General features: G+C 70.6%; 57 protein-coding genes and 1 tRNA gene (1 of these 58 cut by a window edge). 21 read left to right on the forward strand and 37 right to left on the reverse strand.

The annotated features are described in order from the left end of the window. The first annotated feature begins 365 nt into the window (after positions 1-365). On the forward strand, positions 366-2549 hold the full coding sequence (locus ACYU7L_RS00130) for an acyltransferase family protein (protein WP_460793101.1): 2184 nt from the start codon (positions 366-368) through the stop codon (positions 2547-2549). Positions 2550-2675: 126 nt separating this feature from the next. On the opposite strand, the gene ACYU7L_RS00135 is transcribed toward ACYU7L_RS00130, so the two are convergent. The 6 genes from ACYU7L_RS00135 to ACYU7L_RS00160 all read right to left on the reverse strand — a co-directional run bounded on the left by ACYU7L_RS00135 (position 2676) and on the right by ACYU7L_RS00160 (position 10077). Beyond that, complete coding sequence (locus tag ACYU7L_RS00135) at positions 2676-3869, reverse strand: hypothetical protein (protein ID WP_460793102.1); 1194 nt, start codon at positions 3867-3869, stop codon at positions 2676-2678. 637 nt (positions 3870-4506) lie between these two features. Then, on the reverse strand, positions 4507-6621 hold the full coding sequence (locus tag ACYU7L_RS00140) for an acyltransferase family protein (RefSeq protein WP_460793104.1): 2115 nt from the start codon (positions 6619-6621) through the stop codon (positions 4507-4509). Between the two features lie 170 nt (positions 6622-6791). Continuing rightward, positions 6792-7475 carry an SGNH/GDSL hydrolase family protein gene (locus ACYU7L_RS00145; protein ID WP_460793105.1) on the reverse strand — a complete coding sequence of 228 codons (684 nt, stop codon included), beginning with the start codon at positions 7473-7475 and terminating at the stop codon, positions 6792-6794. 95 nt (positions 7476-7570) lie between these two features. Next, entirely contained in the window at positions 7571-7720 is a 150-nt protein-coding gene (locus ACYU7L_RS00150; RefSeq protein WP_460793106.1) for a hypothetical protein, read from the reverse strand. Further along, complete coding sequence (locus ACYU7L_RS00155; protein WP_460793107.1) at positions 7717-8850, reverse strand: PAS domain-containing sensor histidine kinase; 1134 nt, start codon at positions 8848-8850, stop codon at positions 7717-7719. Before ACYU7L_RS00155 ends, ACYU7L_RS00150 begins: the two co-directional genes overlap by 4 nt. Positions 8851-8973: 123 nt before the next feature. After that, positions 8974-10077: an alpha/beta hydrolase gene (locus tag ACYU7L_RS00160; RefSeq protein ID WP_460793108.1), complete on the reverse strand. Its 1104-nt coding sequence runs from the start codon at positions 10075-10077 to the stop codon at positions 8974-8976. A gap of 37 nt (positions 10078-10114) precedes the next feature. Between ACYU7L_RS00160 and ACYU7L_RS00165 the strand changes: the two genes are divergently transcribed. The 7 genes from ACYU7L_RS00165 (at position 10115) to ACYU7L_RS00195 (ending at position 18535) form a co-directional block, all read left to right on the forward strand. Next, entirely contained in the window at positions 10115-11419 is a 1305-nt protein-coding gene (locus ACYU7L_RS00165; protein WP_460793109.1) for an MFS transporter, read from the forward strand. Positions 11420-11421: 2 nt separating this feature from the next. Next, positions 11422-13224: a glycoside hydrolase family 2 protein gene (locus ACYU7L_RS00170; RefSeq protein ID WP_460793179.1), complete on the forward strand. Its 1803-nt coding sequence runs from the start codon at positions 11422-11424 to the stop codon at positions 13222-13224. A 123-nt stretch (positions 13225-13347) separates the two neighbouring features. Next, complete coding sequence (locus tag ACYU7L_RS00175) at positions 13348-14091, forward strand: hypothetical protein (protein ID WP_460793110.1); 744 nt, start codon at positions 13348-13350, stop codon at positions 14089-14091. Positions 14092-14180: 89 nt separating this feature from the next. Continuing rightward, complete coding sequence (locus ACYU7L_RS00180) at positions 14181-16367, forward strand: RNA degradosome polyphosphate kinase (protein WP_460793111.1); 2187 nt, start codon at positions 14181-14183, stop codon at positions 16365-16367. Between the two features lie 85 nt (positions 16368-16452). Next, complete coding sequence (locus tag ACYU7L_RS00185; protein WP_460793112.1) at positions 16453-17070, forward strand: DUF47 domain-containing protein; 618 nt, start codon at positions 16453-16455, stop codon at positions 17068-17070. Positions 17071-17073: 3 nt separating this feature from the next. Beyond that, complete coding sequence (locus ACYU7L_RS00190) at positions 17074-18075, forward strand: inorganic phosphate transporter (protein WP_460793113.1); 1002 nt, start codon at positions 17074-17076, stop codon at positions 18073-18075. Between the two features lie 154 nt (positions 18076-18229). After that, positions 18230-18535 (forward strand): hypothetical protein, encoded by a 306-nt coding sequence (locus ACYU7L_RS00195; protein WP_460793114.1) that lies wholly within the window; start codon positions 18230-18232, stop codon positions 18533-18535. 92 nt (positions 18536-18627) lie between these two features. Here ACYU7L_RS00195 and ACYU7L_RS00200 read toward each other — a convergent pair whose 3' ends face one another. The 3 genes from ACYU7L_RS00200 to arsB form a co-directional block, all read right to left on the reverse strand. Further along, the gene (locus ACYU7L_RS00200) at positions 18628-19041 is read right to left on the reverse strand and encodes an arsenate reductase ArsC (protein WP_460793116.1); all 414 of its coding nucleotides are present in this window, start codon (positions 19039-19041) and stop codon (positions 18628-18630) included. Positions 19042-19167: 126 nt separating this feature from the next. Beyond that, entirely contained in the window at positions 19168-19794 is a 627-nt protein-coding gene (locus tag ACYU7L_RS00205; protein ID WP_460793118.1) for an arsenate reductase ArsC, read from the reverse strand. Further along, positions 19794-20909 (reverse strand): ACR3 family arsenite efflux transporter, encoded by a 1116-nt coding sequence (gene arsB, locus ACYU7L_RS00210; protein WP_460793120.1) that lies wholly within the window; start codon positions 20907-20909, stop codon positions 19794-19796. The genes ACYU7L_RS00205 and arsB overlap by 1 nt, the downstream gene beginning before the upstream one ends. 97 nt (positions 20910-21006) lie before the next feature. On the opposite strand from arsB, the gene ACYU7L_RS00215 reads away from it, so the two are divergent. Next, complete coding sequence (locus ACYU7L_RS00215; protein WP_460793121.1) at positions 21007-21363, forward strand: ArsR/SmtB family transcription factor; 357 nt, start codon at positions 21007-21009, stop codon at positions 21361-21363. A gap of 137 nt (positions 21364-21500) precedes the next feature. On the opposite strand, the gene ACYU7L_RS00220 is transcribed toward ACYU7L_RS00215, so the two are convergent. The 4 genes from ACYU7L_RS00220 to ACYU7L_RS00235 all read right to left on the reverse strand — a co-directional run bounded on the left by ACYU7L_RS00220 (position 21501) and on the right by ACYU7L_RS00235 (position 23496). Further along, positions 21501-21746, reverse strand: coding sequence for a thioredoxin family protein (locus tag ACYU7L_RS00220; protein ID WP_460793122.1), 246 nt, complete (start codon positions 21744-21746; stop codon positions 21501-21503). 22 nt (positions 21747-21768) lie between these two features. Then, positions 21769-22818 carry a permease gene (locus ACYU7L_RS00225; RefSeq protein ID WP_460793123.1) on the reverse strand — a complete coding sequence of 350 codons (1050 nt, stop codon included), beginning with the start codon at positions 22816-22818 and terminating at the stop codon, positions 21769-21771. Next, on the reverse strand, positions 22815-23144 hold the full coding sequence (locus ACYU7L_RS00230) for an ArsR/SmtB family transcription factor (protein WP_460793124.1): 330 nt from the start codon (positions 23142-23144) through the stop codon (positions 22815-22817). Before ACYU7L_RS00230 ends, ACYU7L_RS00225 begins: the two co-directional genes overlap by 4 nt. A gap of 82 nt (positions 23145-23226) precedes the next feature. Next, positions 23227-23496 (reverse strand): DUF3040 domain-containing protein, encoded by a 270-nt coding sequence (locus tag ACYU7L_RS00235; RefSeq protein ID WP_460793126.1) that lies wholly within the window; start codon positions 23494-23496, stop codon positions 23227-23229. Positions 23497-23771: 275 nt separating this feature from the next. On the opposite strand from ACYU7L_RS00235, the gene ACYU7L_RS00240 reads away from it, so the two are divergent. The 4 genes from ACYU7L_RS00240 to ACYU7L_RS00255 all read left to right on the forward strand — a co-directional run bounded on the left by ACYU7L_RS00240 (position 23772) and on the right by ACYU7L_RS00255 (position 26794). Next, positions 23772-24398, forward strand: a complete 627-nt coding sequence (locus tag ACYU7L_RS00240; RefSeq protein ID WP_460793127.1) for a TasA family protein — start codon at positions 23772-23774, stop codon at positions 24396-24398. 105 nt (positions 24399-24503) lie between these two features. Further along, a complete protein-coding gene (locus ACYU7L_RS00245) occupies positions 24504-25502 on the forward strand; it encodes a signal peptidase I (RefSeq protein WP_460793128.1) in 999 nt (332 codons plus the stop codon). Between the two features lie 135 nt (positions 25503-25637). Beyond that, a complete protein-coding gene (locus ACYU7L_RS00250) occupies positions 25638-26009 on the forward strand; it encodes a hypothetical protein (protein ID WP_460793130.1) in 372 nt (123 codons plus the stop codon). 161 nt (positions 26010-26170) lie between these two features. Next, positions 26171-26794 carry a TasA family protein gene (locus tag ACYU7L_RS00255; protein WP_460793131.1) on the forward strand — a complete coding sequence of 208 codons (624 nt, stop codon included), beginning with the start codon at positions 26171-26173 and terminating at the stop codon, positions 26792-26794. 64 nt (positions 26795-26858) lie between these two features. On the opposite strand, the gene ACYU7L_RS00260 is transcribed toward ACYU7L_RS00255, so the two are convergent. Beyond that, positions 26859-27653, reverse strand: a complete 795-nt coding sequence (locus ACYU7L_RS00260; protein WP_460793132.1) for a winged helix-turn-helix domain-containing protein — start codon at positions 27651-27653, stop codon at positions 26859-26861. A gap of 82 nt (positions 27654-27735) precedes the next feature. Here ACYU7L_RS00260 and ACYU7L_RS00265 point away from each other — a divergent pair, with 82 nt between their 5' ends. Beyond that, complete coding sequence (locus ACYU7L_RS00265; protein WP_460793133.1) at positions 27736-28203, forward strand: hypothetical protein; 468 nt, start codon at positions 27736-27738, stop codon at positions 28201-28203. A 172-nt stretch (positions 28204-28375) separates the two neighbouring features. On the opposite strand, the gene pstB is transcribed toward ACYU7L_RS00265, so the two are convergent. The 5 genes from pstB to ACYU7L_RS00290 form a co-directional block, all read right to left on the reverse strand. Further along, on the reverse strand, positions 28376-29155 hold the full coding sequence (gene pstB / locus ACYU7L_RS00270) for a phosphate ABC transporter ATP-binding protein PstB (protein WP_460793134.1): 780 nt from the start codon (positions 29153-29155) through the stop codon (positions 28376-28378). A gap of 31 nt (positions 29156-29186) precedes the next feature. Beyond that, a complete protein-coding gene (gene pstA / locus ACYU7L_RS00275) occupies positions 29187-30263 on the reverse strand; it encodes a phosphate ABC transporter permease PstA (protein WP_460793136.1) in 1077 nt (358 codons plus the stop codon). 1 nt (position 30264) lies between these two features. Further along, a complete protein-coding gene (pstC, locus tag ACYU7L_RS00280; protein WP_460793138.1) occupies positions 30265-31263 on the reverse strand; it encodes a phosphate ABC transporter permease subunit PstC in 999 nt (332 codons plus the stop codon). A gap of 129 nt (positions 31264-31392) precedes the next feature. Continuing rightward, complete coding sequence (gene pstS, locus ACYU7L_RS00285; protein ID WP_460793139.1) at positions 31393-32511, reverse strand: phosphate ABC transporter substrate-binding protein PstS; 1119 nt, start codon at positions 32509-32511, stop codon at positions 31393-31395. A 272-nt stretch (positions 32512-32783) separates the two neighbouring features. Continuing rightward, on the reverse strand, positions 32784-33662 hold the full coding sequence (locus ACYU7L_RS00290; RefSeq protein ID WP_460793140.1) for an NUDIX domain-containing protein: 879 nt from the start codon (positions 33660-33662) through the stop codon (positions 32784-32786). A gap of 43 nt (positions 33663-33705) precedes the next feature. On the opposite strand from ACYU7L_RS00290, the gene ACYU7L_RS00295 reads away from it, so the two are divergent. Continuing rightward, entirely contained in the window at positions 33706-34800 is a 1095-nt protein-coding gene (locus tag ACYU7L_RS00295; protein ID WP_460793141.1) for a hypothetical protein, read from the forward strand. A 6-nt stretch (positions 34801-34806) separates the two neighbouring features. On the opposite strand, the gene ACYU7L_RS00300 is transcribed toward ACYU7L_RS00295, so the two are convergent. From ACYU7L_RS00300 to ACYU7L_RS00350, 11 genes are all read right to left on the reverse strand, one after another. Continuing rightward, positions 34807-37098, reverse strand: a complete 2292-nt coding sequence (locus ACYU7L_RS00300) for a heavy metal translocating P-type ATPase (protein ID WP_460793142.1) — start codon at positions 37096-37098, stop codon at positions 34807-34809. Then, a complete protein-coding gene (locus ACYU7L_RS00305; protein WP_460793143.1) occupies positions 37091-37270 on the reverse strand; it encodes a hypothetical protein in 180 nt (59 codons plus the stop codon). Before ACYU7L_RS00305 ends, ACYU7L_RS00300 begins: the two co-directional genes overlap by 8 nt. Then, on the reverse strand, positions 37267-37473 hold the full coding sequence (locus tag ACYU7L_RS00310) for a heavy-metal-associated domain-containing protein (protein ID WP_460793144.1): 207 nt from the start codon (positions 37471-37473) through the stop codon (positions 37267-37269). The genes ACYU7L_RS00305 and ACYU7L_RS00310 overlap by 4 nt, the downstream gene beginning before the upstream one ends. Positions 37474-37516: 43 nt before the next feature. Continuing rightward, the gene (locus ACYU7L_RS00315) at positions 37517-37810 is read right to left on the reverse strand and encodes a metal-sensitive transcriptional regulator (RefSeq protein ID WP_460793145.1); all 294 of its coding nucleotides are present in this window, start codon (positions 37808-37810) and stop codon (positions 37517-37519) included. A gap of 113 nt (positions 37811-37923) precedes the next feature. Further along, positions 37924-38148, reverse strand: a complete 225-nt coding sequence (locus ACYU7L_RS00320) for a hypothetical protein (RefSeq protein ID WP_460793146.1) — start codon at positions 38146-38148, stop codon at positions 37924-37926. Between the two features lie 198 nt (positions 38149-38346). Continuing rightward, positions 38347-38550 (reverse strand): transcription antiterminator/RNA stability regulator CspE, encoded by a 204-nt coding sequence (gene cspE, locus ACYU7L_RS00325; protein WP_028636594.1) that lies wholly within the window; start codon positions 38548-38550, stop codon positions 38347-38349. Between the two features lie 266 nt (positions 38551-38816). Further along, positions 38817-39566 (reverse strand): AfsR/SARP family transcriptional regulator, encoded by a 750-nt coding sequence (locus ACYU7L_RS00330; protein WP_460793147.1) that lies wholly within the window; start codon positions 39564-39566, stop codon positions 38817-38819. A gap of 169 nt (positions 39567-39735) precedes the next feature. Next, complete coding sequence (locus tag ACYU7L_RS00335; RefSeq protein WP_460793148.1) at positions 39736-40695, reverse strand: hypothetical protein; 960 nt, start codon at positions 40693-40695, stop codon at positions 39736-39738. Between the two features lie 72 nt (positions 40696-40767). Next, positions 40768-41475, reverse strand: coding sequence for a GAF and ANTAR domain-containing protein (locus tag ACYU7L_RS00340; protein WP_460793149.1), 708 nt, complete (start codon positions 41473-41475; stop codon positions 40768-40770). Continuing rightward, on the reverse strand, positions 41472-42230 hold the full coding sequence (locus tag ACYU7L_RS00345) for an ANTAR domain-containing protein (RefSeq protein ID WP_460793150.1): 759 nt from the start codon (positions 42228-42230) through the stop codon (positions 41472-41474). Before ACYU7L_RS00345 ends, ACYU7L_RS00340 begins: the two co-directional genes overlap by 4 nt. A gap of 9 nt (positions 42231-42239) precedes the next feature. Continuing rightward, positions 42240-42482, reverse strand: a complete 243-nt coding sequence (locus ACYU7L_RS00350; protein ID WP_460793151.1) for a hypothetical protein — start codon at positions 42480-42482, stop codon at positions 42240-42242. Between the two features lie 13 nt (positions 42483-42495). Here ACYU7L_RS00350 and ACYU7L_RS00355 point away from each other — a divergent pair, with 13 nt between their 5' ends. Then, positions 42496-43122, forward strand: coding sequence for a C40 family peptidase (locus ACYU7L_RS00355; protein ID WP_460793153.1), 627 nt, complete (start codon positions 42496-42498; stop codon positions 43120-43122). Here the strand turns inward: ACYU7L_RS00355 and ACYU7L_RS00360 are convergent. Together ACYU7L_RS00360 and ACYU7L_RS00365 are read right to left on the reverse strand one after the other, a co-directional pair. Beyond that, positions 43112-43954: an SDR family oxidoreductase gene (locus ACYU7L_RS00360; RefSeq protein ID WP_460793155.1), complete on the reverse strand. Its 843-nt coding sequence runs from the start codon at positions 43952-43954 to the stop codon at positions 43112-43114. The two genes, ACYU7L_RS00355 and ACYU7L_RS00360, sit on opposite strands and share 11 nt — an antisense overlap. Next, entirely contained in the window at positions 43951-45066 is a 1116-nt protein-coding gene (locus ACYU7L_RS00365) for an MBL fold metallo-hydrolase (RefSeq protein WP_460793157.1), read from the reverse strand. The genes ACYU7L_RS00360 and ACYU7L_RS00365 overlap by 4 nt, the downstream gene beginning before the upstream one ends. Positions 45067-45167: 101 nt before the next feature. Between ACYU7L_RS00365 and ACYU7L_RS00370 the strand changes: the two genes are divergently transcribed. The 3 genes from ACYU7L_RS00370 (at position 45168) to ACYU7L_RS00380 (ending at position 46835) form a co-directional block, all read left to right on the forward strand. After that, positions 45168-46187, forward strand: coding sequence for an AraC family transcriptional regulator (locus ACYU7L_RS00370; protein WP_460793158.1), 1020 nt, complete (start codon positions 45168-45170; stop codon positions 46185-46187). A gap of 10 nt (positions 46188-46197) precedes the next feature. Continuing rightward, complete coding sequence (locus tag ACYU7L_RS00375) at positions 46198-46611, forward strand: hypothetical protein (RefSeq protein ID WP_460793159.1); 414 nt, start codon at positions 46198-46200, stop codon at positions 46609-46611. Between the two features lie 151 nt (positions 46612-46762). After that, positions 46763-46835, forward strand: a tRNA-Lys gene (locus tag ACYU7L_RS00380). 14 nt (positions 46836-46849) lie between these two features. Here the strand turns inward: ACYU7L_RS00380 and ACYU7L_RS00385 are convergent. Further along, entirely contained in the window at positions 46850-48007 is a 1158-nt protein-coding gene (locus ACYU7L_RS00385; RefSeq protein ID WP_460793160.1) for a matrixin family metalloprotease, read from the reverse strand. Between the two features lie 692 nt (positions 48008-48699). Next, on the reverse strand, positions 48700-48870 hold the full coding sequence (locus ACYU7L_RS00390) for a hypothetical protein (protein ID WP_460793161.1): 171 nt from the start codon (positions 48868-48870) through the stop codon (positions 48700-48702). Positions 48871-49043: 173 nt separating this feature from the next. Between ACYU7L_RS00390 and ACYU7L_RS00395 the strand changes: the two genes are divergently transcribed. Beyond that, complete coding sequence (locus tag ACYU7L_RS00395; RefSeq protein WP_460793162.1) at positions 49044-49565, forward strand: mismatch-specific DNA-glycosylase; 522 nt, start codon at positions 49044-49046, stop codon at positions 49563-49565. A gap of 46 nt (positions 49566-49611) precedes the next feature. Next, positions 49612-51306, forward strand: a complete 1695-nt coding sequence (locus ACYU7L_RS00400) for a long-chain-fatty-acid--CoA ligase (RefSeq protein ID WP_460793163.1) — start codon at positions 49612-49614, stop codon at positions 51304-51306. Between the two features lie 117 nt (positions 51307-51423). On the opposite strand, the gene ACYU7L_RS00405 is transcribed toward ACYU7L_RS00400, so the two are convergent. The 3 genes from ACYU7L_RS00405 to ACYU7L_RS00415 all read right to left on the reverse strand — a co-directional run. Continuing rightward, entirely contained in the window at positions 51424-52314 is an 891-nt protein-coding gene (locus ACYU7L_RS00405; RefSeq protein ID WP_460793164.1) for a glycine betaine ABC transporter substrate-binding protein, read from the reverse strand. 68 nt (positions 52315-52382) lie between these two features. Further along, positions 52383-53417: an ABC transporter permease gene (locus ACYU7L_RS00410; protein WP_460793166.1), complete on the reverse strand. Its 1035-nt coding sequence runs from the start codon at positions 53415-53417 to the stop codon at positions 52383-52385. After that, positions 53417-54463 carry the 3' portion of a quaternary amine ABC transporter ATP-binding protein gene (locus ACYU7L_RS00415; RefSeq protein WP_460793167.1) on the reverse strand. The gene runs 240 nt beyond the window's last position, so only the last 1047 of its 1287 coding nucleotides appear in the window; the start codon falls outside the window, past its right edge; its stop codon occupies positions 53417-53419. Before ACYU7L_RS00415 ends, ACYU7L_RS00410 begins: the two co-directional genes overlap by 1 nt.

Consider the following 54463-nt stretch of genomic DNA (forward strand, 5'->3'; position numbering starts at 1 on the left):
TCGTCGCGGAACTCCTTGGGGTACGGCTTCGGCACAGTGCACATCCTTCCAGCAGCACCTCTCGGCACCACAGATCAGATGTCACCTATCCGTGCAGCAGTCCCGGTTGTCGGACCACATGCCAGTGCCGTTCAAGTAGTCGAACAGGTCGACAAACGCGACGTTTTGCTCGGCTGCCAGTGCGCGGCAGAGACCGTTGGCCTCCGCTTGCTTAGCGTAGGAGTCGAGCAGTTTGTTGCGCCTGTCTCGTAACGATCAGATGGACGAGCGTCGAAAGTGGGGACGCGCGCACTATGCTGCCGGTCGGACCAACCTCGGGCGCTGGTACGGCCGACTCGGGACGACTGTCAATACGGGGAGCACACTTGTTCAAGCCCGCCCTCGCGCGCGCCGAAAACCAATCCACTCGACCAACGTCGATGCGTTGGGACATCCAAGGGTTGCGCGCCTTCGCCGTCCTAGCCGTGTTGGCCGACCACCTGTTCCACTACCCGCGGGGCGGGTTTGTCGGGGTCGACATCTTCTTCGCGATTTCAGGCTTCCTGATCACCGGCCACCTTTTACATCAGGCAGAGACGACCGGGATTCGCTGGGTCGACTTCTATCGCCGGCGAATCAAGCGGATCATCCCCGCGGCAGCGCTCGTCCTTGTCGTCACGGTCATCGCCTCCTATGCCGCGTTCGGCGCCGCACGAGCCGATTCCATCCGCACCGACTCGATCTGGGCTCTCCTGTTCGGGGCGAACTTCCGCTTCATGGACCTCGAGACGGACTACTTCAACGCCGCGGGCCCGGTCTCACCGCTCCAGCACTTCTGGTCGCTGTCGATCGAGGAGCAGTTCTACTTCGGCTGGCCGATCCTGCTTCTCGTCGTCTACGCCGTGCTGGCCCGCGTCGCGAGTCAGCACGCACGTCGCATCGGGGCGGGCATCGTCATGGTTGCGGTCGTTGCGGCGTCGTTCGCCTGGGCCGTGGTGGAGACCGGCGACAGCGCGACGCGCGCTTATTTCGATACCTTCGCCCGCGTCTGGGAGCTGGGGGTAGGCGCCCTGCTCGCAGTATGCGTCCCGCTCCTCATACGTATCCCCGACGCGCTGCGTCCGGCTCTGGCCTGGGTGGGCGTCGTTGGCATGACCGCGTCGCTCTGGCTAGTCACAGCCGACGCGGGCTTCCCGGCGCCGGCGGCCGCCTTCCCGGTCCTCTCGGCGGCCCTCGTCATCGCAGCCGGCACCTTCGCTGATAGACAGCGGCAGCAGAGGCACCTCTTCCCGTTGACGAACCGGCTCAGCAACTACGTCGGCGACATCTCCTACTCGCTCTATCTGTGGCACTTCCCGGTCATCATCGTTGGCGCTACGGTCCTTGGCGAGAGTACGTCCGACCGGCTTGTACTGCTCGCGGTTATGGCTGGACTCTCAGCTCTCGCGTACCACCTAGTCGAAGATCCGATCCGGCAGTCCGGGTGGCTCGTCCGCAAGAAGGAGCGGCGCGGCGCCTACTTCCCTGCCGAGGTAACCGGGAGTTACCGCTACTTCGTAGTCGCGGGCCTGGTCTTCATCACGATTCTGCTGTCTGCCTCCGCTCTCCGGCCAGTGGAGCCGCCGCAGTCCTTCACGGTGACCGCGCCGACGGGCGAGGCGGGATCAAGCGCCGGAGGGGACGACCTTCCTGGGCGGAGAACTGTTGCCCTTCAACAGGAGATCGCCGCTGCGCTCGCGGCGACGAGCTGGCCCAAGAGCCTCGATCCGTCGATGGACGATGCGATTGGCAGCCCGCAGGCGGCGGCAGACATCCTCCAGTGTGGAGGTGTGCAGCCACTCGACATCGCGGCGTGTTCCTGGGGATCGAACGCACCAGATGCCCGAACCGCCGTCCTTGTGGGCGATTCAGTGTCGATGACCTACGCGGCATCTCTGCGTGAGGTGTTCGCCGCTCGTCCCGGATGGCGTTTCATCACGATGGGGATGTTCGGCTGCGCCTTCACAGACATCCTGATCGGCAATGCCGACCAGGCGACTGAAAGAGCCTGCCCCGCGCGCAAGAAGGATGTCATGGCCGCCGTTCGGGCCATCGAGCCCGATTTGCTGTTCGTGTCGAACGTCTACGAGCCGCGCGTGCCGGCCGGTGCTGATGACCCCCTCTCCCCGGCGGACATGGCGGCCAGCACGGGAACGATCCTGGGTCATGTTCGGCACGCGATTGGAACCCCAGTGATCTTGTCGCCGCCGCCCTCCGACGTCGAGATCGCAGAGTGCTACACCCCATCCAGCAGCCCCGCCGAGTGCGTCAGCAGCGTAGGCGGCTACTGGACCGATCAGGCCGCAGCTGACCGGGCGATGATCGAAGACCTCGGGGGTGAATGGCTCGACGCTTCACAGTGGTTCTGTGTCGAGGAGTTGTGTCCAGCCTTCGTGGATCAGACTCCGACGAAGCTCGACTTCGTGCACATGACGACGGACTACGCCGTGAAGATTGCCCCGGTCATGGCGGAGGCGTTTCAGCGGGCTGGCCTGTTGGACGTTGCAGCGCGGCCCGCATCTCGGCCCTGACGATCGAAACGGTGGCGGCGAGTTGTTCGAAGTTCTCTGCCGACGCCGGGACCTGGACTTACATGAGTTAGGAGTTCAGAAAGAGGAGCGAGCCGTCGCTGAACTCTCGGGCGCTATCGCGCCTGGTTATGCGATCAGGCCAAGTGCGATCAGCTTGGCCCGCAGATCATTGACCAGCGTCTGAGTCGAGGCTGCATCGCTAGCGGAAGCCGGTGTGCCCGACGGACGGAGGGTCGGTGTGGCGCCAAAGAACCCGAGCCTCTGGTCAGTCGCGGTGCCGACCTTGAATCCCGCTCCCTGGGCGTAGAGGCCTGCGCCTGCCTGGGTGATGAGGTTGCCGGACTGGTCGATCTCGAGGTGCACGGCAGTGCCCGGGCGGGAGAACACGATCCGGTGATTCTCGTTGCTGATCCGGTAGGCAACTGTCCCGCTGGTGAGCACGATCCCGGTGTTCCCGGCGGGCCCACGGCCGATGTAGACACCGGTCGCTGCGTCGGCATTGGTCGGCGTGACCGCTCCACCCGAAGCACTGCCAGCGACCACCCGCCCACGCGTGGCCCATTCGCCGTCCGCCTTCAGTTTTGCCAGGAGCTCGACGCCCGGCAACTCGAACGAGAGGGCGCCAAGCTGATCGTTGGCGATGCGGAAGTTCCTCGTTCCGTCGGCGAACTCGATGCCGACATTGGTGTTGCTGCCCTGCCCTACGTACACGCCACCGGGGGTGGATGCTGTGCCAGGCAGGGCGCCCTTGAACAGCGCGGTCCCGGCGAACTCGGCTTTGCCCTCGGCGTAGAGCGACCAGTAATTCGTCGGCGCGTCCGCTGCGGGCTTGCGGAGGAAGAGGTTGTACCCCTTGTCGATCGTCCCGCCCCCGGTGGCGAGGGGCGGGTGGATGTAGGTCGAATAGGCGTTGTCCGCGTGGCCGCCGTTAGAGATCTCCATTTGTGCGCTGAAGGCGTTGGCGGTGCCGTAGTCGGCGTCAGGCGAGTAGGAGTGCAGTTCGCTGATCCGAGCGTAAGTACTGGTAATGCCGAGCATGGCGCCTTCGGCGGTGCCGGTGACGACGAAGTCGTTGGCGCCGAGGACATCGTGGGGGTTGTTGACGCCAAGGGCTGCTTCGCCGGAGAAATCACCGCGGATGGTGACGTTGTTGGAGAACCCGACCTTGTCGTAGCCGTAGGTCGATGGCCCCTGAGCGGCGGCGATCTCGTCCCCATCGATGATGAGGTTGCTGTGGACCGGCACGCGCAGGGACGGAGAGATGCTCCCCTGGCCCCGCCCGAAGATCAGCAGCCCCTTGAAGTGCTTGTTCCCGTCCACCGCCTGACGCTTGACGCCACCGACAGTGGTCTCTGTCGCGGCTGTCTCAGCCGTGACTAACGTGGCCATATGCCGCAGTTGGAAGGCGCCCAATCATTGCACGGCAGAGCGGCCGCCAAGAGGCGACCTGACCATCCCCTCGCGACGCCCACTTCGAGGGGGGACCCCGAGCCTTCTGGCCACCCGAGCCGGGCGGGAGCTCGACGCATCCAGAGACAACAAGCGAGCGCCTCCGGCCCTGGATGGAGCGCGGGCGAACTGACACGACTTCACCCCCGAACGCCCACAGATCCGCAAAGAAATCCGACGATCCATGTCTGAACCAGCACACTGGAGCGAATCGTGCGACTGCGCTGGGGAGCGGGTCGGCTTTCGAGGTGTCGGCCCAACAGCCCGGCGCCTCCCGCGGGGGCGAAAGGCGGGGCTAGGGGCAGATGGAATGCCGCAAGTGCTTCAACGAGCTTCAGGTGTGCCCGGGCTGCCACGGCGTCCCTCCGCACGGCCGGACCTGCGTCACCTGCATCAACTCCGGGGCGGTCTGCCCCAAGCACGGCGCCTTTCACGGGCACCAGACGCCCCCGCCCGACGCCGCGGGCCGCCTCAGCAGCCTCCTTCTCTGTGAGCTCCCGCCCGTGCGTCAGGTGCCGATCAACGCCGCCCGCAGCCACGGACCCAGCAGCTTCATGTAGTCCCCGGTGACGTGCAGCATGTCCCAGCGCACGGTCATCCCCAGGCTGAAGATCGGGCAGCGCCCCTCAATGCAGAACCACGGCCGCGTGTCGACATAGCGCGCCCCCGTCGCCCGCGTCGCGGACAGCTCGGCCGCCTGCTTCCACAGCCACTGGTCGGTGATCACCGCCTCGCAGTCAGCCGGCGTCGCCTTGGGCGTCACGCAGTCCTCGGGGGCGGTGCCCGCCGGGTTGGGAGCGAGTACGACAACCTCGGCGCCGCCGCTCGACAGCTGCCGCAGCGCGCTCCGCATCCCCCGGTCCCACTCGCGCACCGCCTGCTGCTCGGTGGCCCCGCTGGACAGCCGCAGGATGCCGAGCTCGGTGTCGGAGGCGATCACCAGGTCGGGGTCGAGCGCGTCCACCTGGGCATAGACCGCGTCGTGCTGCTGCCCGCACGGGTGCCCGGGGTCCAGCGACACCTCCGCGACGATGTCCACGTCGGCCACCGGGCAGTTGGAGACGCCCACCGCGTGGATGCGGTAGCCCTCCTCCTCCAGCGCCGCCCGTACCGCCGGCACCCACGATACCGCCACCGAGTCGCCCACCACGACCGCCGTACGCGGCGCCGACTCGTCGCCGTACAGGCAGTCCGTGGGTGTCCCGAGCAGCGGCGGGTTGAGGCAACCGGCCGGCGGCTCCATCTCGGGGGTGATGCCCGCCGCGACGTCGCCGAGCGCCGGGGAGAGTGCCGGGAAGCGGGTCGCGTCCAGCGCCTCGCGCAGCCCGTCGCTGAGCTGCTCCAGCGGCGGCGGGCCGTCGGCGGGGTCGCTCACCGCCAGGCCCCGGGCCACCGACGGCGCCGGCGGCGCGCTCACCGGCACCAGGCTGACCACGAGCGCGCTGGCCGCTACGGCGACGATCGCCCCGAGGGCGCCGCCCTGCAGCCGGTGTCGCGTCGTACGACGAGCGCCGCCGGCCGCGCGGGGGCTGAGGAACGGGCGCTCCACCAGGTGGTAGGACGCCACCGTCGCTGCCAGCGTGACCGCGAGCGCCAGGCTCCGCTGGGCCCAGCCGTCGGCGGGCAGGTCGAGGCCGCTGGGGAGCGCGGCCGGCAGCAGCACGATCACCGGCCAGTGCCACAGATACAGCGAATAGGAGATGTCGCCCAGATAGGTCGCCGGGCGCTGGCGCAGCAGCCATGTCGCGCCGATCCGGTCCGCGCCCGCTGCGCCGGTCCCCGCGGCGAGCAGCAGCGCCGCGGACAGCACCGGCAGCGCGCCGACGGGCGCCGGGAAGAGGGAGTCCTCGGTGATCGCCACGACCGAGACGGCAAGGCCGGCGATCCCCGTCAGGGCGAGGGTGTTGCGGGCGGCCGGGGTGAGATGGCCGAGCCGACCGGCGCCGACCGCGAGCAGCGCGCCGACGCCCAGCTCCCAGCCGCGGGTGAGCGTGGAGAAGTAGGCGACGGTCGGGTCGCTCACCGCCTGGTGCACCGCCCACGCGAACGATGCCGCCACGACGACCAGCGCGACGACGCCGACGAGGCGGGCCGCGGTCAGCCGGGTGCGGCGGCGGGTGAGCGCCACCGCCGCGACGACCAGCAGCGGCCACACGACGTAGAACTGCTCCTCCACCGCCAGCGACCAGTAGTGGCGCAGCGGGGAGTCGGGCAGCGCCGAGGCGAAGTAGTCCGTGCCCACGTCGGCGAAGTGCCAGTTGGCCGCGAACCCCGCCGCCCACAGCGCGTCCTCCGCCACCCGCTCAGCCCGATCGGCCAGCAGCAGCACCGCCGAGGCAAGCACCGTCACCGCCAGCACCAGCAGCGCCGCCGGCAGGATCCGCCGCGCCCGCCGCACGTAGAAGTCGCGCAGCGAGATCCGTCCCCCGCGCCCCACCCCCAGCAGCAGCCCGGTGATCAGGAACCCCGAGATCACGAAGAACACGTCGACCCCGATGAACCCGCCCGCGGGCCGCCCGGTCAGGTGGTGGGCCACCACCAGCAGCACGGCCACCGCCCGGAGCCCCTGGATGTCGGCACGGCGGTGCTGGCCGGCGTTGCGGCGGGGGTTCGGGGCATTCATCGCCGGGTCAGGCTTTCATGCCCCGAAACAATGCGTCGGCTTGGCTGGGAATCCGGCCAGAAGTCAGCCGATTCGTGCACGCCGTACGACCCTCGAGTCGGCGCAAGTGCACACTGCCCCGGGCGCCCTTGCGCCGACTCGGCGGGCTGAGCGTGCGCGTTCCTGCCTGCTCAGTATACCTGGGCGAGCACGGCCTGGGCGAGCACGGCCTGCGCAAGCGCCTTGGCGCCGGTCTGGGTCGGGTGGATGCCGTCGGCGGAGAAGCCGTCGCGCCAGGCGTCGTCGGCGACGGCCTCGCGCGTCGCGACCAGGAAGGGTACGTCGAGCTCGGCGGCCACCAGGGCCTGCGCGACCACCATCGGCGCCACCGGCTGACCGTCGGGGAGCACCACCGGCGGCGGGGCGACGACCCACACCTTCAGGCCGTCGGCCTGGGCCCGCTCGACCATCGCCCGCAGCGCGTCGAGAGAGGCGTGCAGGTCCACGCCCTTGCGGATGTCGTTGGTGCCGCCCGAGATCACCACGGCCTTGGGCTTGCGGGCGAGCACGTCGCGGTCGAAGCGCGCCTCCATCTCGAGCAGCGTCTGCCCTGACACCGCGACGTTGGCGAGGTAGCGCCACGGCGTGCGGTCGTCGGTCACGACGTACCGCACCCACGAGCGCTCGGCCGGCACCGACTCGAAGGTCTCTGTGCCCGCCTGGGTGATCGAGTCACCCATGAAGACCGTCGGGATGCCGCGCTGGCTGAGCTCGACGTCGCCCATCGCCTGGACGGCCGCCGTCGCGCCCACCACGAGCGCCGCGACCAGGGCGATGAGCCCGGTCAGCAGGCGCCGGGTCTTGATGATTCCCACGAGACTCCCTCAACCGCGCTGTCCCCTCAATTATGCCGAGGCGCGACGGCGGAAAAGGCCGTTTCCGACAGATCGGCCCGCGCGGGGACTGCGGCTCAGTCCGGGGGCTCGGCCTCGTGCGGCGCGTCGTCCGCCGACACGTTCGAGGGACCGTCGGCGTCGGCGGCCTCGCCGTGGTCGACGACGTCCTCCGTCAAGCGCTCGACGAGGTCCCGGGACTCTTCAGGCTCGGGGGTGGCGGTCATGGGTGTCTCCTGTCGTCGGCGTTAAGACATGGCGCCGGCTCCGCCAGCGGCAGGCAGAGACTCGCGTGCAGCCCGTGCGGCTCGGCGTCCTCGAGCGTGAGCGTGCCGCCGTGGGCGACCGCGACCGTGTGCGCCACCGCGAGCCCGAGGCCCCGGCTGCTCACCGGCCGTGCGTCGACGCCGCGCTCGAAGGGCTGCACCAGCCGGTCGCGGTCGCGCGCCGGGATCCCCGGGCCGGCGTCGCTGACGTCGATGCGGACGGCCGCGTCGTCGGTGTAGGCCCGGACCCGGACGGCCGAGCCGCGCGGCGCATAGGTGAGCGCGTTCTCCAGCAGCGAGGCGACCGCGCGCCGCAGCCGCGCCTGGCAGACCACCGCGTCGATGCTCTCGGGCAGCTCCGGCACCAGCGTGATCCCCAGCGCCGCCGCGCGGGCCTCGGACTCCCCCACCGTCCGGCGCACCAGCGCCGCGACGTCGGCCTCCGTCCGGTCGAGCCGGCTCGCGTCCTCCAGGTCGAGCAGCTCCGAGACCGTGTCGACGACATCGTGGAGCCGGCGCCCGGCGGCCACCAGGGCCTCGAGCGAGCGCCGCGCCTGGGGCGGCAGGTCGAGCGCGAGGTCTTCGAGCAGCTCCGCGTGGCCCAGCAGCGAGGCCAGCGGGGTGCGCAGCTCGTGGCTGACGGTCTCGATCAGCCGGTCGCGCAGCGCCTCCTGCTCTGCCAGCGCCGTCCGCTCGGCCGTCACGTCGGCGACCAGGATGATGCCGCCGCGGATCGTTCCGTCGGCGCGGCGCAGCGGAGCCCCGTTGCAGCGCAGGTGCAGCATCACCCCGTCGGCCCGGTTCACCACGATGATCTCGTCGCGCACCGACTCGCCCCTGCGGGCCCGGGCGACCGGCACCTCGTCGGGGCGCAGCAGCCGTGACCCGCTCTCGTCGTACGTGCGGAAGTGCTCAGGTAGGTCCTGCTCGCTCACCGAGGTGAACGGCACCTGCAGCATCGCCTGGAGCGCCGGGCTCATCATCGACAGGTTTCCGGACGCGTCCGTAGCCGCCACGGCGAGAGTCGTCTCACGCAGCAGCGTCTGCAGCAGGGACTCGTCGAGGGTCCCGTCTCCGTCGCGCTCCCCCACGTGAGACTTGTATCACGCTCCCGCGGGGTGCGCCCGGACCCGCTTAAGACAATGCGCTGTTTTGGCGATCCAGCCCCCTCGGGCTCAGCCAGTCCGTCGCATTCTTTCCGGGGGCGCAGGGTCTCAGGGTCTCAGGGCGGCGTGCAGCTTGGCGGCGATCTGCTCGACGGCGGCGCGTGAGGTGTGCCCGGCGCCGACCACGTTGAGGAACCCGTGGATCTGGTCGGGGTAGCGCTGCAGCTCCACCGTCACCCCCGCCTCGGCGAGCTTGCGGGCGTAGGCCTCGCCCTCGTCGCGCAGCGGGTCGAAGCCGGCGGTCGCGACGTACGCCGGCGCGAGGCCGTCGGGGATCTCGGCGAGCAGCGGCGAGGCCCGCCAGTCGGTGTGCGTGGTCGCGTCGGGCAGGTAGTGCGACGTCGCCAGATCCATGAACGCCTGGCTGAGGAAGAACCCTTCGCGGAACGTACGACGACTCTCGCTGCCGCCGCGGGCATCGGTCGCGGGATAGATCAGCAGCTGGAAGGCGAGCGGGAGCCCCTCGATGGCGGCCGTGATCGCGACCGTCGTCGACAGGCAGCCGCCGGCCGAGTCGCCGCCGACGGCGAGCCGGTCGACGTCCACGTCGAGGTCGTCGGCGTGCTCCACCACCCAGCGGTAGGCCGCCACGCAGTCCTCGTAGCTCGACGGGAACGGGTCCTCCGGTGCCAGTCGGTAGTCGACGGCCAGCACCCGCACGCCCGACTCCTCGGCCAGGAGCCGGCACGCCGCGTCGTGCGACTCCAGGTCGCCGTAGATCCAGCCCCCGCCGTGGAAGAACACCAGCAGCGGCCGCTTCGGCCCCCCGCGCCGCTTGCCGCCCGCGATCGCCGTCGGCACGTAGAGCCGCGCCGCCATCCCCGCGACCGTGACCTCCTCGGTGCGCCCGATCGGCTGCCGGCCGCCCACCAGCCCGGACTGGTGCAGGATCGCCGCGCGCCCGTCCACGATCGGCAGCGTCTCCACCGCCGGGATCCGGGCGAGCTTCTGCAGCCGCAGCATCAGCTGGGTGTCGACCGACAGGGTCTGCCCGTCGCGGACCACCGGCTTGCCGGCGAGGCGGCGCTGCGCCTTCTCCGGCAGGTTCATCGCCGCGGTGAAGAGGGCCCGCTCGGCGATGTCCTTGGCGCGCTTGGCCGTGGCCTTGGCTCTGGTCGACGTGCCCCGCTGCGCGTGCTTGTGCGATGTCATGGGCGCAGAACCTACCGCCCCACTAGGGTCCGGTCCTGTGACCTCCCGCACATGGACCCTCGTCGTCGGTCTCGGCCTCGTGGGCCAGCTCGCCTGGACGGTCGAGAACATGTATCTCAACGTCTTCGTCCACGAGACCATCACCGACGACCCCACGGTCATCGCGGCCCTCGTCGCGGCGAGCGCGATCACCGTGACGCTGGCCACGCTGCTGGTCGGCGCCTGGTCGGACCGGGTCGGCTCGCGGCGGGTCTTCATCGCCGGCGGGTACGTCGTGTGGGGGCTCACCACCGCAGCCTTCGGGTTCCTCTCGGCCGACGCCGTCGCCGGGTGGGCGCCCGTCGGCGACGCGGTCGCGCTGGCCGTCGCCGCGGTGATCGTCGTGGACTGCGTGATGTCGTTCCTCGGCGCGGGCGCCAACGACGCGTCGTACCAGGCCTGGGTCACCGACATCACCACCCCCGCCAACCGCGGCCGGGTCGAGGCGGTCCTCGCGCCGCTCGCGCTGGTGGCGATGCTGATCGTCTTCGGCGGCTTCGACCCGCTGACCCGCGCCGGGCGCTGGGAGCTGTTCTTCGCGCTGATCGGCGGGGTCGTCGTGCTCGCCGGGGTGGTCGCGTGGTTCACGGTCCGCGACGCGCCGACGCTGACCCGCTCGCCCGACGGCTACCTCCGCTCGGTCGGCCACAGCCTGCGCCCGTCGGCCGCGCGCGCCAACCCGGCGCTCTACCTCGCGCTCGCGGTCTGGGCGGTGTGGGGCGTCGCGACGCAGGTCTACCTGCCGTTCCTGATCATCTATCTGCAGAAGACGCTGCGCATCGAGGGCTATGCGCTGGTGCTCGCGATCGTCCTCGTCGGGGCCACCGTCGCCAGCGTGCTCGGCGGGCGGCTGATCGACCGGGTCGGCAAGCTCGCATCCCTGCTGCCGGCGGCTGGGTTGTACGGCGTCGGGCTGGTGCTGATGTACGTCGTGCGGGGGATGTGGCCGGTTGTGGGGGCGGGGCTCGTCATGATGAGCGGCATGATGCTGCTCGTCGCGACCGTCGGCGCCCTCGTCCGCGACGCCACCCCGCCCGCACGCGCCGGGCAGGTGCAGGGGTTGCGGATGGTCTTCGCGGTGCTGCTGCCGATGGCGATCGGGCCGTTCATCGGGGCGGCGGTGATCAGCGGGTCGGGGCAGACCTACACCGACCTCGGGGTCACGAAGCAGGTGCCGACTCCTGGGATCTTCCTGGCCTCGCTCGCCGTGCTGGCGCTGATCGTGGTGCCGGTGTGGTTCCTGCGGCGGGTGCCTCTTGCTCCTCTTGGCACGTCCGGGCCGCGCGAGGGGGTGGCGGCGTGAGCATGCTGACGCGCTGGGGACGCTCGCTCGACGCGGACGCGCCGCTGCCGGAGTATCCGCGCCCGCAGCTGGTGCGGGAGCGCTGGCTGAACCTCAACGGGCGGTGGGACTACGCGATCGTGTCTGGAGCCGGCCCGGCCGCGCTCGCCGGGCCCCAGCCCGCGTCGTACGACGGGGTGATCGTGGTGCCGTTCTCCCCCGAGGCGCCGCTGTCGGGGGTCGGGCGGACGCTGGGGGCCGACGAGACGCTCTGGTATCGCCGCTCCGTCACGCTCCCTCACGACCTGGTGCCGTCGGCCGGCGAGCGGGTGCTGCTGCACTTCGGCGCCGTCGACCAGGTCTGCCGGGTGTTCGTCGGCGGGGTGGACGTGGGCGGGCACGACGGGGGCTATCTGCCGTTCACGCTCGACGTGACGTCGTCGTTCTCCGGCGCGTCCGTGGAGCTGGTCGTGGCCGTGCAGGACGAGACCGACGCCGGCCACCGCTCGCGCGGCAAGCAGCGGACCAAGCGCGGCGGGATCTGGTACACGCCGTTCTCCGGCATCTGGCAGACCGTCTGGCTCGAGGTCGTCCCCGCGACGTACGTCGAGCGGCTGACGCTGGTGCCCGACCTCGCGACGTCGTCGCTCGAGGTGACGGTGCACGCGGGCGGTGCTGCTTCCGACGGGGCTGAGGCTGCCGGGGCGTGCATCGAGCTGATCGCCGACGGGGAGATCGTCACCAGCACGCTCGCGCCGGTCGGGAGCCCGGTGACGCTGCCCGTGCCGGAGCCGCGGCTGTGGAGCCCGGAGGATCCCTACCTCTACGACGTGCGGGTGCGCCTCGGCCGCGACGAGGTCACGTCGTACGTCGGGATGCGGTCCTTCGGCGTCGCGCTCGACGGGGCGGGCGTGCCGCGGCTGCTGCTCAACGGGCTGCCCTACTTCCAGGCCGGCGTGCTCGACCAGGGCTGGTGGCCCGACGGGCTGTGCACGCCGCCGTCCGACGAGGCGATGGTCTTCGACATCGAGACGATGAAGCGGCTCGGCTTCACGATGCTGCGCAAGCACATCAAGATCGAGCCGCTGCGGTGGTATGCCCACTGCGACCGGCTCGGGATGATCGTCTGGCAGGACATGGTCAACGGCGGCTCGGCCTATCGGCCGCGGGTGATCACGCTCCCCGCCGTCGCCCCCGGGGCGCGGCTGCGCGACACCGGGCGGCGCGGGCACCGGGCCTTCGGACGCGCCGACGCCGCCGGGCGCGCGTCGTACGAGATCGAGGCGCGGGAGACCGTCGAGCACCTGCGCAACGTCACCTCGCTGGCCGTGTGGGTGCCGTTCAACGAGGGGTGGGGGCAGTTCGACGCCGAGCGGATCGCCGCCGAGATCGCGACGCTCGACCCGACCCGCAGCGTCGACCACGCCAGCGGCTGGCACGACCAGGGCGGCGGCCACCTGCTCAGCCTGCACGTCTACTTCCGCCGCTTCCGGCTGCCGCCGATGGTCCGCCACCGCCTCGAGCCCAGGGCGCTGGTGCTCTCGGAGTACGGCGGCTACGGCCTGGCCGTCGAGGGCCACACGTGGGGCGCGAAGAAGTTCGGCTACCGCCGCTTCCGCTCGGCGAAGGCCCTGGCCAGAGTCTTCACCGCCCTCCACCGCCGCCAGCTCGCGCCGACAGTGCCAGCCGGCCTGTCCGCGACCGTCTACACCCAGTTGAGCGACGTAGAAGACGAGATCAACGGCCTGGTGACCTACGACAGAGAAGTAGTGAAGCTCGAGGAGTCAGTGGTCAGGTCAGCCCTAACCCCCCTAACCCACCCCTGAGTCGGCGCTAACGCACCCCGCAAGGCGGCCGAGTCGGCGCTAACGCACACCCGTACGACGCCGAGTCGGCGCGAATGCGCATGATCGCGCGCGATCCCTCGGCCGGCTGGCACCCTGTCCCCCATGCGTTTCCTCTCCGGGCTCCTGATCGCACTCGGCGCCCTCGCCGCCACCGTCGCGCTCGCCGCGCACGTCGCCAACCAGACGCTCCTCGACCCTGATCGGCCCGGCACGCTGCTGGCCGCCGCACTCGAGAGTCGCGAGCTCGACAACCAGGTGATCAGCGCGATCGAGCGCAGCACCGGCCCGCTGAGCTCCCAGCAGAAGCAGGGCATCACCGCGATCGCCGACGACGAGCGGGTCCGTGACGCCGCCAAGCAGGTCCGCATCGACGACGAGGGGCAACTCGACCTCCGGCCGCTGAAGGACGAGCTCGCCGACCAGCTCGAGGCCGCCGGCCAGCGCGGGGCCGCCCGCAAGCTGCGCGCGGTCAGGACCGACCGGCGCGTGGCCCTGCCGCCCGAGCTCAACGAGCGCTACACCCAGGCCCGCGATCTTGGCGAGTGGGCGTTCAACACCGCCGCGCTCACGGCCCTCGCCGCCTTCGCGCTGGGCTTCGTCCTCGCGCCGTCCAAGCGGCACGCGGCCCGCTCCATCGGCTTCGCTCTCATCGGCACGGTGCTGCTCGCCGTACTCGGCTATCTGCTGCTGCCACGCCTCGTCGGGGCCTTCGGCAATGCGTACGTCGACGCCGCCGCGACCGCCGCCATCTCCCTGCAGACCGACATCGTGGCCCCGATGATCCCGGTGCTCCTCGTGGCCCTCGCGCTCGTCCTCGCGTCGTACGTCATCCCCAGCCGCCGCTGAGGCGGCGGGCACCACAGCGCACTCGCGCCGACTCAGCGGGCGTGGCGAAGCGACACCCGGCGTTCACCTGCTGGTGACACACTCAGAGGATGACCAGCGAGACGAGTTCCCTGCCTGCCCACGTCGCCGGATCGCTCGACGAGGGACCCGTGGAGTTCGGGGCGCGCGGCGTCGAGAGCGACAGCTTCGACATCGACCCGCCCTACGTGCCGGGTGAGGAGGAGCTGGCGGCGCTGGAGCAGTTCCGCGACCGGTTCCTCGACCGCGAGGTGTCGTGGCTGCACTTCAACGAGCGGGTCCTCGAGCTCGCCGAGGACGACTCGCTGCCGCTGCTCGAGCGGGTCCGGTTCCTGGCGATCTTCGCGAGCAACCTCGACGAGTTCTTCATGGTCCGTGTGGCCGGCCTCAAGCGGCGGATCGCCGCCGGCGTCGCCGTCCGCGCCGCCAGCGGGATGCTGCCGCGCGAGGTGCTTCGCTGCATCTCCGAGACCACCGGTGAGCTGACCCGGCGCCACGCGTGCCTGTTCCGCGAGAAGATCATCCCGGCGCTGGAGGAGCACGGCATCGAGCTGGTCCGCTGGCCCGACCTCACCCGCGAGGAGCAGAAGGAGTGCAAGAAGCTCTTCAAGGAGCGCATCTTCCCCGTCCTCACGCCGCTGGCCGTCGACCCGGCCCACCCGTTCCCCTACATCTCCGGGCTCTCGCTCAACCTCGCCGTCGTGGTGCGCAACCCCAAGACCGGCAAGGAGCACTTCGCCCGCGTCAAGGTCCCGCCGATCTTCGACCGCTTCATCTCCGTGGGCAACCAGCGCTTCGTCCCCCTCGAGGACGTCATCCGCGAGCACCTCAAGCGGCTCTTCCCCGGCATGGAGGTGCTCCAGGTCCACAGCTTCCGCGTCACCCGCAACGAGGACCTCGAGGTCGAGGAGGACGACGCCGAGAACCTCCTCGCCGCCCTCGAGAAGGAGCTGCTGCGCCGCAAGTTCGGCCCGCCCGTGCGCCTCGAGGTCGAGGACACCATCGACCCGGCCGTGCTCGACCTGCTCATCACCGAGCTCGGCGTGCACCGCGACGAGGTCTTCCAGCTCGCCGGCCCCCTCGACCTGCGCGGGCTCCACGACATCGCCGACCTCCCCCGCGAGGACCTCAAGTACGACGCGTTCGTGCCGACGACTCACTCACTGCTGGCCGAGGTCGAGTCGGCCTCCCCCGTCGACGTGTTCAAGGCGACCCGGCGCCGCGACGTACTCCTGCACCACCCCTACGACTCCTTCGCCACCTCCGTGCAGCGCTTCCTCGAGCAGGCCGCCGCCGACCCGCACGTGCTGGCGATCAAGCAGACGCTCTATCGCACCTCCGGCGACTCCCCGATCATCGACGCCCTCATCGACGCGGCCGAGGCCGGCAAGCAGGTGCTGGTGATCGTCGAGATCAAGGCCCGCTTCGACGAGCAGGCCAACATCCGCTGGGCGCGCAAGCTCGAGCACGCCGGCTGCCACGTGGTCTATGGCCTGGTCGGCCTCAAGACCCACTGCAAGCTGTCGATGGTCGTGCGCGACGAGCCCGAGGGCATCCGCCGCTACACCCACATCGGCACCGGCAACTACAACCCCAAGACCGCCCGGATGTATGAGGACCTCGGCCTGCTCACCGCCGACGAGGCGATCGGCGAGGACGTCGCCCACCTGTTCAACAACCTCAGCGGCTACTCCCGCAACGCCGAGTACGCCGAGTTGCTGGTCGCCCCGGACTCGGTCCGGCTCGGCCTGGTCCGCCAGATCCACGAGGCGATCGTCCACCACCGCGAGGGCCGGCCGTCGCGGATCCGGATCAAGGCCAACTCGGTGGTCGACGAGAAGGTCATCGACGCGCTCTACCTCGCCTCCCAGGAGGGCGTGTCGGTCCAGCTCCTGGTGCGCGGCATCTGCGCCGTGCGCCCCGGCGTACCCGGTCTGTCGGAGAACATCGAGGTCCGCTCCGTCCTCGGCCGCTTCCTCGAGCACAGCCGCGTCTTCTGGTTCGAGAACGGCGGGCAGCCGGTCGCGTGGATCGGCTCGGCCGACATGATGCACCGCAACCTCGACCGGCGCGTGGAGGTGCTCGTCCGGGTCCCCGACGAGCGCAACGTCTCCCATCTCGGCGACATGCTCGACCTCGCGTTCGACGACGCCACCGACGCGTGGCTGCTCGACTCCGAGGGCACCTGGCGCCGCAACGGCGGGTCGCTGCACCTGCAGGACACGCTCATCGAGCGCCAGCGCCGACGCAGGGGGTGAGCGTCACACCACCCTGAGTTGCGTGCGGAGTCGCCGGACCCCCTAGCATGATCGTCGTTCAGATCCTCCTCATCAGGAGTTCGACGTGGGTTTTCGTTTCCGCCCGGTTGACGGTTCGTTCTACGACCTGTTCACCGAGTCCGCACAGCACCTCGTCACCGGGGCCGGCCTGCTCGCCGAAATGCTTGGGGAGGGCGTCGACCGAGAGGACGTCGCCCGCCGCATGCGCGACGCCGAGCACGCCGCCGACGAGACGACGCACGCCATCATCCGGCGGGTCAACAGCACGTTCGTGACGCCGTTCGACCGGGAGGACATCTACGCGCTGGCCTCCGGGCTCGACGACGTGATGGACGAGATGGACGAGGCCGTCGACCTGATCCTCCTCTATGAGGTCCAGGAGCTGATGCCGGAGTTCTCGACGCTCGTCGAGGTGCTCCAGCGCTGCGCCGAGCTGACCGCGGAGTCCATGCCGCGACTGCAGGCGATGAAGGGTCTCGAGGAGTACTGGATCGAGATCAATCGCCTGGAGAACACCGGCGACAAGACCCACCGGCGCACCCTGGCCCGTCTCTTCTCGGGCGAGTTCAAGTCGCTTGAGGTCCTCAAGCTCAAGGACATCGTCGAGTCGCTCGAGGCGGCCATCGACTGCTTCGAGACGGTCGCCAACACGGTGGAGCAGATCGCGGTCAAGGAGTCCTGACCCGTGGAGCTCGCGATCATCATCGCGGTTGTCGTCGTCGCCCTCATCTTCGACTACACCAACGGTTTCCACGACGCGGCCAACGCGATCGCCACCTCGGTGTCGACCCGTGCCCTGACGCCGCGCATCGCCCTCGCCATGGCCGCGGTGATGAACTTCATCGGCGCGTTCCTCGGCCAGAAGGTCGCCCAGACGGTCAGTGAGGTCATCTCACCACCCACCGGGACCCATGGTCTGGTGATCGTGATGGCCGGCCTGATCGGCGCGATCACCTGGAACATGATCACCTGGTACTACGGCCTGCCGTCGTCGTCCTCGCACGCGCTCATCGGCGGCCTGGTCGGCTCGGCGCTCGCCGCCGGCACGTTCGTGCACTGGGAGAAGGTCATCGACAAGGTCGTCATCCCGATGATCCTGTCGCCGATCGTCGCCTTCTCGCTCGGCTTCGCAGCGATGCTGGCGATCATGTGGGCCTTCCGGAAGGTCAACCCGCACCGGGTCAGCCGCGGCTTCCGGCTCGCGCAGACCGCCTCGGCCGCCGCGATGGCGCTGGGTCACGGCCTGCAGGACGCCCAGAAGACGATGGGCGTGATCTTCCTGGCGCTGCTCACCGGCGAATACGTCAACGCCGGCGACGACCTCCCCATCTGGGTGATCCTCGCCGCCGCGACCGCGATCTCGCTCGGCACCTGGTCGGGCGGCTGGCGGATCATGCGGACCCTCGGACGTCGGATCATCCACCTCGACCCGCCCCGCGGGTTCGCGGCCGAGGGTGTCGCCGCGTCGGTCCTCTACTCCACGGCGTACGTCTTCGAGGCGCCGATCTCCACCACCCACACCATCACCTCCGCGGTCATGGGCGTGGGCGCCACCAAGCGCCTCTCCGCCGTCCGCTGGGGCGTGGCCAAGTCGATCCTCACCGCCTGGGTGCTGACCTTCCCGGCCGCCGGCGCCGTCGCGGCGATCGGCTACTGGGTGACGCACTTCTTCCTCGAGGTCGTCTGACTCTCTGCTCGTCCACTGACGCCCGGCGCCCCCTCGAGGGGTGCCGGGCGTTTGTGATCCAGATCCGGTCCAGACCACAGGTGCCGGCCCTCAATCCAAGGGGGCCTCGGCACCGAAGACGTGGTGTCGCCAGCACGTACGTCAGGAGCCCCCCATGCACCCCCACCAGCCTTCGCACCTGCGTGCTCCCCTCGTCGTCGAGACGCGACAGGTCTCCACCACCGGCGCCTGGCTGGAATGGGTCGACACCGCCCTCGCCCTGCGCCGCACCTGGATCCCCGAGTCGGTCCTCGCCGAGGCCGTCGCCTCCGCCGAGGGCGGCCACGCCTTCACCCCCGCCGACGCCGAGGTCCGCGACGCGATGATCGCCGTCGGCCTCGCCGAGCGGGCCTGGTTCCACTCCGCCCGCGGCACCGCCCGCGCCGTCGAGCTGTGGCGCAGCCGGTCCAGCGCCGCCTGACCGTCCCCCTTCTCCGGGTCGTGTGCCTGAGCACGCGCTCCGGCGCGCCGTGAGGCACACGAACTGCCCGAGGCGGATCGTCGTACGGCGTCTCAGGCGACCGGCGTGACGCCCAGCGACTCGAGCAGCTCGACGACCCGCCCGCGGATGTCGTCGCGGATGGGGCGCACCGACTCGACACCGAGGCCGGCCGGGTCGTCGAGCTTCCAGTCCTCGTAGCGCTTGCCCGGATAGAACGGGCACGCGTCCCCGCAGCCCATCGTGATGACGACGTCGGACTCCTCGACGGCCGCGTCGGTCAGGATCTTGGGCTCCTCGGCGGCGATGTCGATGCCGACCTCGGCCATCGCCTCGACAGCGGAGGGGTTGACCGACGCGGCGGGCGCGGAGCCGGCCGAGCGGACCTCGACGGCGCCGCCGGACAGCGCGGCCAGCCAGGCGGCGGCCATCTGGGAGCGGCCGGCGTTGTGGACGCAGACGAAGAGGACGGACGGCTTGTGGCTCACGGTGTTCTCCTGGGGTTGAGGGCGGGTGAGCGACAATTCAGCAGGAAAACGCAGAGCGCCGGGAGCCCGCCTGAGCGTGGACTCCGCAGATAGGCATCGCGTTTTCCTGCTGAATTGTCGCTCGACTCAGATGCCGAGCTCGCGCAGCAGCGCGGTGACCCGGGCCTGGACGGCGTCGCGGATGTCGCGCACCGTGTCGAGGGGCTGCCCGGCGGGGTCCGGGACGTCCCAGTCCTCGTAGCGCTTGCCGGGCAGAATCGGGCAGCTGTCGCCGCACCCCATCGTCACCACCACGTCGGCGGCGCGGACGACGTCGTCGACCAGCGGCTTGGGATAGGCCTCGGTCAGCGTGATGCCGCGCTCGGCCAGGACAGTGACCACGTCCGGGTTGATCTCCCCGGTGGGCGCCGAGCCGGCGGAGCGCACGTGCACCCGCCCACCCGAGAGGTGCTCGGCCAGCGCCGCCGCCATCTGGGAGCGCCCGGCGTTGTGGACACACACGAACAGCAGCTCCGGCACCGGCTTGGCGACCCTGCCGTCCGCCTGTGCCGCCGCGGTCAGCCGCTCCCTGGCGAACCGGCCGACCAGCACCGGCAGGTAATCCCGCACGGTCGCGGTCGCCTCGAGCTCCGCGCGCGCCTCCGCCACGGCGGCCGCGATCGACTCCGGCGAGAAGACGCCCTCGAAGCGATAGCCGAGCTCCTCGACGGTCCGGTCGTACGACGCCTCGCGGCGCGCTGCGTCCGTGTCCATCAGGGCCGCCTCTCGTCCGACGAGACCGGGGCGGGCACGGTCTCGGCATGGGGGAACTTGTCGCGCAGCCAGAGGCTCACGTAGACCAGTCCGACCAGCACCGGCACCTCGATCAGCGGCCCGACCACGCCCGCGAGCGCCTGCCCGGAGGTGACGCCGAAGGTCGCGATGGCGACGGCGATGGCGAGCTCGAAGTTGTTGCCCGCCGCGGTGAAGGCCAGCGTCGTCGTACGCTCATAGGTCATCCCGAGCCCCTTGCCGAGCGCATAGCCGCCGCCCCACATCAGCGCGAAGTAGACCAGCAGCGGCAGCGCGATGCGGACGACGTCGAGGGGCCGGTTGGTGATCTGGTCGCCCTGCAGCGCGAAGAGGATGACGATCGTGAAGAGCAGCCCGATCAGCGCCCAGGGGCCGACCTTGGGCAGGAACGCCGACTCGTACCACTCGCGCCCCTTGGCCCTCTCCCCCAGCTTGCGGCTGAGGTAGCCGGCCAGCAGCGGGATGCCCAGGAAGATCAGCACGGACTTGGCGATCTGCCACGCGGAGACGTCGAGGGCGGCGGTGTCGAGGCCGAGCCAGTTCGGGAGGACGTCGAGGTAGAACCAGCCGAGGCCGGCGAACGCGATCACCTGGAAGATCGAGTTGAGCGCGACCAGCACCGCGGCCGCCTCGCGGTCACCGCAGGCGAGGTCGTTCCAGATGATCACCATCGCGATGCAGCGGGCCAGCCCGACGATGATCAGCCCGGTGCGGAACTCCGGCAGGTCCGACAGGAAGATCCACGCCAGCGCGAACATCAGCGCCGGCCCGAGCACCCAGTTGAGCACCAGCGACGACACCAGCAGGCGGCGGTCGGAGGTGACCGAGTCGAGCTTGTCGTAGCGGACCTTGGCGAGGACGGGATACATCATCACCAGCAGCCCGATCGCGATCGGCAGCGAGATCCCGTCGATCTCCACCTGGCCGAGCGCGTCGTCGAGGCCGTCGACGGAGCGGCCGAGCAGCAGCCCGACGACCATCGCCAGGCCGATCCAGGCCGGCAGCCAGCGGTCGAGCATCGACAGCTTGCCGACGACGGCAGGCTGGGGGTGGGATGGTGCGCTCACGGACGGCATGGTGCTCCTGGATTGACGACTGTCGATGCACTCAGCAGCCTGTCACCCGGCTTCGAACCATGTCAATATCGACCTGTGTCAATGTAAGGTGAACAGCATGAGTACGACGCCCGCGCCGAGCGCCCCTCCGAGCGTCCAGCCCGCCGACGCCTGCTGCTCGGGCATCGGTACGACGCCGCTGAGCCGCGCGGACGCCGAGGAGCTGGCCAGGCTCCTCAAGGCCGTGGCCGACCCGGTCCGCCTCCAGCTGCTGTCGATCATCCGCGCCAACGAGGCCGGCGAGGCCTGCGTCTGCGACCTGACCCCGGCCGTCGGCGTCTCCCAGCCGACCGTCAGCCACCACCTCAAGATCCTCACCGAGGCCGGCCTGCTGGTCCGCGAGCGCCGCGGCTCCTGGGCCTGGTTCGCGATCGTCCCCGAGCAGCTCGAGCGCGTCGCCGAGATCCTCCGCTGACGCCGCATCGCCCGCCTCGATCGCCCGCCCGCCCCCATGTAACGCGGGGTTATCGGTACTGCCCCACCGCTATAGCGCTGCGGCAGGTCGCATAACCCCGCGTTACATGGGGGCTGGGGACGCGACGCAGCGCCCGCTCAGGCCGACGCCACGCCCGCCACCAGGTCGCGCACCTCGGCGGTCTTGGGGACCCGGCCGGAGAGCAGCACTCGCTCGTCGACCACGAGCGCGGGCGTCGCCATCACGCCGTACCCCATGATCGCGGCGTAGTCCTCGACCTTCTCCACCTCCGCGTCGAGGCCCAGCTCGGCGAGCGCCTCGCGGGTCACCTTCTCGAGGTTCTTGCAGTTGCGACATCCGGGCCCCAGGATCTTGACGATCATGACGGTCCCCTTTCGTGAGGGTTCAGGCGATCAGGAAGTTGAAGAGGTAGCCGACGGCGATGATCGAGGACCCGACGACGGCGATGTAGATGGCCAGCAGCGGCACCTTGAGCACCCGGCGGAGCAGGATCATCTCGGGCAGGGACAGCGCGACGACCGCCATCATGAAGGCGAGCAGCGTCCCCATCGGGAGGCCCTTGTCATAGAGCGCCTCCACCAGCGGCAGGATCCCGGCCGCGTTCGAATAGAGCGGGATGCCGACCAGCACCGCGACCAGGACGCCGAACGCGTCGCCCGGCCCCGCATAGCGGGTGAAGAAGTCCTCCGGCGCCCAGCCGTGGATCACCGCGCCGACCCCGATCCCGACGAGCAGGTAGGGCCAGATCTTGCGCAGGATCGTGCCGACCTCCTCGACCCCCATCTGCACCCGCTGCTCGAAGCGGAGTCCGGCAGTCGAGTCGATGACCTCGCCACCCAGCTTGGTCTCGAAGACGAACGGCTCGACGAAGCGCTCGAGGTGCAGGCGTCCGAGGATCCACCCGGCGCCGATCGCGATCGAGAGCCCCGCGCCGACGTACATCAGCGTGACCTCCCAGCCGAACAGCGTCAGCAGCAGGCCGATCGCGATCTCGTTGACCAGCGGGCTGGCGATCAGGAAGCTCAGCGTGACCCCGAGCGGGACGCCGGCGGCGACGAAGCCGATGAACGCGGGTACGGCGCTGCAGGAGCAGAACGGCGTGGCGACGCCGAGCCCGGCCGCCATCACGTTGCCGACGCCCTCGCGCCGCCCGCCGAGCAGGGCCCGCGTGCGCTCGATGCTCATGTAGGAGCGCAGCACCGTGATCACGAAGATGATCCCCGAGAGCAGCAGCGCGATCTTGACGGTGTCGTAGAAGAAGAAGTGCAGCCCCTCGGTCAGCCGCGCGTGCGGGTCCATGCCGAGCAGGTCGTGGAAGACGAGGTCCCAGAGTCGCTCGTTGACCCAGTACGCCGCGACCCACAGGCCCGCCGCCGCCAGCAGCGTCAGGGACCGTCCTCGCGTGGAGGCCGGCAGGTGCGCGACGACGCTCATGACCCGGTCGCGCTCCCCACCACGGGCAGCGCCGCGTCCAGCCGCGCGAACGCATCCTCGGCCAGCGTGTAGTCCACCCACCGCCCCCGCCGGCTCGCGGTGACCAGGCCGGCCTCGCGCAGCACCTTGAGGTGATAGCTCAGCAGGTTCGGCGCCACCGGCACCCGGTCCTGCAGGTCGCACACGCACGCCGTACCCCGCTCTTCCAGGCGGCGCAGCACCGTCCAGCGCACCGGGTCGGCGACGGCCGAGAGCAGCGCGAGCGACTCCTCCATGTGCGTGGCGTCGCGGGCGGTGATCAGGTCAACGGCGTTCGAACCAGCCATGCTTCGACCGTACGGCGAGCGCGGCCGCGGCGGCAGGGCTGAAGGTCCCCACAGTTCAAGCGGGCTTGATCTGACCGAGTGCTCAGTCGCGTGCACGAGCCAGCGGGACCACCGACGCCACCACGAGGGCGAGCATCGCCAGGACCAGCAACAGGCTGTCGGTGTACATGCAGACCACGGCCGCCAGCAGCTGCACCCCGACCGCGCAGCCCAGCGCGGTGCCCCTCTGCCACGGGAGCGCCAGTCGCGACCGGAGATCCGGGGCGAACATGGCGGTGAGCTCAGGGGCGTCGTGGACCAACTCTTGCTCGATCCGCTCGAGCGCTCGGCGGTCCTTCTTGCTTAGTGTCATTTCCTTTCCCCTCTGCCGCTCCGAGAGGCGGCGACATGGAGGTCGTACGAGCAGGCCTATTTCGACGATCTCCCCGCCGATCCCCGCTGGCAACAGGCTGGCGCGGTGACCTGCGCCACTGCTCGGCACGGGCGGATGCAGCGTCTTGCATTTACCTTGAGGATTTCGTGAGGTGCAGCGGTGGGGAGGCTTGAGATCAGCGGAGCAGAGTAGTGCTCACACCGAGAGAACGACCGGCTCACGAAGCCAGGTCACCCAAGCAAAGGAACCCAGTCATGAAGCTCGCAGCCTCCAAGGCCACCACCGCCAAGATCCTCGCGTCGGTCGTGCTCGTCGGCGGAGCGGCCAGCGTCGCCGGGCTGGGCACCTTCGGTGCGTTCACGTCGACGACCACGGCTCAGCAGTCTGTCGGCTCGGGCACGGTGACGCTCGACATGACCCAGCCGACCACCCAGGGCCTCGGAGTGGCGGCGACCGGCATGGTCCCCGGAGACCGGATCGAGCGCGCAGTGACCCTGACCCGCAGCGGCAGCGAGCTGTTCGGCACCGTCTCCCTCACCACCGCTTCGGTCGCCACCCCGACCCCGTCGATCCTGACCACTAACACCACGATGGGCCTTCAACTCGCGGTCGACTCCTGTGACAAGGCTTGGACCGTTGCCGCAGACAAGTCGCTCACCTGCTCGGGCATCACCACGAGCGTGCTGGCGTCCAGCCCGGTCGTGGCGGCCAACCGCCCCCTCGGCAGCGTCACAACCGCCCTGAACAACGAGGCGATCAAGGTCGCCAACCTTCGGGTGACCCTGGCACTGCCCACCGCCGCGGACGACACCTTCCAGGGCAAGAGCGACTCCATTAGCTTCAAGTTCGACGCTACCCAGCGCGCTGGCAAGGCACTCTGACCAGCCGGCGGGCCCGTCCCCCGTGGGGGGAGGACGGTCCCGCCGCCCGCATGACCCGCACCACCGACCAGCCAGCCGACCACGACACCTGACAAGGAGCCCGCCATGACGAACGTCATCCAGTTCCCCGGCACCCGGGCTCACACCGTGGTCGCCCCGTCGCACCGCGCGGCGCCCACCCGGTCCCCGCTGTCGATGGTCGGCACGGTCCTGCGCAAGCTCGGCAAGCTGACGATCAACCTGCTGCTCGTGCTCTGCCTGGTCGCTTTCCTCGGGCTCGCGGTCGGCCCCCACCTGTTCGGCTACCGCACCATCACCATGCTGACCGGCAGCATGGCGCCGATGATCAACCCCGGTGACGTCGTCATCTCCGTCCCGCACCCCGCGGAGAGCGTCGAGGTCGGCGACGTCATCACCTACCAGATCCCCGTCGAGGACAACCGGATCGAGACCCACCGGATCACGAAGGTCATCGAGAAGAAGGACGGGAGCATCGCGATCAAGACCAAGGGTGACGCCAACAACGGCGTCGACCCCTGGACCGCGATCCTCCAGGACGACGTCGTCTGGAAGACGGAGTACGTCGTGCCCGGTCTCGGCAAGGTCATCCGCGCCATGCGCACCCCCATCATCCAGGATGTTGTGTTCTGGGGCGCCCTCGGCGCTCTCATCCTCCTGGGACTCATCCTGATCTGGAAGCCCGCCAAGGCGGACGACGAGGAGAACGACATGCTGGTCGCCGACCACCCGAACGCCCTGGACGACGCGGCGCTCACCAAGTTGGCGATCGACGTCGACGACGAGGCCTTCGTCTCGATCTTCGCGCACCGCTACCAGGAGATGCTGCCCCAGCGCCTCGACAAGATCACCGCCGCGCTCGCCGCGGACGACCTGGACGGCGCCCTCGAGGCATCGCTCAGCCTCAAGGTCTCCTCGAGCACCGTCGGCACCCGCGAACTGCAGGGCCTGGCCGAGGTCATCGAGCTCAACGTCCGCCGCCACGACGTCGCCGCGGCCCGCGCCGCCGCCGAGGGTCTCCCGCAGGCCGTGGCCCGTGCCGACGAGGCGCTCGCGACGTACATCTCGGAGCACCGCAGCGCCTGACGCAGGCCGCACCACCAGTTCCCGCACGAAGACCGGGCCAGCACGCACCACGCTGGCCCGGTCTTCGCGTCTGGGTCTGCGTGTCAACTCTCCCGGCGTCGAGCGCGTCCCAAGAGACAATCAGGGAGGGGCACGATGGCGAGCAGAGGCTGTAACGCGATCGGGATCGTCACGCTGCTGGCGCTGATGACCGCGTGCGCCGACGACCGGGACCGCACCGCGATCGCCGAGTCGTCGCTCCCGGCGCCTCCCGTCGAGGAGGGGATCCGCGTGGCCGTTCCCTCCCACTGCGGCGTGCTCGGCGTGAGGGTCGAGGGAGAGCTGTGGCTCGCCCATCCCCGTTTGGGAGACCACAATCCGCCTCCGGGCTGGGACGAGAACGAGACGACAGGGGTCCTGCTGAGGACTGGTCCCGGACGGGCTGTCTTCACCGGCGACGGCGGCCAGCGAGCAACGTTCGAACGCGCCCCTCGCGGCGCCCCCGACCCCAACGCCGGCTGCGAATGACCCCCCGAGCCGGTCTTGAGGTTACTGGGCGTCTTGCATTTACCTTGAGGGTTTCGTGCACCTGAGCCACCGCTCCACTTGAGATCCGTGCAGCAGAGTTCTGGTTATAAGAGATCGACCAGCCGAGAAGCCGCTGGTCCCCACGAAAAGGAACCAGTCCCATGCTGAAGACCACCGCCTCCAAGTCCACCACCATCAAGGTCCTCGCCTCCACCGTGCTCGTCGGCGGCGCGGTTGCCGTGGCGGGCCTCGGCACGTTCGGTGCGTTCACGTCGACCACGACGGCTCAGCAGGACGTCGCAGCCGGCACGATCACCCTGACCCTGAACGGCAAGACCGCGGCCACCCCCATCCCGCTCGACGGCATGGTGCCCGGTGACCACTTCCAGCGCGCGTTCAATCTGGCCCGCGGTGCAGGGGACGAGCTCTTCGGCTCCCTCACCATCGACTCCAACGTGACCGGCGACGCCGGCCTCGTCGGGGCGTTCGACGCGGTGCTGAAGACGTGCGACGCACCGTGGGTGCCTTCGGCGACCGCCAGCAAGGACCTGACCTGCGCATCTGGAGAGCGGGAGCTCGCTAACGTGACGGACGTCGCCCAGGACCTCCCCCTCCCCGCCGGCATTCTGGACAGCACCCTGAACGGCACCAGCCGCCAGCTCAACCTCGCCGCGTTCTACACGTTCACCGACCAGGGCGAGATCACCGACAATGCCCTGAAGGGCAAGAAGGCGACGATCGACTACACCTTCACCGCGACGCAGCGCGGCGGCACCGCCCGCTGACCAAGCACTCAAACACCGACGAGCCCGGCCCCCTCACGGAGGCCGGGCTCGTCGTACGTCGTGATCAGTCCGCGGTCTCCATGCGATAGCCGACCCCACGCACCGTGCGGACGAAACGTGACTTGCCCCGCGCCTCGCCGAGCTTGCGACGCAGGTTGCCCATGTGGACCTCGACCAGGTGCGTCTCGCTCGTCCAGACGTCGCCCCACACCTCGCGCAGCAGTGCTTCGCGCGACCACACGCGTGCCGGCGAGCGCATCAGCGTGGCCAGCAGGCCGAACTCCGTCGGCGTCAGCGCCAGTTCCTCGTCGTCACGCAGGGCGCGGTGTCCGTCGACGTCGAGCGTGAGCGTGCCGTGCCGCAGGACCTCGTGCCCCTCGGGGAGCCGCTCGCTCACCACGACGGGATGCGACGCGACCTCCGCGACGACAGGCGCGGTCTCCGGCGGCTCGGTCGCGAGCGGCGAGCCGGGCCCGCGGCGCGGGCGGCGGAACATCGCGTTGACCCGAGCCTTGAGCTCGCGGACGCTGAACGGCTTCGCCAGGTAGTCGTCTGCGCCGGTCTCCAGACCGATCAGGCGGTCGATCTCGTCGCTGAGCGCGGTGACCATGATGATGTAGGCGTCGGTGATGGTCCGGATGCGCCGGCAGGCCTCGACCCCGTCGATGCCGGGCAGGCCGACGTCGAGGGTGATCAGGTCCGGGTCGAGGTCTCGGACGGTGTCCACACCGGTCAGACCGTCGCCGACGATGGTCACGTCGAAGCCTTGCGAGACGAGCGCGAACTCGACGAGGGCCGCGATGTCCGCGTCGTCCTCGATGACGACAGCCCGCCGTTGCTCCGTAGCCACTGTTGCCATGGCCCCGATGATGCCATCGATCTTGCTGAATCCTTGAGGTTGCGTAAAGAATCGCTTGAAGTCTGCGCGCGATACTTGTCTCATGAGCCGCTTCGACACCGCCCGCCGAGGGATCTCCCTCGTGCTCGCTGTGTTGTGCCTGCTCGTCGTGCCGGAGCTGGCGTCGGCGAAGTTCCAGGGTCAGGCCACGGCGACGCAGTCGGTGGGGACGCTTGAGTTGGCCAAGCCGACCAGCGTCGAGGGTAGTTTCCGCTGCACGAACCTCTTCGTGGTGTGGGAGGTCGTTGACGTCAACACCACCAAGGTCACCCATGCCAATCCGACCCGGCTGGCCTACACGTACAAGTACGAGCTGCTCCGCGGCGACAAGGTAGAGCGGACCCTGGAGTCGGCCTCTCCGACTGTGCACCTCCAGGACTCCATGGGCCTGGGCTGGAGTACCACCACCTGGACGGTCCGCGTCTACGTTAAACACGGCAGCTGGACGAGCCGCGAGCCGTGGGAGAAGAGCTTCACCTGCAAGAGCGGTTTCGATCAGGGCCCTCTCTGAACCCCTCGCCCTCCGGGCAGCGGCTGTCAGCCGCCCGGCCGCCCGACCGCGATGAAGATGCGCCGACTCGGCTGTGTAATTGCGCCGACTCGACGAAGGGCCCGGGGGATGACTCCCCTGGGCCCTTCGTCGTACTGCCTCTGCCTCCAGCCGAGCAGCGCCTACCCCAGCCTCAGCCGAACCGACCCGAGATGTACGCCTCCGTCGACGGGTCGTCCGGGTTGGAGAAGACCTTCTTGGTGGAGTTGAACTCCACCAGGTGCCCCGGCTCACCGGTCGCCTTGAGGTTGAAGAAGCCGGTGTCGTCGGAGACGCGGGCGGCCTGCTGCATGTTGTGGGTGACGATCACGATCGTGTAGTCGCTCTTGAGGTCGTGGATCAGGTCCTCGATGGCGGACGTGGAGATCGGGTCGAGCGCCGAGCAGGGCTCGTCCATCAGCAGCACCTGCGGCTCGACGGCGATGGCGCGGGCGATGCACAGCCGCTGCTGCTGACCGCCGGAGAGGCCGCCGCCGGGCTTGTTGAGACGGTCCTTGACCTCGGTCCACAGGTTGGCGCCGCGCAGGGACTTCTCGACGATCGAGTCGGCCTCGGACTTCTTCATCCGGCGCGCGTTGAGGCGGTTGCCGGCGAGGACGTTCTCATAGATCGACATCGTCGGGAACGGGTTGGGTCGCTGGAAGACCATGCCGATCTGGCGGCGTACGGCGACCGGGTCGACGCCGGGGTCGTAGAGGGACTGGCCGTCGACGACGACCTTGCCCTCGACGCGCGCCCCCGGGATCACCTCGTGCATGCGGTTCAGCGACCGCAGGAAGGTCGACTTGCCGCAGCCCGAGGGGCCGATGAAGGCCGTCACGGAGCGGGCGGGGATGGTCATCGTGACACCTTGGACGGCGAGGAAGTCGCCGTAGTAGATGTCGAGGTCGGAGACGTCGATGCTCTTGGCCATGTCAGGGTTCTCTTTCGGAAAGCGTGGGGGGTCAGCGGCCGGACTTGGGGGCGAACCGGGAGCCGATGAAGCGGGCGATCAGATTGAGACCCATCACGATCGCGATGAGGACCAGCGCCGCGCCCCAAGCCCGCTCCCGGCCGAACTCCGGCGGGATCCCGGGCTGCATGTAGGAGTAGTAGATGAAGACCGGCAGCGTCGCCATCCGCTCGCTGAAGGCGTCGAAGTTCACCGAGTCGGTCTTCCCGGCGATGATCAGCAGCGGCGCGGTCTCGCCGGCGACCCGAGCCACCGCCAGCATGACACCGGTGATGATGCCGCCGATCGACGTCGGCAGGACGACCTTGGTGATCGTGCGCCACTTGGGCACCCCCAGTGCTAGGGAGGCCTCGCGCAGCTCGTCCGGGACCAGCTTGAGCATCTCCTCGGTGGCGCGCACGACGATCGGGACCATCAGCACCGACAGCGCGACCGAGCCACCGAAGCCCATCCGCACCCCGGGCCCGAAGATGATCACGAACAGCGCGTAGGCGAAGAGCCCGGCGACGATCGAAGGGATGCCGGTCATCACGTCGACGAGGAACGTGATGATCCGCGCCGGCCGACTCCCCGCGCCGTACTCCACGAGGTAGATCGCGGCGAGGACGCCTACCGGCACCGAGATGAGCGTGGCCCACCCGGTGATGATAAGCGTGCCGACGATGGCGTGGTAGATGCCGCCGCCCTCGCCGATCACGTTGCGCATCGAGTAGGTGAAGAACTCCGCCGACAGCACCGGCAGACCGTTGGAGAGCACCTGCCACAACAGCGTGACGAGCGGGATCAGCGCCACCACGAAGGCGCCCCACACCAGGCTGGTCGCGAAGCGGTCGGTGGCACGACGCTTCCCCTCGACGGCGCCCGACCAGACCGGGAGCGCCACCACGAAGACGACGGCGGCCACGAAGGCGATCGCGACCGGCCCCCAGCCGAGGAGCAGTGCCAGCAGGCCGGCGACGGCCAGCGACAGGACGGCCACGAGGCCCGGGGCCCAGCGCGGGAGCTGGGGGTGGACCAGCGCCACGGAGCTACGCGAGGTGGGGGCCTTGGCGGTGTCGACGACGCTCATGTCAGCGAGCTCCCTTGGTCTGTCCGCGGGCGCCGATCCAGCGGCCGGCGAAGTTGACGGCGAAGGTGACCACGAAGAGCACCAGCCCGCTGAAGATGAGGACGTTGACCTTCATCCCGGACGCCTCGGGGAACTGCAGCGCGATGTTGGCCGCGATCGTCGAGGGGTTGACCGAGGAGATCAGGTTGAATGTGACGACGCCGGTGGCGGAGAGCACCATCGCGACCGCCATCGTCTCGCCGAGCGCCCTGCCCAGTCCCAGCATGATCCCGGAGATGACCCCGGATCGGGAGTAGGGGAAGACCGTCAGCCGGATCATCTCCCACCGGGTGGCGCCCAGCGCGAGGGCTGCCTCCTGGTGCAGCACCGGCGTCTGCGAGAAGACCTCGCGGCAGATGGCGGTGATGATCGGCAGCGCCATGATCGCCAGCACCAGGCTGGCGGTGAGGATCGTGCGCCCCGTGCTCGACGGCGGCCCCTCGAACAGCGGCAGGAAGCCCAACTTGTCGTGCAGCCAGCCGTAGACCGGCACCAGGTGGCGGCCGAAGAACTCGATGCCCCAGAGGCCGTAGACGACAGACGGTACGGCGGCGAGCAGGTCGATCAGGTAGCCGATGGGCTTGGCCAGCCGGCGCGGCGCGAAGTGGGAGATGACCAGGGCGAGGCCGATCGACAGCGGTGCGGCGATCACCATCGCCAGCGTCGCCGCGAGCAGCGTCCCGAAGAGCAGCGGCCAGACGTAGACGAGGAGGTTGTCGTCGCCGAGCTGCTCGGGCGAGGCGGTCACCGCCGGCATGCCCTCGAGCACCAGGAAGATCCCGACTCCCGCGAGCGCCGCCAGGATCAGGAACGCCGCAGCGCTGGCCAGGCCGGAGAAGACGGCGTCACCGCGGCGCGACGACCCGGCGCCGTCCGCGAGCGCGGCGAACACCTCGTCGTCGGAGTCGCCCGATCCGACGGCTCGGCGAGGCCCACCGGGTGGGGTGTCGACAGAGGACACGGAGGAACTTCCTTCCAGATCTTGCGGTTGGTGCGGCTGATCCCTGACGCGGAACAAGGACCCGCGTCACCCGAGACCGGGTGACGGGGCCCTCGCTACGCGCGAACGCTGTTGTTCACAGGCTGTCGATCACTTGACGCTGATCGCCTCGACGATGCCGCGAGCCTCTTCGGCGAGCGTCGCGGACAGCGGCGCCGAGCCGGCACCGGCGTCGGGGTCCGCGGCGGCCTGCTGGCCCTCGTCGCTGATGATGTAGCTCAGGTAGCCCTTGACCAGGTCGGCGGTCTCCTGGTCGGCGTAGGTCTGGCAGGCCAGCAGGTACGACGTGAGGACGATCGGGTAGGTGTCGGCCTCCTCGGTCAGGTAGTCCAGGTCGAAGGCCATGTCGACCTCGGGGCGACCCTCGACGCGCGGGGACACCTCGAGGATCTTGGCCGCGGCCTCGGGGGTCGGGCCGACGAAGTCCTCGCCCACCTGCACGTTGGCCGTGCCGAGGTCGCCGGCCTGGCTGGCGTCGGCGTACCCGATGCTGTTCGCGCCGTTCGTGACGGCCGAGACGACGCCGGAGGTGCCGCTGGCGCCCTCACCGGCCTGGATCGGCCAGTCGCCGACCTCACCGTGCGGCCAAGCGTCCGGCGCCACGGTCCCGAGGTAGTTGGTGAAGTTCTCCGTCGTGCCCGACTCGTCGGAGCGGTGGACGGCCTGGATGGTCTCGTCCGGGAGCTCCACGCCCTCGTTGGTCGCCGCGATCGCCGGGTCGTTCCACTTCTTGATCTTGTCGTTGAAGATGCCCGCGATCACCTCGGGGCTGAGGTTGAGCTCGTCGACGCCCTCGAGGTTGTAGATCACCGCGATCGGGCTGACGTAGTTGGGGATCTCGATGGGGTCGCTGCCGCACTGCTCCTTGGCAGCGCTCAGCTCGCCCTCGTCGTCGCTGAGGTAGGAGTCGGAGCCAGCGAAGGGGTAGCCGCCCGAGGTGAACTGCTCGCGGCCACCGCCCGAGCCGATCGGGTCGTAGTTGACGGTGACGTCCGGGTTCGCCTCCTGGAAGCCGGCGCGCCACACGTTCTGCGCCGCCTCCTGCGAGCTGGCGCCGCCGCCGCTGAGGGTGCCCGAGAGGCTGGAGCCGCTGTCACCGCTGCCACCCGACGGGGAGTCCTCCTCGTTGGAGGCGCCGCAGGCGGAGACGGTGAGGGCCAGGACGGCAAGCCCGGGCACGAGCGCCCGGCGGAACGAAGTGATCGTCACTTCTCTACTCCTGAAGTCTGTGAAAACGCTGACGACCTGAAGGTAGGGAGCCGAGGTGTATGGATACGTCGGGGCGAGTGAACGAGGGGTGAACACGCCAAGCCCGTCCGGCCACGAAAGCAAAAGAACGAGACGGCCATCACATGAACGAGCCCCGGGAGGCTTGACGCGGCCCCCCGACCGGTCCACATTTCTGCCCCGCCACGACCTGGGAGTCGTGTGCCTGCTGACGCGCCCCGCCGCGCCCACGAGCACACAACCCGAGACCACCCTCAGAGCGAGGCGTGCAGCTCGGTCGCGACGACCTTGCCCTTGCGGTGGTGCACGACGAGCATCGCGCCGGGCTCCAGGCGTACGGCGGGCAGGCCGAGCGCGTCCCACACCAGCGGCAGCACCGGCCGGTGCGTGCACAGCACCGAGCCGGAGCCCTTCGGCTCGGTGCCCGCCAGCAGGTCCCCGACGACGGCGGCGACGCTCTCGGCGGTGGCGTCCTCCTCGCTGAGCACGTCGTACGACGCGGGCTCGACGCCGTGGGCCTCCGCGTAGGGCCGGACGGTCTCGGCGCACCGGACGCTGCTCGAGGTGACCACCCGCTGCACGCCGTACGCCGCGAGCACGGGCACCAGGGCGGCCGCCTGGGCGACGCCGGCCTCGGCCAGCGGGCGGAGCCGGTCGTCTGAGGTCCACTGCTTGCGCGAGGTCGCCTTGCCGTGGCGCAGCACGACGAGCGGGCGCGTCTCCTTGCGGACCGGCGCCGACTCACCCAGCGCCTCGCGCAGGGTGTCGCGGTCGAAGTCGTAGGTCAGCCGGTCCATCGCCTCGTCGTAGGAGACCCACTCGACCCGGTCGATCTCGTCGTTCACGGCATAGCCGCTGACGTCGTCGGCGCCGACGACGCGCGCAACCCAGTAGTGCACGGTCTTCATCCGCTCGCCCACCGGATAGCGCTGGGCCCGCAGCGGCGGGCCGAGGCGGACCGCGACGCCGGTCTCCTCCAGCACCTCGCGGACGGCGGCGGTCGTGCTGTGCTCGCCGGGGTCGAGGTGGCCCTTGGGGAAGGACCAGTCGTCGTAGCGCGGCCGGTGCACGAGCAGCACGTCGCGGCCACTGCGCGTGACCACTCCTCCGGCCGAGACGATCTCCAGGCTCATGCCGCTAGTCTCACACCACCCTCGACCTCGACAGGAGTCGCCCGTGCGTCCACTGCGCGCCGTCCGATCCCGGATGACCCGGCGCACGGGACTCGTGGCCCTCGCCGTCGTGGTCGTCCTGGCCCTGGTCGCCGGAGCCGTGGTCGCGCTCGGGTGGTGGCGCGAGTCGCAGCGCACCGAGCTCGAGCGGGCGGCTCGGATGGCCCCGGACTCGACGCTGCGCCTGTCGTGGACCGACTGGGCGGCGGTCCGCGCCGAGCTCGACGTGGACCTCGACGCCTCCGCGAGCGGCGTCCGGGTCGACGACTTCCTCGACGCCGGCTTCGAGCGCGACCTGACCTCCACCACCGCCCTGCAGGCCTCGGCCGCCACGATGCAGGAGAGGTTCGGCTTCTCCCCCGCGACGCTGGAGTGGGAGGCGTTCACCCAGTCCGAGGAGGGGGCGCTGGTCACGATGCGGCTGCCGGAGTCGACCGACTTCGACGAGCTCGCGGACACCCTGGCCGCGCTCGGCTACACCGCGCCGCAGGACGACGACGGCGTGTGGCGCGGCGGCTCGGCGGTCGTCACCCGGATCGGCGGGACGCTCAGCCCCGAGCTGCAGCACGTCGCGCTGCTCGCGGACGAGCGCCTGGTGCTGACCTCCGACACCGCGACCTACCTCGAGACCGCGCTCGCCGCCGTCGACGACGAGGACGCCGGGATGGAGGACGTCGAGGACGTGGTCGTCCCCTCCGGGGAGCCGCTCTCGGCGGTCGTCTACACCGGCGACCAGGCCTGCCGGTCGCTGGCGATGTCGCAGGCCGACCAGACCGACCAGAGCCAGGCCGACGAGCTGGTCCGCGCGGCAGGCGGGGTCCATCCCCTGACCGGCTTCGCGATGTCGATCCAGCCCGACGACACCGTGCGCGCCGTCCTCGCCCTGGAGGACGACGAGCGCGCCCGCTCCGACGCCGACAGCCGCGCCACCCTCGCGACCGGCCCCGCGCCGGGCCAGGGCGGGGACTTCGCCGACCGGTTCGCGCTCGCCTCCGCCACCGCCGAGGGCCGCAGTGTGATCCTCGACCTCGAGCCGGGCGAGGGCGAATACGTGCTCTCCGACCTCAGCTCCGGGCCGGTGCTCTTCGCGACCTGCTGAAGAGCCCTACTTGAACCGGCGCAGCCGCAGGCTGTTGGTCACCACGAACACCGACGACAGCGCCATCGCGGCGCCGGCCAGCATCGGGTTGAGCAGCCCGGAGGCCGCCAGCGGGATCGCCGCGACGTTGTAGGCGAACGCCCAGAACAGGTTGCCCTTGATCGTCGCGAGGGTACGACGCGCCAGCCGCACCGCGTCGGCCGCGACGCGCAGGTCGCCGCGCACCAGGGTCAGGTCGGAGGCCTGGATCGCCACGTCGGCGCCAGTGCCCATCGCGAGCCCGAGGTCGGCCTGGGCCAGCGCGGCGGCGTCGTTGACCCCGTCGCCGACCATCGCGACCACGCGGCCCTCGGCCTGCAGCCGCTTGACGACGTCGACCTTCTCCGCGGGCAGCACCTCGGCGATGACCTCGTCGATGCCGACCTCGGCCGCGATCGTGCGGGCGGCGCGCTCGTTGTCGCCGGTCAGCAGCACCGGTCGCAGCCCGAGCCCGCGCAGCCGGGTGACCGCCTCGACGGAGGTGGGCTTGATCGTGTCGGCGACGACGATGACGCCGCGCGCCCGACCGTCCCAGCCGACGGCGACGGCGGTCCGGCCCTGGGACTCGGCGCGCTCCATCGCTGCCACGAGGTCGTCGGGCAGGTGCTGGGACCACTCGGCCAGCAGCCGGGGGCGGCCCACCAGCACGGCGTGCCCGTCGACGACTCCCTGGACGCCGAGGCCCTCGATGTTGGCGAAGTCCTCGACCGGGGCGAGCTCGTCGCCCTCTGCTTCGGCGCCGGCCACGACCGCGCGGGCGACGGGGTGCTCGGACCCCTGCTCCAGGGCGGCCGCGAGGCGTCGTACCTCCGCCTCGGACTCGCCCGCCGCGGCGACGGTCTCGACCAGCGCCATCTTGCCGGTGGTCACGGTGCCGGTCTTGTCGAGCACGACGGTGTCGATGCGCTGGGTGGACTCCAGCACCTCGGGGCCCTTGATCAGGATGCCCAGCTGGGCGCCGCGGCCGGTGCCGACCATCAGCGCGGTCGGCGTGGCCAGCCCGAGCGCGCAGGGGCAGGCGATGATCAGCACGGAGACGGCCGCGGTGAACGCGGCGGTCGGGCCCTCGCCGAGGCCCAGCCAGAAGCCGAGCGTCGCGACGGCGAGCGTGATGACGACCGGGACGAAGATCCCCGAGACCCGGTCGGCGAGGCGCTGGACCTGGGTCTTGCCGTTCTGGGCGTCCTCGACCAGCCGCGCCATCTGGGCGAGCTGGGTGTCGGAGCCGACCCGGGTGGCGCGCACGACCAGGCGCCCGCCGGCGTTGACGGTCGCGCCGACCACGGCGTCGCCGGGCCCGACCTCGACCGGGACCGGCTCGCCGGTGAGCAGCGAGGCGTCGACCGCGGAGGTGCCGGACTCGACAGTGCCGTCGGTGGCGATCTTCTCGCCGGGACGCACCACGAAGCGGTCGCCGACGGTGAGCTGGTCGGCGGGGATCAGCTCCTCGCGCTCGCCGGGCCCGCTCCCGCGCAGGACCGCGACCTCCTTGGCGCCCAGCTCGAGCAGCGCGCGCAGCGCGGCGCCGGCCTGGCGCTTGGAGCGCTTCTCGAAGTAGCGCCCCGCCAGCAGGAACGTCGTGACACCGGCCGCGACCTCGAGGTAGATGTTGGCCAGCCCGTCCCCGCGCTCGACCGTGAACTGGAACGGGTGGGTCATCCCCGGCTCGCCGGCGCTCCCCCACAGCAGGGCGACCAACGACCAGCCGAACGCCGCGAGCACGCCGACCGACACCAGCGTGTCCATCGTCGAGCTGCCGTGGCGGGCGTTGGTCCAGGCCGCGCGGTGGAAGGGCCAGGCACCCCAGACGATGACCGGTGAGGCCAGCGTCAGCGAGATCCACTGCCAGTTGGTGAACTGCAGCGGCGGGATCATCGCCATCGCGATCACCGGCACGCTCAGCAGGGCCGAGACGGTCAGCCGCTGGCGCAGCGCGAGGACCTCGAGGTCGCCGGCGGAGGGGGCGTCGTCGCCCGGCGCGTCCCCCCGCTCCGACCTGGGCGGTCGGGGCAGGGCGGCGGAGTAGCCGGCCGCCTCCACCGTGGCCAGCAGCTCGTCGGTGCTGATCGTCGCGGGGAAGGTGACCTTGGCCTTCTCGGTCGCATAGTTGACGCTGGCGGTGACGCCCTCGAGCTTGTTGAGCTTGCGCTCGATCCGGTTGGCGCAGGACGCGCAGGTCATCCCGGAGATGGCCAGCTCGAGATCGGTGCTCCCCGCAGTGGACTCCGCTGTGGACTCCGGGGCGGTGGTCTCACTCATCGTGGGTCCCTCCCTCGTCGTGCTGGCCCTCGTCTTGCTGGTACGTCGTGTGCTGGCCCGGCTCCTCCGCGGGCTCGTCGAGCGGGCCGATCACCCGGCCGGCGCCGAAGGCCGCGCCGAACGCGACCACGAGTCCGGCCGCGAACGCCGCGACCCGCACCGACGTACTCATGCCAACGCGTAGCCGGCCTCTTCGACCGCGGACGCCACGGCGCTCGGGTCGACGGGGTCCTGGCTGGTGATCGTGAGCTGACCGGTCTCGAGGACCACGTCGACCTGCTCGACGCCGGGGATCTCCTGGACCTCCTCGGTCACGGAGGCGACGCAGTGGCCGCAGGTCATGCCGGTGACGGTGTAGGTGCTGGACTGGCTCATCGGGTTCTCCTTCAGGGATGGTCGGACGGGGCGAGCAGAGGGATCAGGACCGGACCAGGCGCGCGATGGCGTCGACGGCTTCCTTGACCTTCTCCTGCGCCTCGCGATCGCCGGCGCGTGCGGCGTCGACGACGCAGTGGTTCATGTGCTCCTCGAGCAGGCTGATCGAGACCGCGTGCAGGGCCCGGGTCATCGCGGAGATCTGGGTGAGGATGTCGATGCAGTACTTCTCCTCCTCGACCATCCGCTGGATGCCGCGTGCCTGCCCCTCGATGCGGCGCAGACGCTTGAGGTGGTCGTCCTTGTTCGGGACGTATCCATGCTGGTGCTCGGCCATGCCCCCCACCATACCCCCGAGGGGTATAAACCCAACCCCAAGCAGCCGACCCGTCAGAAAATGCAGCTGACCCGTCAGAAGCTTCTGACGGGTCAGCGAGAGTTGGGGACGGGTCAGCGAGTTTGTGACGGGTCGCTGAGAGTTGGGGACGGGTCGGCTGCGGGCGTCTCGGGCTCGGCCTGGGGCTCCTCGGGGGTGGCCACGCCGAGGATCTCGTCGATCTCCTCGGGCAGGAGGGGACCCTCGGCTTCGCTGGCCGCGATGATGAGGTTGGTGGTCAGCTCCACCTCACCGAGCAGGACGCCGTCCTCGAGCGTGACGTCGAACTGGTCGTGCACGCGGGACTCCTCGGGCAGGCTTCATGACAGGGACGCCCCCGTCGGGACCAGCGTGCCCCCTCAGCGGGCCTCAAAACCCGGTAATGCACGAAAAATGCCCCATCCGGTGGACTCCCGGAGACGGCAACGAGGCCCCACCCGAACGGGTGAGGCCTCGTCGTCAGTCGTTGGACAGGTGCTGTCCAGCGCGATCTGAGATCAGATGGCGCGAACGTTCTCCGCCTGGGGACCCTTGGGACCCTGGGTGACGTCGAACTCGACCTTCTGGTTCTCGTCGAGGGACTTGTAGCCCTGCGACTGAATCGCCGAGTAGTGCACGAAGACGTCGTCGCCGCCGTCCTCCTGCGCAATGAAGCCGAAACCCTTCTCGGCGTTGAACCACTTCACGGTGCCCTGAGCCATTGCTCAATACTCCTTAGTCGGGGCGAGAGCCTTCACTTCGAAGACCCACAAAAGATGCGGTGACACGTCGCTCCGACTACGCGAGTTGAGCCTCACGAAGCAGAAACGCCGTTGGATCACAAACTCCGCGGGCGTCAGCCGTTCTGGAACTTGCACCTGTTGCAGGACAAACAGTACCAATGACCGCCCCCGTGCAAACCATCCACGGCAGGAAAATTCTGCGAAACGTGGTGAAGGTTCTGCTACAGCCAGGTGTCGGGACGGGTTCAGGCCCCGACGCGGGCGCGCATCGGGAAGCTGATCACCGAGGCGAGGCGCTCAGTCGGCTCGGCATCGGCGATCACGTGCCGCGAGTCGTCGTAGGCGCGCCGCGCCGCGCCGACCCGTCCCAGCATGACGTCGGCGCGCATGACCGCTCGCCAGGCGCGCTCGGTGGACATGTCGACCCGGACCGCCCGGTGGGCGTAGTCCAGCGCCAGCTGGTGCTGGTCGGTGCTCGAAGCGGCCTCGGCGGCCAGCACGAGGGTCTCCGAGCGCAGGCGGCGGACGCGGTCGCGCTCGACGACCGCCCACGGAGCCAGCTCCTCGTAGGCGAAGAGCTCGCCCAGGTGCAGGGACTCCGAGTCCTGGGCGGCGGTGACGGCGGCCTTGAAGTCGCGGTGGCGGGTGTGCCGCTTCACGGCGCGGGCCCGACGCTCGTAGGCGAAGAGGTCGACCCAGGTGTCGACCAGTGACATGCCGGTCTCGACCGCGACCACGCAGACCGAGCCGACGGTCAGGTGCAGGTGGATGACGGCGTCGCGCAGGCTCGCGGCCGCCTGCGTGCCCGACTCGCCCCACAGCGTCGAGGCGACCTCGTCGGGCTCGAGCACGTTGCCGTGCCGGGTCGCGAGGAACCGCAGCAGCTCAGCGGCGCGAGGAGAGGTCCAGTCGGCGTCCTGGACCATGGACCCGTCGGCGCGCTCGACCGTGAACGTGCCCAGCACGGTGATCTTGACGACTCCGCTGCCCCACATGACCCCTCCAGGGTTTGCCCACGACGTGTCGGGCTCCCCTCCAGTAGACGCCCCATGCGGGCCGTGGTCGAGGGTTGTGGACGAACAGGTGGGGACCTGTGGCGAGAGTGTGGTTCGGGCGAGGACCGCCGGGTCGGGCGATCAGCGCTCGGCGATCAGCGCTAGACGGTCAGCGCTTGACGGTGATCCGCAGCGTGTCGCGTCCCGGCAGCGCGTAGGTCGAGCCCGACCACGTCACCACGACCACGTGCACCCCGGGGCGCAGGCCCTTGAGCACGAACGCGCGAGTGGCCTTGGTGGCTCCCGCGACGTTCGCCGCGCCCAGCTTCCGGCCCTTCTCGGTGAGCGTGACGGTGCCCTTGACCGGAGTGCCCGACCGGTCGCTGACGACGACGTTGACGCGAGCGGCCTTGCCGCGCCGTACGACGCCGGGCGCGGAGGCGGACACCGTGCTGGGCGCCTTGCCGACGGTGACCGGGGTGGTGCGCGCGGCGCCGTCGAGCCAGCCCGCGCGGGTGGCCGCGGTCGCGACGTGGATCCGCTTGCCCAGCTGGGCGGGGGCCAGCCGCAGGGACGACCCCGCCCCGAGCGTCGTCTCCCCCGCCACCCACGTTGGCTCGACCACCGCGAGCCCCGGCGTCCAGGACCCTTCCGTGACGCTCAGCGTCGAGCCGACGTGCGGGGCGCCGACGATCGCCGGGGCGAGCGAGCTGGTGACCGTGCCGAGAACCAGGCGCTGCGCCCCCAGATCGAGGGCGTCGATCTGCCCGGCGAGGACGGTGACCAGGCTGGCGCGCTCCTGGTCCGGCACGCGCTCGGCAAGGTCGCTGAAGGCGACGCGGTAGGTGCCTGGGGCCAGCCGGAGCTCGTAGCGGCCGCCGTAGGTGAGCGCCGAGGCGGCCGGCACGGTCGACCCCACGGGGGTCGCCGCGACCTTGACGTTCTCCCAGGGGGTCCCGCCGGGACCGGTGACGGAGCCGAGTACGACGTGGTCGGCCGCCGCCATCGCGATCGCGGCCGGGGCCGGACCGTCGACGGCAGGAACGACGGCCGTGGCCGGCGCCGCGACGAGTGCTGCGATCGCAGCGCTGAACAGGAGGAAGGCTGCGGGGCGGCGCTGAGGCATCATCGGAAGGCGTCCTGGGTCTGGCTGTGACAGGTCAGCGTCAAGCCTAGGAATGCCGCCAGCCGCTGTCGGGGTTCAGGCGCCCCGGTCGGGTCCTGCGGCGGCCTGCTCGACGACCCACGCGGCGGTCTCGCCGATCGGGCGGCCCCGCTTGCGGGACAGCTCCACCAGACGGTCGTAGGCGTCCGCGATCGCGATGCTCTCCTGGAAGGCCAGGACGCCCTTGGCCTGTTCGATGCGGGAGCGCCCGGCCAGCACGGAGCGGATCCGCGCGGACAGCTCGTCGACGCTGAGGTCCAGGGAGCGCACCAGCAGCAGCGAGATCACGTCTGCGAACGCCTGACCGAGCTCGTCGGCGACCTCCGCCCTCTCGGACGAGCGGAACACGTTGAGCCCTCCGAGGACCCGGCCCTGCCACATCACGGGGAAGGCAGCCACGGCGTCGAACCCGGCATCGACAACGGCCCGACCCACCTCCCCCCAGCGCTCGACGAGCGCGTCGGCCGGGCCGAGCGCAAGCGCCTCCCCCGCGTGGATGACGTCCCGACACGGGCCGCGGTCGGCTTGGGCCTGGTAGAGCTCCAGCTCCTCGACGCGGTGCGACGTCGCGGCGAGCAGCTCCAGCTCGCCTCCGTCCGCGACGACCATCACGCCGGCGGCGTCGGCGTCGAGCACCTCGAGGCAGCCGCTGAGCAGGCGCGCCAGGGTGTCGTGTGCATCGCGCTGCTCAACCACCGCGTGGGTGGCCTCCGCGAAGACCTGAACCGCCGTACGAGCCGTCATGGTGTCTCATCCCCTCGGAAGTCCGCGTTGCTGCTGAAGTCCTGACGCCGCTCGAGGATCTCCTCGGCCACCTCGTCCATCCCCAGTCCGTGGCTGAACGCGAACGCCCGCATCAGCGCGATCGCGTCATCGGGCGCGATGGCGAGCTGGGCGACCACCATCCCGGTCGCCTGGTGCACCCGGTCGCGGGCGCTCCATCGCGCCACCGCATCGTCGGCGTCGGCGGACTGGTGAAGGATCGCCGCCCCCACCGTGTCCGCGAGCGTGTACACAGCCCTGCCGGACGGCGATCGTCGCGCCGGCCCTCGACTGTGGACCGTGATCACCCCCAGAACGGTCGTCTGAGTGCGCATGGGAAAGGCGTCGACGACCAGTTCGCCCAACTGCTCGCTGACGGCCTGATCCAGCATCGGCCACCGACCTCCACCGCCGTTCCCCAGGTGGGCGCGGACGTGCTCCCCGGAGGCGCAGGCTTCCGGTCCGGGGCCCTCGCCCAGCACGTCCTGGAGGTCCTCCAGGCGGTCGGCCGTGGCATCGGTGACGCAGACCGTGGTCCGCTGCGGGTCGTTGTAGGCAACGGTGATGGCGCCGCCGTCCGCCCCGAGGATCTGCACGAAGGCTCCGCACAGGCGCAGCGCGAGCGGCCTACCGCTCCGGTCCTGGGCGAGGGTGTGCGCGAGCAGGGAGAAGAGGTCGGCACGTGATCGCGCGCGCGTCGGGTCAGCAACGTCGCCCTCGTCCTCTCCTGGGTCCACCCCTCCAGGCTACTGCCGATCGCCCCTCCGCAGCCGGGCCACGAGTCGATCGCGTCCACGCCGAGCCCTCGGCGCTCGGATGTCCGGGGGATCCGCGGGAGTCTCGGCTGCACCGGCGTGGCGCTGGCGCAGCCGCTCGCGGATCTCGTCCGGCGTCATCTGGGTACGACGACGCTCGTTGCGCGCAACAATGGCGCCGGTGGCGGCCACGCCCGCCAGCCCGGCGACACCGAGCACCTTCCACACCTTCACGAGGAGCCCTCCTGTGCCTGAGTCGGTCCTGAGCCTGGAGCAGGCGGTCGACCTGACCCGCACCGGCGACCTGTGGCTGTTCCGTGGCCGGTCGGCCGCGGACCAGGCTATCCGTGCCGTCACCAACGCCCCGGTCAACCACGTCGGGATGGCGGTGGTGCTCGACGACATGCCGCCGCTGATGTGGCACGCGGAGCTGGGTCAGGGCCTCCTCGACGTGTGGAGCGGGGCCCACCACCGCGGGGTCCAGCTGCACGACCTGCGCGGCGCCGTCGAGCAGTGGGTGACCCGCTACGGGCAGCGGCCGTGGCTGCGCCAGCTCGAGGGCGAGGTCACCCCCGCGATGGAGGACGCGGTGCTGCGCACGATCGCCCGGATGGACGGGACGCCGTTCCCTTCGACCGCGAGGCTCGCGGGCAGGTGGTTCCGCGGACGGCTGCGCCGCCCCGCCCCGGTCGAGTCGACGTACTGCGCCGAGGTCGTCGCCGGCACCTACCAGGCGATGGGCCTGCTGGGCTCGGAGCGGCCGACGAACTACTACGACCCCGGCATGTTCTGGTCCGGCGACGACCTGCGGCTGCTCGGTGGCGCCACGCTGGGCCGGGAGATCGCCGTACGCGTCCCGGGCGCTAGCGGGTGAGGGAGGGGCCCCCGCGCGCCAGCAGCCTGCGCTGGGCGCGGCGGCCCTGGGCGACGACCAGCGGCACGGCCGCCAGCCCGAGCGTGGGCAGGGCGTCCGCGAGCCGGGAGACGGCCCCTCGCCACCGCGGCAGCGTGGTGACCGGGCGCGGACGGTCGAGGACCTTGGCCACCGCCGCCACGACCTCGGCGGGCTGGAGCAGCTTGCCGGAGAAGGACAGGGCGGACTCCGGGTCCTCGAGCTTGTCGAAGAGCATCGGAGTCCAGATCCCGTCGGGGCAGACGCAGGAGATGTCGACGTCCTTGATGCCCGCTCGGCGCAGGTCGTGCAGCGTGCTGAGGCTGAAGCCGATCGCGGCGTGCTTCGACGCGGCGTACACCGCCTCGCCGGGGACGGCGGTGAGGCCGGCCAGCGAGACGATGTTGACCACGTGCCCACCGGCCCCGCGCATCGCCTCGATGGCGGCGACGGTGCCGTTGATGGTGCCCAGCGCGTTGACCTCGATCATCAGCCGGCGCTGGTCGGGCGACTGCGTCCAGGCCGGTCCGGTGAGCAGCACGCCTGCGTTGTTGACCCAGACGTCGAGCCGGCCGGCGGCCGCCACGATCGCGTCGCGGGCTGCCTCGACCTGCGCGTGGTCGCGGACGTCGACGGCCATGGCCAGGGCACCGCGACCGATCTCGTCGGCCGCCGTCTGCGCGGCCGCGCCGTCGACGTCGGTGACCAGCACCTGGTGGCCGCGCGCGGCGAGGAGCTCGGCGATCTGCCGGCCCAGTCCGCGCCCGGCTCCGGTCACGACCGCACCGGCGGGGGCACCGGCAGGCGTCGTCATCGCAGACCCGCCCGGATCTCGCCGTACGCGATGCCGCCGTGGGCGTAGGTGGGCACGACCGGCCAGAACCGCTTCCACGACACGAGCTCGGTGCTGGGCAGGATCTGCAGCCAGCGCGGGTCGTCGCGACACGGGTCGGCCATCGTCTTCTCCTTGACCATCGAGTCGTACTGGTCGAGGGAGTCCTCGAGCGTGTTGGCGTTCGGGCAGATCTCGCGGCCGAACTGCTCGTGATACCTGCGCACCCCGGGGATCTTCGAGAGCTCGGGCTGCCAGTTGTCCAGGGAGATGCCGTTCTCGGAGGAGACCCAGACCCCGTCGGGGGTGTTGAGGACCAGCGAGTGGTTGCCGTCGGTGTGCCCCGGGGTCCACAGCAGGGCGACGCCGGGACCGAGCTCGACGTCGGCGTCGAAGGTGACGAACCTGTCGGGGTCGACCCCGTCCAGCCCGCCCTCGACGTACCACGCCCACTGCATCGGGTGCAGTGACTGCAAGGTGGCGAGCTCGCGGCTGTGCACGAGCATCCGCGCGTCGCCGAAGAGAGGAGTGCGCGGCTCGCTCTCGCCGGGGATGACCGCGCTCGACCCGAGGATCATCCGGGGGTCCTGGACGTGGAGGTGGTCGAAGGTGCAGAAGTCGATGTCCGCGGCGCTCAGGCCGAGCTCGGCCAGCACGTCGCCGGGCTCGTTGTAGTACTGCACCAGCAGCTTCTCGACGAGCCCCGCGCCCGGCACCTTGTCCATCAGCGTCTGCAGGTTGGCGTAGAACGGCGCCTCGGCCGACCCGGCGGGGACGGTCGGCTCGAACACCAGGGTGCGCGGCGTCCCCGCCCAGTCGTCGTACTGCACGACGATCATCCGGTTGATCATCGAGATCAGCGGCAGGGTCGGCACCGACACCGCGTCGTGGAAGGCGTACTTGACCGGGTACGGCGCGGCCGCGATGTCGACGGACCGGACGGCTCGCACCTGGCCCTGCTCCTTGAAGCGGACCTTGTACGCCGCCGCGGCCTCGCGCACCGCACGCAGCCGCTCACCGCGGGGCCACACGTCGTGCACGCCGTCGAACTCCGGGATCGTGCGCGCGCCGCAGTCGGTCAGGGTCGTCGCCATCGGGCCTCTCCTCTGCTGGGGGTTCTCATCCTCTGCTGGGGTTCTGGCCGATCTTGGGACACCGAGCGGCCGAGAACTTGTTTCCGCGCGACAATGCGGCCATGGGGCCGATGATCCGAGCCGCGAGCCTGCGGGGCTTCGCCGACCTGGTCGACGACCTCGGCGGCGACCCCGCCGCCCTGGTGGCGCGCTTCGGCATCGACCCCCGCGCGCTCGGCGACGACGACGCGCTGATCCCGATCACCGCGCACGACCTGATGCTCGACGCCGCCGCCCGCGAGCTGGGCTGCCCCGACCTCGGGCTCCGGCTCGCCGAGGCCCAGGACCTCTCCATCCTCGGCCCGCTCGCGGTCGCGATCGGGGCGTCCTCGACGGTGGCGGAGGCGCTGGACTGCGCGTCGCGGTTCCTCTTCGTGCACAGCCCCGCGCTGCGGGTGAGCGTCGAGGAGGACCCCTCCGGCCGTCGCGGCGTGGTCGCCCTCGCCTATCGCAAGGACCTGCGGGAGTCGTCGTACTCGCCCCAGGCGATCGAGCTCGGGCTGGGCCTGTTCTTCCGGGTCGCGGTGTCGCTGCTCGGCGAGGTCCGGACGCTGCGCTCCGTGCTGATCCCGCACCAGCCGCTGTCGCCGGTGCAGCGCTACCTCGACTACTTCGGCGCCGACGTCCGGTTCGGCGCCAGCATGCCGGCGCTGTGCGTGCACCGCGAGCTCCTCGAGCAGACCTTCCACGACGCCGACGACGCCATCTCGGCGCTCGCGCTCGAGCATCTCGCCCGCCGCTTCCCCGACCCTCGACTCCAGTTCACGGCGCAGGTCCGGCTCGCCCTCGCGGAGTCGCTGCGCACGGCGCCGCCCACGGTCGACAGCATCGCCCGACTGTTCTCGCTCCACCCGCGGACTCTCCAACGACGGCTGGCCGCGCACGGGACGACGTTCGCCGCGCTGCTCGACGAGGTACGTCGTGAGGCGGCGCACCGCTACCTGAGCACCACCAGCCTCCCGGTCGGCCAGATCGCGCTGCTGGTCGGCTTCAGCGAGCAGTCCACGCTGTCCCACGCGATGCGGCGCTGGTCCGGTGCGTCGCCTCGCGAGATCCGTCGCGGGGCGGTCGCGGAGTCCTAGGGTGTCGCGCATGAGGCTCGCCGGCGCGTTGACGATGGTCCTCGGGTTCCTCGTGTTCGTCGGACTCGCGACTGTCCCCGCGAGCGTCACCGTGATGGAGGAGCGCGTCTCCTGCAATCCGCCGGCACTGGACGTCTTGGTCACCGAGGCCGATCCGACCTCGAGCCCTCGCGTGCGCCGGATCGAGCAGCGCATCATCGACGCCTGCGTGAGCCAGTCGTGGGAGCGCCTCATCGTCGGCACCGCCGTCGGGGCGGGCATCGGGTTCGCCGGGCTGCTCCTGCTCGTCCGCAGGCCGGCGCCGAGGTATCAGGCTCCCGGGTCCTCGTCGGGCATTGCGCCCCCTGGCCCGCCGGAGCGGTCGGGGCCGTCGGTCGAGCCGGAGCTGCCGGCTCAGCCGCGCCACCAGCAGCCTTGGGGATAGTCGGCTGCTCGGGCCATCGCCGGAGGGCAGGTGAGGGGCACGGGCGCGGGAGGTCTCCCATCCGGATACCCTGAGCCGGCGGGTAGGTGGGCGCCCCTGGACGACATCATGGCTATCGGCGATGTTCTCCGGACGTGCTCCTAGATCCCCCGGGCCTCTAGCTCAATGGTTAGAGCAGCGGACTTTTAATCCGTTGGTTGTGGGTTCGAGTCCCACGGGGCCTACTGCCTTCGGCGAACTAGCCCGTCGGAGTGAGGCATCCGCGTGCCTCGCCGATCGCCTTCATGCCGCTGATGTCGCCGGCACCGAAGTCGAAGTGGTCGTTCGAGATCATCGGCGCCATGATCTGCTCCGGGCCCCTCGCGTGGCCGAGATTCAGGCCGTGCAGGATCTCGTGGACCATGACCTGCCCCCAGGTGAAGCCCCAGCCGGCCTCGTGGCCGGGGCGGGCGAACGGAATGCCGTCGCTGTCCAGCAGCACCTGCGCGTTGTACAGCCCCGAGTGCCACCCGGAGGGTCCGCCGATGCCGATGACCGACCCCCTCAGCGAAGAGTTGGTCGCCTCGGTGCCCCAACCGATGAGGATGTCGCTCGCGCTCCTGGAGTCGCCGGTGAACGGCACGCGCGCGCTCGGCCCGACGTACTCGAACGTGATGCCGGTGTGCTCGCTGATCCGCTCGAAGGAGCGCTGGACGTCGGCGAACGAGCCGGCGTAGGAGCCGAGCTCGTTGTACGCCCAGGTGATGGGCTCGCAGGGCGCGCGCCAGGCGTAGCCCTGGGCCAGCCAGCCCCAGTCGTTCGCGTCGCCCAGGCGGTCGACAGGTGTCGGGTCCGGCGTCGGCTCGGGCTCAGGAGTCGGGGTGGGCGTCGGCGTGGGGTCGGGCGTCGGCTCGGGGATCGGCGTGGGTGTCGGCGTCGGAACGGGGACCTCGACGACGCGCACCCGAGCCGTCTTGCTGACCGGCTTCCTCGCGCCGACCGTGACCGCCTTGAGGACGAGCGTGCCCGCCCTGTTCGGGGCGAGCACCGAGAACTGGAAGACGCCGTTGGCGTTCGGACGCTGGACGGCCACGAGGCTCCACCGTCTGCCCGACTTGCTCAGCAATCGCATCGCTCGGGCGCGGTTGTTCTTCGCGTGCGGCGCGGTGCCGGCAACGGTGAAGCGAGCACCGGTGCCAATGCTGGCCGGGGCGGCGAGCAGCGTTCGAGGAGCGACACGCTTCACCCGCAGGCCGCGCTCGATGCCGTCGGACCCGGTCACGGCGTGCTGGACGGCCGCGTCGCGCGGCGCTGCGGCCAGGCCCGACGGAGTGGTCGAAAGACCAGCCAGGGCTACCGCGGCCGCGGCCGAGCCGATCAACGCGGCCCTCGACCTCGCCGTGATGGTGCCCCGCATCTGCGCTCCTCGTGTTCGTGGTGATCGCGGCACAGGTGAGGGACCGTCAGGAACGGTCACCACCAGCCGCACCCCTCTCAATCGGCTCAGCGCCGCCCCGCCTTGAGAGCGAATCCCTCAACGGCGCTCATCGGGCCAGACCCGAGATCGGCGCTGAAACCGGCCGACGTCGGCCACCGCGGCGCGCAGCCACACGCCATACGGCGAGAGGAGGCCCCGCAGGCGCGGTCAGCGGCACACCGGACATCACCGAATGGGCACAAACAACATGCCCCGGCACGAAAGGGACGCCGTTGGGGACCAAACGGCACCCCCGAGCCTGCGAGACCGGCGCACCCGGCCAACGTCGGCCACCGCGGCGCGCAGCCACACGCCGTACGACGAGAGCGGGCCCCGCAGGCGCGGTCAGCGGCACACCGGACATCACCGAATGGGCACAAACAACATGCCCCAGCACGAAAAGGACGCCGTTGGGGACCAAACGGCACCCCCGAGCCTGCGAGACCGGCGCACCCGGCCGACGCCGACCACCGCGACGCGCAACCACACGCCGTACGACGAGAGGAGACCCCGCAGGCGCGGTCAGCGGCACACCGGACATCACCGAATGGGCACAAACGACATGCCCCGGCACGAAAAGGACGCCGTTGGGGACCAAACGGCAGGCCCGAGCCTGCGAGGCCGCGGCTCCGTCAGACCCGGGTCAGCCCGGCGGCCTCGTCCTCGAGCTGCTGGGCATACATCAGCGAGGCGGTGTCCTCGCCGGCGGCGAGCCAGACGACGAACCGGATCGTCAGGGGGACGACGACGAACGTCCCGGCCAGGGCGAGGAGGGCGAGGAGTGGAAGGAGGGGCAGGGCCACCGAGGCGTACACAGGCTGTTCTCTCGAGGTTCAGAAGGGTCGGTAGAGGGAATGCCGGTGGGGCCAGGACGACTGCGACGGCACACGAATCCTACGGTCGTCCGAAGGTCGAACTTGACGGTTTTCCCCCTCTGCGCGGAAGTTCGCAGTGAGGTCCCGGACACACTCGAGAGGTGACTGTGCTCGTCCTCCCCGATCGGCTCGCGCCCCGCCTCCCGCTGGTGGTGTGCGGCACCGCCGTGGGTGACTGCGCGGCCGAGCGCGGCCACCACTTCTCCGCTCGCGGGGACGCCTTCTGGACCCTGCTCCACCAAGCCGGGCTGACCCCCGCGCTGCTCGTCCCGACCGACGACGAGGACCTCCCCGAGCACGGGGTGGGGCTGGCCAGCCTGGTCCAGACCCCGGGCGCGCCCACCGGCTTCGATGTCCCCGACCTGGCCGCACGCCTCGCGACCGCGACCCCGCAGTGGGTGGCCTTCAACGGGCTGGTCGCGGCCACCGCCGTCGCGCGGGCGCACGGCCAGCCGCGCCCCCACCTGGGCCCGCAGGCCTGGCGGGTCGCGGGAGCCGAGGTCTTCGTGCTGCCCAGCAGCAGCGGCGTGAACCGGCGCCGCGACTACGGCGGCCGCCCCACTCGCCTGGCGTGGTGGAGCGAGCTCGCGGACCGGATGCGGGACACCGAGCCCACGCGGTAAGTTCGGCCTTGCCTACGGCTGCGTAGGTTCGCCGACGAGGAGATTCATGAGCGCCGCAGAACCCAGCTGGACCAGTTCCTACGGCCCGGGGGTCCCGGCCCGACTCCACTACGGCGACACCACCGTGCTCGACCAGTTCGAGACGTCCGTCGCGGAGCACGGCGACCGGCCGGCGCTCGACTTCCTGGGGCGCACCACGACGTACGCCCAGGTCGGCGAGCGGGTACGCCGCGTGGCCGAGGGCCTGCGCCGGCTCGGCGTGAAGGCGGGCGACAGCGTCGCCCTGGTGATGCCGAACTGTCCGCAGAACGTCATCGCCTTCCACGCCGTGCTCCGCCTCGGCGCGGTCGTCGTCGAGCACAACCCGCTCTACACCGCGGCCGAGCTGCGCCACCCCTTCACCGACCACGGTGCCAAGGTCGCGATCGTCTGGGACAAGGTCGTGCCGGTCATCGAGGAGCTGCGCGACACCGACGCCGTCGAGCACATCGTCGCCGTCGACCTGACCGCCGAGCTGCCGCTGGCCAAGCGCCTGGCGCTGCGTCTGCCGATCGCCAAGGCCCGCGCCTCCCGCGACCAGCTCACCTCCCCCGCGCCCGGCGCGATGCCCTTCTCCGAGCTGGAGTCCGCCACGCCGATCGACGAGGCCCACCCGCGTCCGGTGGCCGACGACGTCGCGCTGCTGCTCTACACGTCCGGCACCACCGGCGTCCCCAAGGGCGTCCCCCTGCGCCACCGCAACCTGATCGCGAACTGCACCCAGGGACGCGCCTGGGTCCCCGGCCTCGTGCCCGGGCAGGAGTCCTTCCTCGTCGCGCTGCCGATGTTCCACGCGTACGGCGTGACGATCAGCGTGCTGTTCGGGATCAGCCTGGCAGCCAAGCTGGTGCTGCTCCCCAAGCCGGAGCTCGACCTGCTGATGGCCGCGATCAAGCGGGAGGTGCCGACGTTCATCCCGGCCGTCCCGCCGCTCTATCACCGCATCGTCGACGCCGCGGAGGACCGTGGCATCTCGATCACGGGGGTGCGCTACTCCCTGTCGGGCGCGATGCCGCTGCCCGCCGAGCTCGTCGAGCGCTGGGAGGCCGCGACCGGCGGCCTGCTGGTCGAGGGCTACGGGCTCACCGAGACCTCCCCGGTGGTGGTCGGCAACCCGATGACCAAGGACCGTCGCCCCGGCTCCATCGGCGTGCCCTTCCCCGACGTGCTCATCCGCCTCGCCGACCCCGAGGACCCCACCCGCGAGGTGGGCCCCGGGGAGCGCGGCGAGCTGCAGGTCAAGGGCCCGCAGGTCTTCGAGGGATACCGGGGGCTCCCGGAGGAGACCGCCCAGGCCTTCCACGACGGCTGGTTCCGCACCGGTGACGTGGTCACGGTCGCGGACGACGGGTTCATCACCGTCGTCGACCGGATCAAGGAGGTCATCATCACCGGCGGCTTCAACGTCTACCCCAGCGAGGTCGAGACCGTCCTGCGCCACCACGAGTCCGTGGCCGAGGTCGCCGTCGTGGGACTCCCCCACGAGGACGGCAGCGAGCAGGTCGTGGCCGCGATCATCCCCGCCGAGGGCCGGGACATCGACGCCGACGAGCTGCGTGCCTACGCGCACCGCGAGCTCACCGGCTACAAGGTGCCGCGCCGCTTCGTCGCCGTCACCGACCTGCCGACCAACCCGATGGGCAAGATCCTGCGCCGCGAGGTGGCGGCCCAGATCGGCGACGCCGACGGCCTTCCGGGCTGAGGCACCTCGAGCCGAGTACGTCCCAAGCAGACGGGCCGGCGCGACGACCCTCAGGTCATCGCGCCGGCCCGTTCAGATCAGGCCCCTTCACAGCGGGCCCGAGTGGGTCGGATCAGGTCAGCCCTTCAGGCTGTCGACGAAGTCGGGGTTCTCCTCGAGCCACGCCTCGACGGCCTCGTCCTCCTTGCCTGCGCCGTACTCGTTCACGACGAGGTTCTCCAGGGAGCCGTACTGCTCGTCGTCGAGGGTGAAGTTGCCCATCATCTCGGCGACGTCGGGGAACTCGTCGGCGAAGCCGTCGGTCGCGATGGCGTTTAGCGTCTCGGCCTCGCCCAGCGCGCCCTCGGGGTCCTCGAGGTCCTTGATCGGGAACTCGGAGTTCGCCCAGAACGGCTTCCAGAGCGTGACGACGATGTCGTCCTCGTTCTCGGTCGCCTTCTTCAGCTCGGTCAGCATCGCGGTCGTCGAGGACTCGACGAGCTCGTACTCCTCGTCGATGCCGTAGGTCGGCATGACCTCGTCCTTGGTGACCTTGGTCAGGCCGGCGCCGGGCTCGATGCCGATGATCTTGCCGTCGAAGTCACCGCCCCTGCCCTCGAGGTCGGAGATCGAGGTCAGGTCGCTGTACTCCGGCACCGCGAAGGTGAGCTTGGCGCCCTCGTACCAGGCCCCGAGGTCCTCCAGGTCGTCGCCGTACTCCTCCATGTAGCTGGCGTGCGTGACCTCGGGCCAGGCCGAGGGGTAGACGTCGATGTCGCCGCGGGCCACACCGGTGTAGAGCAGTGCGGCCTCGGAGATCTCCTCGATCTCGACCGTGTAGCCCTCGTCCTCGAGCACGTTCTTCCACAGGTGTGCGGTGCTCAGTCCGTCGGTCCACGAGGGGATGATGCCCAGGGTCACGGTCCCACCGCCGGACTCGCCGCCACCGGAGGCGGTGTCGTTGTCGTCCCCGTCGTCCGAGCCACAGGCCACGGTGGTGCCGGCGAGGGCCAGGAGGCCCGCTGCCATGCCGACTGCTCGGGATACCTTCATGCGCGTCATTCGTCGTGTCCTCTCATCATTCCTCGCACGACCCGTCACCGGGTCGTCTGGACGGCGCCGTCCTCCGGCGCCGCAGTCTCGGGGGCGGGGCCATCCGTGCCACCGGCGCCGCCTGCCTTCGTCGTACCGGCCGGCCCGCGGCGCAGCAGGGGCACCGACAGCAGCCGGCGCCAGGGTCCCGGGCCGCCGGACCCCACCGTCGCGGTGAGCCGGTCGAGGTAGATCGCCAGCACCACCACGGACAGGCCGGCCTCGAAGCCGAGTCCGATCTGGAGGCTGGCGATCGAGCCGACCACCACGCCCCCGAGCCCACCGGCGCCCACCAGGCCCGCGATCACGGCCATCGACAGGGCCAGCATGATCACCTGGTTCACCCCGGCCATCACCGTCGGCAGGGCGAGCGGGAGCTGGATGCCGCGCATGATCTCGCGAGGCGTGGCCCCGAAGGCGTGCCCGGCCTCGACCACCTCGGCGTCGACCTGCCGGATGCCGAGCTCGGTGAGGCGTACGGCGGGCGGCAGCGCGAAGATCAGCGTCGTCACCAGACCGGGCGCGGTTCCGATGCTGAACAGCGACACCGCCGGCACCAGCCACACCATGCCGGGCATGGTCTGCATCAGGTCCATCACCGGCCGCACGGCGCGGCTGACCCGGTCCCACCGGGCCGCGGCGACCCCCGTCGGGATGCCGATCAGGAGCGCGGCCAGCGTCGCCAGCAGCACCAGCGACAGCGTCTCCATCGCGTTGTCCCACTGGTCCATCGCGATGATCAGGGTCAGGCCGACCAGCGAGGTGAGCGCCAGCTTCCAGTCCTTGACCAGCCAGGCCAGCACGGCGAAGAGCACCGCGAGGAGCAGGGCCGGCGGTGACTGGAGCAGCTCGGCCAGCCCGTCGACGGCGTCCTCGATGACCGTGGCGACGGAGTCGAAGAAATCGCCGAGGTGCTCGCGCACCCAGTCGAAGCCCTCCTCGATCCAGTCGCCGAGCCGGATCCGGGGGATGCCGGACTCCACGGTCTCGGCTCTGAGGTCGCTCGCCCGGGTCAGGGTCGAGAACGATGCCGCGCCCATCACTTGCTCTCCTTGGTCAGGGCCGCCGGGGCCGCCGGAGCGGTCGGGGCCATGGGGGCCATGGGGGCCGTCAGGGAGAGCGCGGCGTGCGCGCCGCCCGTCGTACTCGTGCTGTCCAGGCCCCCGACCGCGCCCAGCGCGCTCAGCAGCGTGACTCGCGGGATCACCCCCAGGAGCCGGCCACGGTCGTCGACCACGGCGAGGGCGGTCGGGCTGTCGGCGGAGGCAGCGAACAGGTCGGCGACGGCGACGTCCGGGCCCACGGTGACCGCGGGGCGGAGCACGGAGGCGAGCTCGCCACCGCGCTCGACCGCTCGGGCCGCGTCGTCCTCGAGGACCACGCCGCGCAGGTGATGCTCCCGGTCGACGACCATCAGGGCGGGGGTCTGGTGCTCGCGCATCAGCTTGTGCGCGACGCGCGGGCCCTGCTCGGTCCCGAGCACGGCGACCGGCGGCTCCATCACCGAGGAGGCGGTGAGCACGCGGGTGCGGTCGACGTCCTGGACGAACTGGGCGACGTAGTCGTTGGCGGGATCGTTGAGGATCTCCTCGGCCGTGCCGATCTGCACGATGCGGCCGTCGCGCATCATCGCGATCCGGTCGCCCAGGCGCATGGCCTCGTTGAGGTCGTGGGTGATGAACAGGATCGTCTTGTCGAGGCGGTGCTGCAGCTCCACCAACTGGTCCTGCATCTCGCGGCGGATCAGCGGGTCGAGGGCGCTGAACGCCTCGTCCATCAGCATGATGTCGGTTCCGGCCGCGAGGGCCCGTGCCAGACCGACGCGCTGGCGCATGCCGCCCGAGAGCTCGTCGGGCCGGGATCCGCCCCACCCCTCGAGGCCGACCATGGCCAGAGCCTCGTCGGCACGTCGCTCGCGCTCGGAGCGGTTCATGCCCTGCACCTTGAGCCCGTACGCCGCGTTCTCGCCGACCGTGCGGTGGGGCAGCAGCGCGAAGTGCTGGAAGACCATGCTGACCTTCTCGCGGCGCACCTGGCGCAGGTGCCGAGCGTCCATGGAGGACAGCTCCTGCCCGGCGACCTGGAA

The organism is Nocardioides pacificus (assembly GCF_054775955.1).

What these genes read in the sequence shown, in the direction of transcription:
- ACYU7L_RS00240 (WP_460793127.1), top strand. Translation starts at nt 23,772, where the DNA reads ATGAAGCTCGCAGCCTCCAAGGCCACCACCGCCAAGATCCTCGCGTCG.
- pstB (WP_460793134.1), bottom strand. Translation starts at nt 29,155, where the DNA reads ATGGCCAAGAGCATCGACGTCTCCGACCTCGACATCTACTACGGCGAC.
- cspE (WP_028636594.1), bottom strand. Translation starts at nt 38,550, where the DNA reads ATGGCTCAGGGCACCGTGAAGTGGTTCAACGCCGAGAAGGGTTTCGGC.
- ACYU7L_RS00230 (WP_460793124.1), bottom strand. Translation starts at nt 23,144, where the DNA reads ATGGCTGGTTCGAACGCCGTTGACCTGATCACCGCCCGCGACGCCACG.
- ACYU7L_RS00205 (WP_460793118.1), bottom strand. Translation starts at nt 19,794, where the DNA reads ATGGACACGGACGCAGCGCGCCGCGAGGCGTCGTACGACCGGACCGTC.
- ACYU7L_RS00375 (WP_460793159.1), top strand. Translation starts at nt 46,198, where the DNA reads ATGAGGCTCGCCGGCGCGTTGACGATGGTCCTCGGGTTCCTCGTGTTC.
- ACYU7L_RS00290 (WP_460793140.1), bottom strand. Translation starts at nt 33,662, where the DNA reads ATGAGCCTGGAGATCGTCTCGGCCGGAGGAGTGGTCACGCGCAGTGGC.
- ACYU7L_RS00335 (WP_460793148.1), bottom strand. Translation starts at nt 40,695, where the DNA reads ATGATGCCTCAGCGCCGCCCCGCAGCCTTCCTCCTGTTCAGCGCTGCG.
- ACYU7L_RS00310 (WP_460793144.1), bottom strand. Translation starts at nt 37,473, where the DNA reads ATGAGCCAGTCCAGCACCTACACCGTCACCGGCATGACCTGCGGCCAC.
- ACYU7L_RS00160 (WP_460793108.1), bottom strand. Translation starts at nt 10,077, where the DNA reads ATGACATCGCACAAGCACGCGCAGCGGGGCACGTCGACCAGAGCCAAG.
- ACYU7L_RS00150 (WP_460793106.1), bottom strand. Translation starts at nt 7,720, where the DNA reads ATGACCGCCACCCCCGAGCCTGAAGAGTCCCGGGACCTCGTCGAGCGC.
- arsB (WP_460793120.1), bottom strand. Translation starts at nt 20,909, where the DNA reads ATGCCGTCCGTGAGCGCACCATCCCACCCCCAGCCTGCCGTCGTCGGC.
- ACYU7L_RS00255 (WP_460793131.1), top strand. Translation starts at nt 26,171, where the DNA reads ATGCTGAAGACCACCGCCTCCAAGTCCACCACCATCAAGGTCCTCGCC.
- ACYU7L_RS00360 (WP_460793155.1), bottom strand. Translation starts at nt 43,954, where the DNA reads ATGACGACGCCTGCCGGTGCCCCCGCCGGTGCGGTCGTGACCGGAGCC.
- ACYU7L_RS00215 (WP_460793121.1), top strand. Translation starts at nt 21,007, where the DNA reads ATGAGTACGACGCCCGCGCCGAGCGCCCCTCCGAGCGTCCAGCCCGCC.
- ACYU7L_RS00405 (WP_460793164.1), bottom strand. Translation starts at nt 52,314, where the DNA reads ATGGCAGCGGGCCTCCTGGCCCTCGCCGGCACCACCGTGGCCTGTGGC.
- ACYU7L_RS00330 (WP_460793147.1), bottom strand. Translation starts at nt 39,566, where the DNA reads ATGTGGGGCAGCGGAGTCGTCAAGATCACCGTGCTGGGCACGTTCACG.
- ACYU7L_RS00410 (WP_460793166.1), bottom strand. Translation starts at nt 53,417, where the DNA reads ATGGGCGCGGCATCGTTCTCGACCCTGACCCGGGCGAGCGACCTCAGA.
- ACYU7L_RS00180 (WP_460793111.1), top strand. Translation starts at nt 14,181, where the DNA reads ATGACCAGCGAGACGAGTTCCCTGCCTGCCCACGTCGCCGGATCGCTC.
- ACYU7L_RS00260 (WP_460793132.1), bottom strand. Translation starts at nt 27,653, where the DNA reads ATGGCAACAGTGGCTACGGAGCAACGGCGGGCTGTCGTCATCGAGGAC.
- ACYU7L_RS00340 (WP_460793149.1), bottom strand. Translation starts at nt 41,475, where the DNA reads ATGACGGCTCGTACGGCGGTTCAGGTCTTCGCGGAGGCCACCCACGCG.
- ACYU7L_RS00365 (WP_460793157.1), bottom strand. Translation starts at nt 45,066, where the DNA reads ATGGCGACGACCCTGACCGACTGCGGCGCGCGCACGATCCCGGAGTTC.
- ACYU7L_RS00220 (WP_460793122.1), bottom strand. Translation starts at nt 21,746, where the DNA reads ATGATCGTCAAGATCCTGGGGCCCGGATGTCGCAACTGCAAGAACCTC.
- ACYU7L_RS00235 (WP_460793126.1), bottom strand. Translation starts at nt 23,496, where the DNA reads ATGACACTAAGCAAGAAGGACCGCCGAGCGCTCGAGCGGATCGAGCAA.
- ACYU7L_RS00300 (WP_460793142.1), bottom strand. Translation starts at nt 37,098, where the DNA reads ATGAGTGAGACCACCGCCCCGGAGTCCACAGCGGAGTCCACTGCGGGG.
- pstA (WP_460793136.1), bottom strand. Translation starts at nt 30,263, where the DNA reads ATGAGCGTCGTCGACACCGCCAAGGCCCCCACCTCGCGTAGCTCCGTG.
- ACYU7L_RS00315 (WP_460793145.1), bottom strand. Translation starts at nt 37,810, where the DNA reads ATGGCCGAGCACCAGCATGGATACGTCCCGAACAAGGACGACCACCTC.
- ACYU7L_RS00370 (WP_460793158.1), top strand. Translation starts at nt 45,168, where the DNA reads ATGGGGCCGATGATCCGAGCCGCGAGCCTGCGGGGCTTCGCCGACCTG.
- ACYU7L_RS00140 (WP_460793104.1), bottom strand. Translation starts at nt 6,621, where the DNA reads ATGAATGCCCCGAACCCCCGCCGCAACGCCGGCCAGCACCGCCGTGCC.
- ACYU7L_RS00400 (WP_460793163.1), top strand. Translation starts at nt 49,612, where the DNA reads ATGAGCGCCGCAGAACCCAGCTGGACCAGTTCCTACGGCCCGGGGGTC.
- ACYU7L_RS00305 (WP_460793143.1), bottom strand. Translation starts at nt 37,270, where the DNA reads ATGAGTACGTCGGTGCGGGTCGCGGCGTTCGCGGCCGGACTCGTGGTC.
- ACYU7L_RS00250 (WP_460793130.1), top strand. Translation starts at nt 25,638, where the DNA reads ATGGCGAGCAGAGGCTGTAACGCGATCGGGATCGTCACGCTGCTGGCG.
- ACYU7L_RS00170 (WP_460793179.1), top strand. Translation starts at nt 11,422, where the DNA reads ATGCTGACGCGCTGGGGACGCTCGCTCGACGCGGACGCGCCGCTGCCG.
- ACYU7L_RS00265 (WP_460793133.1), top strand. Translation starts at nt 27,736, where the DNA reads ATGAGCCGCTTCGACACCGCCCGCCGAGGGATCTCCCTCGTGCTCGCT.
- ACYU7L_RS00195 (WP_460793114.1), top strand. Translation starts at nt 18,230, where the DNA reads ATGCACCCCCACCAGCCTTCGCACCTGCGTGCTCCCCTCGTCGTCGAG.
- ACYU7L_RS00385 (WP_460793160.1), bottom strand. Translation starts at nt 48,007, where the DNA reads ATGCGGGGCACCATCACGGCGAGGTCGAGGGCCGCGTTGATCGGCTCG.
- ACYU7L_RS00245 (WP_460793128.1), top strand. Translation starts at nt 24,504, where the DNA reads ATGACGAACGTCATCCAGTTCCCCGGCACCCGGGCTCACACCGTGGTC.
- ACYU7L_RS00175 (WP_460793110.1), top strand. Translation starts at nt 13,348, where the DNA reads ATGCGTTTCCTCTCCGGGCTCCTGATCGCACTCGGCGCCCTCGCCGCC.
- ACYU7L_RS00225 (WP_460793123.1), bottom strand. Translation starts at nt 22,818, where the DNA reads ATGAGCGTCGTCGCGCACCTGCCGGCCTCCACGCGAGGACGGTCCCTG.